Source organism: Nocardia sp. NPDC004260, assembly GCF_053603155.1.
In genome coordinates this window covers 1-53,997 of record NZ_JBSGEZ010000003.1, presented here as the reverse complement: position 1 = coordinate 53,997, position 53,997 = coordinate 1, and the positions used below count along the sequence as shown (strand labels likewise).

The 53,997-nt window shown below is 68.4% G+C and carries 61 protein-coding genes and 1 pseudogene (1 of these 62 only partly in view); 31 read left to right on the top strand and 31 right to left on the bottom strand.

Annotation, left to right across the window (positions count from 1 at the left end; all coding sequences use genetic code 11):
* The 3 genes from ACWEO7_RS03155 to ACWEO7_RS03145 all read right to left on the bottom strand — a co-directional run.
* On the bottom strand, positions 1-240 hold the 5' portion of the coding sequence (locus ACWEO7_RS03155) for a hypothetical protein (RefSeq protein ID WP_452420340.1). It extends 33 nt beyond the left edge of the window; 240 of the gene's 273 nt are visible here — the first part of the coding sequence; its start codon is at positions 238-240; its stop codon lies beyond the left edge, outside the window.
* A 116-nt stretch (positions 241-356) separates the two neighbouring features.
* Entirely contained in the window at positions 357-1,166 is an 810-nt protein-coding gene (locus ACWEO7_RS03150; RefSeq protein WP_452420338.1) for a tetratricopeptide repeat protein, read from the bottom strand.
* Between the two features lie 35 nt (positions 1,167-1,201).
* Complete coding sequence (locus ACWEO7_RS03145) at positions 1,202-1,987, bottom strand: hypothetical protein (RefSeq protein ID WP_452420336.1); 786 nt, start codon at positions 1,985-1,987, stop codon at positions 1,202-1,204.
* Between the two features lie 206 nt (positions 1,988-2,193).
* On the opposite strand from ACWEO7_RS03145, the gene hemB reads away from it, so the two are divergent.
* The 5 genes from hemB (at position 2,194) to ACWEO7_RS03120 (ending at position 5,432) form a co-directional block, all read left to right on the top strand.
* Positions 2,194-3,171 (top strand): porphobilinogen synthase, encoded by a 978-nt coding sequence (hemB, locus tag ACWEO7_RS03140; protein ID WP_452420335.1) that lies wholly within the window; start codon positions 2,194-2,196, stop codon positions 3,169-3,171.
* A gap of 5 nt (positions 3,172-3,176) precedes the next feature.
* Positions 3,177-3,692, top strand: coding sequence for a hypothetical protein (locus ACWEO7_RS03135; RefSeq protein ID WP_452420333.1), 516 nt, complete (start codon positions 3,177-3,179; stop codon positions 3,690-3,692).
* A gap of 321 nt (positions 3,693-4,013) precedes the next feature.
* Positions 4,014-4,496, top strand: coding sequence for a hypothetical protein (locus tag ACWEO7_RS03130; RefSeq protein ID WP_452420331.1), 483 nt, complete (start codon positions 4,014-4,016; stop codon positions 4,494-4,496).
* Positions 4,493-4,753, top strand: a complete 261-nt coding sequence (locus ACWEO7_RS03125) for a hypothetical protein (RefSeq protein WP_452420329.1) — start codon at positions 4,493-4,495, stop codon at positions 4,751-4,753. The genes ACWEO7_RS03130 and ACWEO7_RS03125 overlap by 4 nt, the downstream gene beginning before the upstream one ends.
* 457 nt (positions 4,754-5,210) lie before the next feature.
* Positions 5,211-5,432 carry a hypothetical protein gene (locus ACWEO7_RS03120; RefSeq protein WP_450017652.1) on the top strand — a complete coding sequence of 74 codons (222 nt, stop codon included), beginning with the start codon at positions 5,211-5,213 and terminating at the stop codon, positions 5,430-5,432.
* A 21-nt stretch (positions 5,433-5,453) separates the two neighbouring features.
* Here ACWEO7_RS03120 and ACWEO7_RS03115 read toward each other — a convergent pair whose 3' ends face one another.
* Positions 5,454-5,840 (bottom strand): hypothetical protein, encoded by a 387-nt coding sequence (locus tag ACWEO7_RS03115; protein WP_355071956.1) that lies wholly within the window; start codon positions 5,838-5,840, stop codon positions 5,454-5,456.
* Between the two features lie 192 nt (positions 5,841-6,032).
* Between ACWEO7_RS03115 and hemL the strand changes: the two genes are divergently transcribed.
* The 10 genes from hemL (at position 6,033) to ACWEO7_RS03065 (ending at position 14,727) form a co-directional block, all read left to right on the top strand.
* Positions 6,033-7,352: a glutamate-1-semialdehyde 2,1-aminomutase gene (gene hemL / locus ACWEO7_RS03110; RefSeq protein WP_452420327.1), complete on the top strand. Its 1,320-nt coding sequence runs from the start codon at positions 6,033-6,035 to the stop codon at positions 7,350-7,352.
* A gap of 203 nt (positions 7,353-7,555) precedes the next feature.
* Entirely contained in the window at positions 7,556-8,206 is a 651-nt protein-coding gene (locus ACWEO7_RS03105) for a histidine phosphatase family protein (RefSeq protein ID WP_452420634.1), read from the top strand.
* A complete protein-coding gene (locus ACWEO7_RS03100; RefSeq protein ID WP_452420325.1) occupies positions 8,203-8,844 on the top strand; it encodes a TlpA disulfide reductase family protein in 642 nt (213 codons plus the stop codon). Before ACWEO7_RS03105 ends, ACWEO7_RS03100 begins: the two co-directional genes overlap by 4 nt.
* Positions 8,841-9,095, top strand: a complete 255-nt coding sequence (locus ACWEO7_RS03095) for a hypothetical protein (RefSeq protein WP_450017658.1) — start codon at positions 8,841-8,843, stop codon at positions 9,093-9,095. Before ACWEO7_RS03100 ends, ACWEO7_RS03095 begins: the two co-directional genes overlap by 4 nt.
* 40 nt (positions 9,096-9,135) lie before the next feature.
* Positions 9,136-9,963, top strand: a complete 828-nt coding sequence (locus ACWEO7_RS03090) for a cytochrome c biogenesis CcdA family protein (protein WP_452420323.1) — start codon at positions 9,136-9,138, stop codon at positions 9,961-9,963.
* Positions 9,960-11,606, top strand: coding sequence for a cytochrome c biogenesis protein ResB (gene resB / locus ACWEO7_RS03085; protein WP_452420322.1), 1,647 nt, complete (start codon positions 9,960-9,962; stop codon positions 11,604-11,606). The genes ACWEO7_RS03090 and resB overlap by 4 nt, the downstream gene beginning before the upstream one ends.
* A gap of 2 nt (positions 11,607-11,608) precedes the next feature.
* Positions 11,609-12,574: a c-type cytochrome biogenesis protein CcsB gene (ccsB, locus tag ACWEO7_RS03080; RefSeq protein ID WP_356962571.1), complete on the top strand. Its 966-nt coding sequence runs from the start codon at positions 11,609-11,611 to the stop codon at positions 12,572-12,574.
* Positions 12,575-12,992: 418 nt separating this feature from the next.
* Positions 12,993-13,316 carry a hypothetical protein gene (locus ACWEO7_RS03075; protein WP_452420320.1) on the top strand — a complete coding sequence of 108 codons (324 nt, stop codon included), beginning with the start codon at positions 12,993-12,995 and terminating at the stop codon, positions 13,314-13,316.
* The gene (locus ACWEO7_RS03070) at positions 13,313-13,915 is read left to right on the top strand and encodes a hypothetical protein (protein WP_452420318.1); all 603 of its coding nucleotides are present in this window, start codon (positions 13,313-13,315) and stop codon (positions 13,913-13,915) included. Before ACWEO7_RS03075 ends, ACWEO7_RS03070 begins: the two co-directional genes overlap by 4 nt.
* 137 nt (positions 13,916-14,052) lie before the next feature.
* On the top strand, positions 14,053-14,727 hold the full coding sequence (locus ACWEO7_RS03065; protein WP_452420316.1) for a Uma2 family endonuclease: 675 nt from the start codon (positions 14,053-14,055) through the stop codon (positions 14,725-14,727).
* A 37-nt stretch (positions 14,728-14,764) separates the two neighbouring features.
* On the opposite strand, the gene ACWEO7_RS03060 is transcribed toward ACWEO7_RS03065, so the two are convergent.
* The 6 genes from ACWEO7_RS03060 to ACWEO7_RS03035 all read right to left on the bottom strand — a co-directional run bounded on the left by ACWEO7_RS03060 (position 14,765) and on the right by ACWEO7_RS03035 (position 19,051).
* Entirely contained in the window at positions 14,765-15,484 is a 720-nt protein-coding gene (locus ACWEO7_RS03060; protein WP_452420314.1) for a hypothetical protein, read from the bottom strand.
* 380 nt (positions 15,485-15,864) lie between these two features.
* Positions 15,865-16,218, bottom strand: coding sequence for a hypothetical protein (locus ACWEO7_RS03055; RefSeq protein WP_412807476.1), 354 nt, complete (start codon positions 16,216-16,218; stop codon positions 15,865-15,867).
* Positions 16,219-16,411: 193 nt separating this feature from the next.
* Positions 16,412-16,678 (bottom strand): hypothetical protein, encoded by a 267-nt coding sequence (locus ACWEO7_RS03050; RefSeq protein WP_379253999.1) that lies wholly within the window; start codon positions 16,676-16,678, stop codon positions 16,412-16,414.
* A complete protein-coding gene (locus tag ACWEO7_RS03045) occupies positions 16,675-17,163 on the bottom strand; it encodes a DNA-directed RNA polymerase subunit beta (RefSeq protein ID WP_452420312.1) in 489 nt (162 codons plus the stop codon). The genes ACWEO7_RS03050 and ACWEO7_RS03045 overlap by 4 nt, the downstream gene beginning before the upstream one ends.
* Positions 17,160-17,621 (bottom strand): hypothetical protein, encoded by a 462-nt coding sequence (locus tag ACWEO7_RS03040; protein ID WP_452420310.1) that lies wholly within the window; start codon positions 17,619-17,621, stop codon positions 17,160-17,162. The genes ACWEO7_RS03045 and ACWEO7_RS03040 overlap by 4 nt, the downstream gene beginning before the upstream one ends.
* A gap of 191 nt (positions 17,622-17,812) precedes the next feature.
* Complete coding sequence (locus tag ACWEO7_RS03035; protein ID WP_452420308.1) at positions 17,813-19,051, bottom strand: helix-turn-helix domain-containing protein; 1,239 nt, start codon at positions 19,049-19,051, stop codon at positions 17,813-17,815.
* 283 nt (positions 19,052-19,334) lie between these two features.
* On the opposite strand from ACWEO7_RS03035, the gene ACWEO7_RS03030 reads away from it, so the two are divergent.
* Positions 19,335-20,405: a GNAT family N-acetyltransferase gene (locus tag ACWEO7_RS03030; protein WP_452420632.1), complete on the top strand. Its 1,071-nt coding sequence runs from the start codon at positions 19,335-19,337 to the stop codon at positions 20,403-20,405.
* A 293-nt stretch (positions 20,406-20,698) separates the two neighbouring features.
* On the opposite strand, the gene lppU is transcribed toward ACWEO7_RS03030, so the two are convergent.
* Positions 20,699-21,349: an LppU family putative lipoprotein gene (gene lppU / locus ACWEO7_RS03025; protein ID WP_450017679.1), complete on the bottom strand. Its 651-nt coding sequence runs from the start codon at positions 21,347-21,349 to the stop codon at positions 20,699-20,701.
* 310 nt (positions 21,350-21,659) lie between these two features.
* Between lppU and ACWEO7_RS03020 the strand changes: the two genes are divergently transcribed.
* Positions 21,660-22,268 carry a hypothetical protein gene (locus tag ACWEO7_RS03020; protein WP_450017681.1) on the top strand — a complete coding sequence of 203 codons (609 nt, stop codon included), beginning with the start codon at positions 21,660-21,662 and terminating at the stop codon, positions 22,266-22,268.
* Between the two features lie 192 nt (positions 22,269-22,460).
* Here ACWEO7_RS03020 and ACWEO7_RS03015 read toward each other — a convergent pair whose 3' ends face one another.
* Positions 22,461-22,667 (bottom strand): hypothetical protein, encoded by a 207-nt coding sequence (locus ACWEO7_RS03015; RefSeq protein ID WP_355071985.1) that lies wholly within the window; start codon positions 22,665-22,667, stop codon positions 22,461-22,463.
* 117 nt (positions 22,668-22,784) lie between these two features.
* Positions 22,785-22,994: a BldC family transcriptional regulator gene (locus tag ACWEO7_RS03010; protein WP_040783886.1), complete on the bottom strand. Its 210-nt coding sequence runs from the start codon at positions 22,992-22,994 to the stop codon at positions 22,785-22,787.
* Positions 22,995-23,179: 185 nt separating this feature from the next.
* On the opposite strand from ACWEO7_RS03010, the gene ACWEO7_RS03005 reads away from it, so the two are divergent.
* The 5 genes from ACWEO7_RS03005 to ACWEO7_RS02985 all read left to right on the top strand — a co-directional run bounded on the left by ACWEO7_RS03005 (position 23,180) and on the right by ACWEO7_RS02985 (position 26,001).
* Positions 23,180-23,542, top strand: coding sequence for a DUF4229 domain-containing protein (locus tag ACWEO7_RS03005; protein WP_452420306.1), 363 nt, complete (start codon positions 23,180-23,182; stop codon positions 23,540-23,542).
* Entirely contained in the window at positions 23,539-24,624 is a 1,086-nt protein-coding gene (locus ACWEO7_RS03000; protein ID WP_450017685.1) for an L-cysteine desulfhydrase Cds1, read from the top strand. The genes ACWEO7_RS03005 and ACWEO7_RS03000 overlap by 4 nt, the downstream gene beginning before the upstream one ends.
* Before the next feature lie 116 nt (positions 24,625-24,740).
* Complete coding sequence (locus tag ACWEO7_RS02995; RefSeq protein ID WP_452420304.1) at positions 24,741-24,962, top strand: helix-turn-helix domain-containing protein; 222 nt, start codon at positions 24,741-24,743, stop codon at positions 24,960-24,962.
* Positions 24,962-25,543, top strand: coding sequence for a Clp protease N-terminal domain-containing protein (locus ACWEO7_RS02990; protein ID WP_450017688.1), 582 nt, complete (start codon positions 24,962-24,964; stop codon positions 25,541-25,543). Before ACWEO7_RS02995 ends, ACWEO7_RS02990 begins: the two co-directional genes overlap by 1 nt.
* 74 nt (positions 25,544-25,617) lie before the next feature.
* The gene (locus ACWEO7_RS02985) at positions 25,618-26,001 is read left to right on the top strand and encodes a phage holin family protein (RefSeq protein WP_450017690.1); all 384 of its coding nucleotides are present in this window, start codon (positions 25,618-25,620) and stop codon (positions 25,999-26,001) included.
* 95 nt (positions 26,002-26,096) lie between these two features.
* On the opposite strand, the gene ACWEO7_RS02980 is transcribed toward ACWEO7_RS02985, so the two are convergent.
* Both ACWEO7_RS02980 and ACWEO7_RS02975 read right to left on the bottom strand, forming a co-directional pair.
* Positions 26,097-26,966 carry a 1,4-dihydroxy-2-naphthoate polyprenyltransferase gene (locus tag ACWEO7_RS02980; protein WP_450017692.1) on the bottom strand — a complete coding sequence of 290 codons (870 nt, stop codon included), beginning with the start codon at positions 26,964-26,966 and terminating at the stop codon, positions 26,097-26,099.
* 57 nt (positions 26,967-27,023) lie between these two features.
* Positions 27,024-27,488, bottom strand: a complete 465-nt coding sequence (locus ACWEO7_RS02975; protein WP_450017694.1) for an SRPBCC family protein — start codon at positions 27,486-27,488, stop codon at positions 27,024-27,026.
* Positions 27,489-27,620: 132 nt separating this feature from the next.
* On the opposite strand from ACWEO7_RS02975, the gene ACWEO7_RS02970 reads away from it, so the two are divergent.
* Positions 27,621-30,959: an AfsR/SARP family transcriptional regulator gene (locus ACWEO7_RS02970; RefSeq protein WP_452420302.1), complete on the top strand. Its 3,339-nt coding sequence runs from the start codon at positions 27,621-27,623 to the stop codon at positions 30,957-30,959.
* A gap of 115 nt (positions 30,960-31,074) precedes the next feature.
* Here ACWEO7_RS02970 and ACWEO7_RS02965 read toward each other — a convergent pair whose 3' ends face one another.
* Both ACWEO7_RS02965 and ACWEO7_RS02960 read right to left on the bottom strand, forming a co-directional pair.
* Positions 31,075-31,908: an ABC transporter permease gene (locus ACWEO7_RS02965; RefSeq protein WP_452420300.1), complete on the bottom strand. Its 834-nt coding sequence runs from the start codon at positions 31,906-31,908 to the stop codon at positions 31,075-31,077.
* A gap of 70 nt (positions 31,909-31,978) precedes the next feature.
* Positions 31,979-32,971 carry an ATP-binding cassette domain-containing protein gene (locus ACWEO7_RS02960; protein WP_452420299.1) on the bottom strand — a complete coding sequence of 331 codons (993 nt, stop codon included), beginning with the start codon at positions 32,969-32,971 and terminating at the stop codon, positions 31,979-31,981.
* 115 nt (positions 32,972-33,086) lie between these two features.
* On the opposite strand from ACWEO7_RS02960, the gene ACWEO7_RS02955 reads away from it, so the two are divergent.
* Entirely contained in the window at positions 33,087-33,257 is a 171-nt protein-coding gene (locus ACWEO7_RS02955) for a hypothetical protein (protein WP_452420297.1), read from the top strand.
* A gap of 23 nt (positions 33,258-33,280) precedes the next feature.
* Here ACWEO7_RS02955 and menE read toward each other — a convergent pair whose 3' ends face one another.
* From menE to ACWEO7_RS02940, 3 genes are all read right to left on the bottom strand, one after another.
* Positions 33,281-34,441 carry an o-succinylbenzoate--CoA ligase gene (gene menE, locus ACWEO7_RS02950; protein WP_452420295.1) on the bottom strand — a complete coding sequence of 387 codons (1,161 nt, stop codon included), beginning with the start codon at positions 34,439-34,441 and terminating at the stop codon, positions 33,281-33,283.
* A 337-nt stretch (positions 34,442-34,778) separates the two neighbouring features.
* Positions 34,779-35,171, bottom strand: coding sequence for a VOC family protein (locus ACWEO7_RS02945; protein WP_452420293.1), 393 nt, complete (start codon positions 35,169-35,171; stop codon positions 34,779-34,781).
* A gap of 1 nt (position 35,172) precedes the next feature.
* A complete protein-coding gene (locus tag ACWEO7_RS02940) occupies positions 35,173-36,066 on the bottom strand; it encodes a 1,4-dihydroxy-2-naphthoyl-CoA synthase (RefSeq protein ID WP_452420291.1) in 894 nt (297 codons plus the stop codon).
* A gap of 187 nt (positions 36,067-36,253) precedes the next feature.
* On the opposite strand from ACWEO7_RS02940, the gene ACWEO7_RS02935 reads away from it, so the two are divergent.
* The 3 genes from ACWEO7_RS02935 (at position 36,254) to menD (ending at position 39,617) form a co-directional block, all read left to right on the top strand.
* On the top strand, positions 36,254-36,910 hold the full coding sequence (locus ACWEO7_RS02935; RefSeq protein ID WP_355072005.1) for a PaaI family thioesterase: 657 nt from the start codon (positions 36,254-36,256) through the stop codon (positions 36,908-36,910).
* Between the two features lie 74 nt (positions 36,911-36,984).
* Positions 36,985-37,431: a DUF6918 family protein gene (locus ACWEO7_RS02930; protein ID WP_355072006.1), complete on the top strand. Its 447-nt coding sequence runs from the start codon at positions 36,985-36,987 to the stop codon at positions 37,429-37,431.
* Positions 37,432-37,973: 542 nt separating this feature from the next.
* Positions 37,974-39,617 (top strand): 2-succinyl-5-enolpyruvyl-6-hydroxy-3-cyclohexene-1-carboxylic-acid synthase, encoded by a 1,644-nt coding sequence (gene menD, locus ACWEO7_RS02925; protein ID WP_452420289.1) that lies wholly within the window; start codon positions 37,974-37,976, stop codon positions 39,615-39,617.
* Between the two features lie 8 nt (positions 39,618-39,625).
* Here the strand turns inward: menD and ACWEO7_RS02920 are convergent, their stop codons facing one another.
* Together ACWEO7_RS02920 and ACWEO7_RS02915 are read right to left on the bottom strand one after the other, a co-directional pair.
* The gene (locus ACWEO7_RS02920) at positions 39,626-39,850 is read right to left on the bottom strand and encodes a hypothetical protein (RefSeq protein ID WP_450023293.1); all 225 of its coding nucleotides are present in this window, start codon (positions 39,848-39,850) and stop codon (positions 39,626-39,628) included.
* A 129-nt stretch (positions 39,851-39,979) separates the two neighbouring features.
* Complete coding sequence (locus ACWEO7_RS02915) at positions 39,980-40,228, bottom strand: hypothetical protein (protein ID WP_356962536.1); 249 nt, start codon at positions 40,226-40,228, stop codon at positions 39,980-39,982.
* 126 nt (positions 40,229-40,354) lie between these two features.
* Here ACWEO7_RS02915 and ACWEO7_RS02910 point away from each other — a divergent pair, with 126 nt between their 5' ends.
* Complete coding sequence (locus ACWEO7_RS02910) at positions 40,355-40,957, top strand: TIGR03086 family metal-binding protein (RefSeq protein ID WP_452420287.1); 603 nt, start codon at positions 40,355-40,357, stop codon at positions 40,955-40,957.
* Here ACWEO7_RS02910 and ACWEO7_RS02905 read toward each other — a convergent pair.
* On the bottom strand, positions 40,954-41,574 hold the full coding sequence (locus ACWEO7_RS02905; protein WP_452420285.1) for a TetR/AcrR family transcriptional regulator C-terminal ligand-binding domain-containing protein: 621 nt from the start codon (positions 41,572-41,574) through the stop codon (positions 40,954-40,956). The two genes, ACWEO7_RS02910 and ACWEO7_RS02905, sit on opposite strands and share 4 nt — an antisense overlap.
* A 113-nt stretch (positions 41,575-41,687) precedes the next feature.
* On the opposite strand from ACWEO7_RS02905, the gene ACWEO7_RS02900 reads away from it, so the two are divergent.
* Positions 41,688-42,722 (top strand): aldo/keto reductase, encoded by a 1,035-nt coding sequence (locus ACWEO7_RS02900; protein ID WP_452420631.1) that lies wholly within the window; start codon positions 41,688-41,690, stop codon positions 42,720-42,722.
* A 13-nt stretch (positions 42,723-42,735) separates the two neighbouring features.
* Here the strand turns inward: ACWEO7_RS02900 and ACWEO7_RS02895 are convergent, their stop codons facing one another.
* The 5 genes from ACWEO7_RS02895 to ACWEO7_RS02875 form a co-directional block, all read right to left on the bottom strand.
* Positions 42,736-42,858, bottom strand: a complete 123-nt coding sequence (locus ACWEO7_RS02895) for a hypothetical protein (protein WP_452420283.1) — start codon at positions 42,856-42,858, stop codon at positions 42,736-42,738.
* 176 nt (positions 42,859-43,034) lie between these two features.
* The gene (locus ACWEO7_RS02890) at positions 43,035-47,216 is read right to left on the bottom strand and encodes a molybdopterin-dependent oxidoreductase (protein WP_452420281.1); all 4,182 of its coding nucleotides are present in this window, start codon (positions 47,214-47,216) and stop codon (positions 43,035-43,037) included.
* 102 nt (positions 47,217-47,318) lie between these two features.
* Entirely contained in the window at positions 47,319-48,023 is a 705-nt protein-coding gene (locus tag ACWEO7_RS02885) for a demethylmenaquinone methyltransferase (protein ID WP_450023303.1), read from the bottom strand.
* 74 nt (positions 48,024-48,097) lie between these two features.
* Positions 48,098-49,240 carry a glycosyltransferase family 4 protein gene (locus ACWEO7_RS02880; RefSeq protein ID WP_452420279.1) on the bottom strand — a complete coding sequence of 381 codons (1,143 nt, stop codon included), beginning with the start codon at positions 49,238-49,240 and terminating at the stop codon, positions 48,098-48,100.
* A 109-nt stretch (positions 49,241-49,349) separates the two neighbouring features.
* Complete coding sequence (locus tag ACWEO7_RS02875) at positions 49,350-49,823, bottom strand: DUF3592 domain-containing protein (RefSeq protein WP_452420277.1); 474 nt, start codon at positions 49,821-49,823, stop codon at positions 49,350-49,352.
* Positions 49,824-49,862: 39 nt separating this feature from the next.
* Between ACWEO7_RS02875 and ACWEO7_RS02870 the strand changes: the two genes are divergently transcribed.
* The gene (locus tag ACWEO7_RS02870) at positions 49,863-50,369 is read left to right on the top strand and encodes a DUF2505 domain-containing protein (RefSeq protein ID WP_450023309.1); all 507 of its coding nucleotides are present in this window, start codon (positions 49,863-49,865) and stop codon (positions 50,367-50,369) included.
* Positions 50,370-50,412: 43 nt separating this feature from the next.
* Here ACWEO7_RS02870 and ACWEO7_RS02865 read toward each other — a convergent pair whose 3' ends face one another.
* The 3 genes and pseudogenes from ACWEO7_RS02865 to ACWEO7_RS02855 form a co-directional block, all read right to left on the bottom strand.
* Positions 50,413-50,850, bottom strand: coding sequence for a VOC family protein (locus ACWEO7_RS02865; RefSeq protein WP_067810448.1), 438 nt, complete (start codon positions 50,848-50,850; stop codon positions 50,413-50,415).
* Between the two features lie 58 nt (positions 50,851-50,908).
* Positions 50,909-51,336 (bottom strand): annotated as a pseudogene (locus tag ACWEO7_RS02860) (helix-turn-helix domain-containing protein).
* Positions 51,337-51,352: 16 nt separating this feature from the next.
* Positions 51,353-52,621, bottom strand: a complete 1,269-nt coding sequence (locus ACWEO7_RS02855) for a geranylgeranyl reductase family protein (protein ID WP_452420275.1) — start codon at positions 52,619-52,621, stop codon at positions 51,353-51,355.
* A gap of 223 nt (positions 52,622-52,844) precedes the next feature.
* Between ACWEO7_RS02855 and ACWEO7_RS02850 the strand changes: the two genes are divergently transcribed.
* Positions 52,845-53,885, top strand: a complete 1,041-nt coding sequence (locus tag ACWEO7_RS02850) for a polyprenyl synthetase family protein (RefSeq protein WP_450023344.1) — start codon at positions 52,845-52,847, stop codon at positions 53,883-53,885.
* The last annotated feature ends 112 nt before the right edge of the window (positions 53,886-53,997 follow it).

Sequence of the window (53,997 nt, the reverse complement as noted above, 5' to 3'; positions counted from 1 at the left end):
GGAGCAGGTGGCGTCGGAGGGCGGGCGGATGCCGATCACCTCCGCGGTGTGCCTGAGTCGCTTGTTGGTGGCGTAACTCGGTGCGTAGACGCCGGAGTCGAGCAGTGCGATCGCCAGGCGCATCGCCTTGAGCCGCCGGTTGTGCAGGACGTACCACGCCCTGGGGCGGCCCGGAGGCAGCGGGCGCTTCTGCAAAGGGGTGTAGGGGTGATCGATGAGAACGGTTCGTGGTGTGCGCATTGGCATCCCTCCCGTGGCGATCGGGGGCGGGCGAGCCCCCTCGAACGTACCTTCGATTGTACCCGGGGGGACCGACAAACTTGGCTGGCCAGAAGGGTTTTCGAGCGTCCAGCGGCTCACAGATCGTGCAACAGTCGCATCGACTGCGGATGGCCCAGCGCGGCCGCGTGTTCCAGCCACTGCCTGGCTTCCCGCTGCGCCGGGGTGCGGCCGGTCGCGATGGCGGCGGCGGTCCGCAGCACCTCGGGGTCGGCGAAATCGCCCGCGAGGTAGGGGGTGTTGGCAGCGCGCAGCAACAGCGCGAGGTGGAACATCGAGTCCGGGTCGCCCGCTTCGGCGCCCTTGCGCAACCACCGCTCACCCTCGATCGGCTCGCCGCGGTCCAGATGCAAGGCGCCCAGCACGGCCATCGCATCGGTCCTTCCCCGCCGCGCGGCCTCGGTGAGCAGGTCGATGGCGCGGTCGAATTCGCCGCGGCGCGCCAAGCGCAAGCCGAGACTGCGCATGGCCGTAGGATTTCCGGCGCGGACGGCTCGTTCGTACCACTGCTCGGCCTCTTCGTCGCGTCCACGCCGGTTGGCGATGACGCCCATATTGCAGAGGGCTTCCGGCAACCCGCGCTCGGCGGCCGGCCGTAGCCAGCGCTCCGCCTCATCGATATTCCCGCGCTCGGTGTGCAGCAGACCCAGCTGCATGCCCGCCGCCTCGTTGCCGCGGGCGGCGGCGGTCTCCAGCCAGTGGATCCCCTCGCCGATCCGCCCGTCGGCCCCCAGCAGCGTGCCGAGCATGCCCATCGCCGGCGCACTGCCACCCGCGGCGGCCCGGCGCAGCCAGTGTTCGGCGCCCGCCGCGTCGCCCGCGTGCCACAGCGCTTCGGCACGCCGTTGCATGGCGACCAACTCGACCTCGCTCGGCGGCTCGGTCATCTAACAGCCCGTCTCGCGGAACACCACGCCGTCCATCATGGCGCCTGTTCCATCGGGACGCGGTACCCGTTCGCGTGCGCGTACGCGGTCAGCTGCGCGTCGTAGTTGCGGAGGCTGTCCAGTAGCCAGGTGTGTCCGGTGTCCTTGACGACCACGATCGGCCCCCGGCTGCCCGGCGGAAGCGTGGGTACCGAGCCGTCGAGGTACCAGGATGTGGTCGACCACGGGAAGATGAAGGCCCAGCCGATGTCGGCGACCCGCTGCGGCGGTCCGAGCTGTAAGGGATCGGCCGGGGTGGCATGCCGTGCGCTGTGCTGGGCCAGTAGATGCCGTGCGCTGTTGCGGGCCACGCGCACGTCCAGCGGCCCCGAAGTGGTGTCCGGAAACCGGAGACTGGTCTCAGCTCCTGCGCACAGTTGCCGGCCCGCCGCCTCCGTCACCTGGCACGGCCTGCTCTGCAGGCGGAGGAAGACGCAGCGGGCGGTGTCGGAGAAGCGCAACTGGACGATGGCGTCCTCGGTGCCGCCGGCCAGGTGCGTCCCCCGGCTGCGTATCCACTCGGGCTCGTCGGGCCGGATGCCGAGCATCCGGAAGGCGACGTGCGCGCCCGGCATCACCTCGGGCGCGGCCGATTGTCGTGCGACGAACTCCACGGCGAAGTTCTGCCCGGTGGCGTCGGTGGCACGCCAGACCCGCAGCATGAACGCGGGCGGAGGCAATCCGTCGGTGAGCACGGGCCACCAGTCGGCCAGCAACACCGCCGCCCACGACTCGAAGTCGGCGGCTCTGGCCAGCGAGATGTCGATGTGCGGATCGGCCATGCTTGTCCCCCAGCGGGTCTCGCCTAGTCGGAGTATGCGCCTTCGTCAGGGGGTAATGTGTGATTTCGCACACTGTTATCACTCGGATGACATGAGTGATCGCCGGGGTAACGCGCGGCAGCTGTCCCAGAGGGTCGGGCCCGGCGCCGCGGAGCGGGCCACGGGCGCTCGCGACAGCGGATCGCGCCGGGCGTATCGTGCGATTCATGACCGGAATGGACCGCCCACGGCGGTTGCGCCGTACTCCCGCTCTGCGCCGTCTCGTGGCCGAAACCACACTCGAACCACGGCAATTGGTGCTGCCGATGTTCGTGGCCGACGGCTTGGCGGAGCCGCGTCCGATCGGCTCCATGCCGGGCGTGATGCAGCACTCGCTCGACTCGCTGCGCAAGGCGGCGGTCGAGGCGGTCACGGCGGGTGTCGGCGGCATCATGCTGTTCGGCGTGCCGCGTCCGGAGGACAAGGACGCGGTCGGCAGCGCGGCCAGCGATCCGCGCGGCATCCTCAACCGCGGCCTGCGCGCCCTCGCCGACGAGGTGGGCGACTCGACCGTGGTCATGGCCGACACCTGCCTGGACGAGTTCACCGATCACGGGCACTGCGGTGTGCTCGCGGCCGACGGCGCGGTCGACAACGACGCGACGCTGGACCGCTACGTCGAGATGGCGCTCGCCCAGGCCGAGGCGGGCGCCGACCTGCTCGGCACCAGCGGCATGATGGACGGTCAGGTCGGCGCGATCCGGCGCGGTCTGGACGCGGCCGGGCGCATCGATACCGGCATCCTGGCCTACTCCGCCAAATACGCTTCGGCGTTCTACGGACCGTTCCGGGAAGCGGTCGCTTCCTCACTGGAAGGCGACCGGCGCACCTACCAGCAGAACCCGGCAAATCGGCGCGAGGCGATCCGTGAGCTGGAACTGGACCTGGCCGAGGGCGCGGACATAGTCATGGTCAAGCCGGCCATGTCATATCTGGACATTCTGCGCGAGGTCGCCGATCGCTCGACGGTGCCGGTCGCCGCCTACCAGATCTCCGGCGAGTACGCGATGATCACCGCCGCCGCCGAGCGCGGCTGGATCGACCGCCGCGGCGCCGTCCTCGAGTCGCTGCTGAGCATTCGCCGGGCCGGCGCGGACTTCGTGCTCACCTACTGGGCGACCGAGGCCGCGAACTGGCTGTCGTGACGAATATGGCGGGACCGTTCGCCGCGGGCTCGGCCCGGCCCCCGATGCCGGAGGACGTCGGTACCGCGCGGCAGCTGTGGTGGGGTGTGGTCGGATTCGGCATGGTGCAGTTGATCGCCTCGATCGTCGCTGCCCTGGATCAGCGGCGCACGTTCGCCGAACAGGTCTTCGAGCAGGCGAGGATGCAGGATCCGCAGGTCACGATGGCAAGCGCCGAGCTGATGGTGTCGCTGGTCTACGTGGTCGTGGTGCTGATCGGGCTCGGTCTGTCCGCGCTCGCGCTGGTGATCGTGCACCAGTTCGGGCGTGGCAAACCGTGGGCGCGCACCGTGCTGACGGTCCTCGGCGCCTGGTCCGTGGTGATCGGCGTCGGCGCGTTGCTGGCCATCGACGCGGTGACCGGGACGGCCTCGCTCGTTGCGGGCGGTGCTTCCATCGTGCAGGGCGTGCTCGCGGTCGGCGCCATCTATCTGTCCCACCGGCCCGAAGCCACCGCCTACTTCCAGCCGGGCAGGCGTTGAGGCTCTGAATGGAACAGGTTTCCAATTTGTCCGAGACAGTCCGGCATGTATGGTGAGGGTTGTCACAGTGGACGTGGGAACCGGTAGTCGTCTGCCGTTCGTTGGCGCTTTTTACGCGCGGGAACTCGGCAAATGGCTCCGGAGGATCGGAGGCATCGATGCGAGTGGTGATCCAGCAGCCGCACAGCATTCGGCGGGATCTGGCCGTCTTGAGTCTGCTGATTCTGTTCGCCGTGCTGACCGTCGCCGTGCTGTTGCTGCCCGGCCTGAGTCGCTGATTTCGTTCTCCGCCTTGGTCCACGCTGCCGTGGGGGCTCCGGCGTGACCGCCGAAGCCGTCTTGTTCACCGAGCCGGGCGCCCGCTGGCGCGCCGTGGCCTACGGGCCGATCCTGTGCCTGGCCGTTCTCGTCCTGGAACTCGTCACCGGTGGTGACGTGCACTGGTTCGCCCTGCTGTTCTGTGCCGCGCTGATCGCCGGTTTCGTCGCACTGCAAGTGATCGCGGGCAAACGGCACGTCGGCGTCGAACTCACCGCGGAGACGCTGCGTTCGGGCACCGAGTCGCTCCCGCTGAGCTCGATCGCGGAGGTCCTGCCGGAACGGGACGAGAACTCCTGGGACGACGAAGAGTGGGAGTCGGCCAAGGCGCTCGGTGAGCTGACCGGCGTGCCGCGCCGCCGCACCGGCATCGGGCTGCGGCTGGCCGACGGCAGCCTGGTGCAGGCCTGGGCCAGAGACCACAAGGCGCTGCGCACGGCGTTGACCGAGGCCGTCCAACGCAGTTCGGACGGAGTGGACCGATGAGGCGCTGGCTGGTCGCGGTGCTGGTGGAAGTGGATCTGTTCGTGCTCGCGCTGATCGGGGCGGCGTTGAGCGCACGCGCGGGTGTACGCACTACCGATTTTCCGCCGTCCGGCGACGCCCCGGGTTTCACCGCGATCCGCTATGCCGCGCCTTGGTGGCTATTGGCCACGCTGCTCGTCGCGGTGGCCGGTGTGCTCGCCATCGACGCCGTGGCCCGGCTCGCGCGTGGACTGCGTGGCGCCGGAGCCGTGCGCTGATCGACGCGAATTCGTCTGCGGTCGTTTCATGCTGCGCGCAGCGGGAACGCCGATCACATGAAACCAACTGTCCAGCGAGCACTTTTCGGTGCGGTGGCGGCCGGTGTGATCGGCGCGGCCGCGGCCGTACCAGCCACAGCGTCCGCCGAAACCGTTCCGCAAGAGCCTGTTCGGGTGACACCCGCCTTCGCGGCCACGCCGCCGGCACCGCTGCTGCACGCGCTGCCGGCGCCGTTGGCGTGCCTGGTGACGACCGGCTTCGCCGCGTTCTGTCTGGGCATCGCGTAGCCACCGATTGCCTGCTAGCCGCTGCGGACCGCGCGCCGTCGGGTTACCGTGCTACCGCTCCCGGTTCGGCGCCCGACGCCCGCCGACCGTGCGCTTTGGTTGGAATGGCCCTGGGGCCGTTAGTATTTCGGCCGTATTTGGTCCGTGCGTCGATGAAGGAAAGTGTTCGATGAACCGGTTCGCCGTGAAGATTTGTGCCGCGTTTGCCGTGGCTGCCGCCCTCGGATTCGGAGCCGCGCCCGCAGGCGCGACCCCGGGACTGCCACTGGAGGACGCGAACCCGGTCGATGCGCCGATCCTGGTGCCGGATTCCGGATCCGCGGGCCCTTACAACGGGTTCATGTGCTTCCTGCACACGATGTCGGCGCAGGTCCCCTGCATGTACGCCTGACGGCGGCGGCCCGGCGCCCGTTCAGTTCCAGTGCTGGTAGATGTCCAGCACACGGCCGTCGCGGGTGCCGGGGGCGTTCAGGTAGACGGTGACCGTGCCGTCCGGATGGCCCGCCGCCTCCAGCACCACCTGCCGCAGTGTGGCGTGCACCGCACCGCGGTCGTCGCGGTAGATCGCGGAGTCGTTCTTCAGTCCGGCGCCGATCCGGCTGGGCGGGACGAACATGGTGACCACGGCGGGAATCGGCCCGCCCGCCAGCGCTGCGGTCGCCGTGTGGTCCAAGGGGATGGCCAGCCGCACGTCGTCGATCTGATCGAGCGGCTGCGCGGCGGCGGATCCGGCGCCGAGTGCCATTGCGGCCCCCGCGACGACGGCGAGCACACCCACGCTGACGATGGCAATCCGCATGCAGACCCTCCCGAACGATGGACGAATGTGAGCTGAGACTACGCACCGGCAACCGTTCAGCGATCGAAATCCGCGCGAACCCCACCTCGGCGTGTTGCCGGGCGGCTGCGGCCTGCATCACTGCACTACACCCTGTCGTCAAGCCGATTTTCCGGTGCTGAGAGACTGGAACTCGTGAGTTCTTCTCCGCGCGTGACCAGTGCAGCTGTGCCGGTTTCCGCTCAGCTCTTCGACCGGGCGAGTTCGGTGATTCCGGGTGGCGTCAACTCTCCGGTGCGGGCATTTCGATCCGTCGGCGGCACACCGCGATTCATCGCCTCGGCCGACGGCTGGAGGCTCGTCGACGCGGACGGCAACGAGTACGTCGACCTGGTCTGCTCCTGGGGGCCGATGATCCTCGGCCACGCGCATCCGGCGGTCGTCGATGCGGTGCGCGGCGCGGCGACCGGGGGCCTGTCCTTCGGCGCGCCGACCGAAGCCGAGATCGAACTCGCCGAGGAGATCGTGCGGCGGGTCACGCCGGTGGAGCGGGTACGGCTGGTGAACTCGGGCACCGAGGCGACGATGAGCGCGGTCCGGCTGGCCCGCGGCTACACCGGACGCACCAAGATCATCAAGTTCGCCGGTTGCTATCACGGCCACGTCGACGCGCTGCTCGCCGACGCGGGCTCCGGCGTCGCCACGCTCGGGCTGCCCACCTCGCCCGGCGTGACGGGCGCGCAGGCCGCCGACACCATCGTGCTGCCCTACAACGACATCGACGCCGTCGCCGCCGCGTTCGCCGCGAACCCGGGTCAGATCGCCTGCGTGATCACCGAGGCGGCGGCGGGCAACATGGGCGCGGTGGCGCCGCTGCCCGGATTCAACGCGGGACTGCGCGCGCTCACCGCCGAGCACGGGGCGCTGCTCGTCATGGACGAGGTGATGACCGGATTCCGGGTCAGCGCCGCGGGTTGGTTCGGCCGGGAAGGCGTCGCGGGCGACCTCTACACCTTCGGCAAGGTGATGAGCGGGGGTCTGCCCGCGGCCGCGTTCGGCGGTCGCGCCGAGATCATGAATCACCTCGCCCCGCTCGGGCCGGTCTACCAGGCCGGGACGCTGTCCGGTAACCCGGTCGCGGTGGCCGCGGGCCTCGCCACACTGCGCGCGGCCGACGAGGCGGTGTACACCGCGCTGGACCGCAACGCGCGGCGGCTCGGCGAGCTGTTCACCTCGGCGCTGACCGCCGCGGGCGTCGGGCACCAGGTCCAGTTCGCAGGCAATATGGTGAGCGTGTTCTTCGCCGAACGCCCGGTCACCGACTACGCCGCCGCCAAGGCGAGCGAGACCTGGCGCTATCCAGCGTTCTTCCACGCCCTGCTCGACGGTGGCGTGTACGCGCCGCCGAGCGCGTTCGAAGCGTGGTTCGTCTCCGCGGCGCTCGACGAGGACGCGTTCGACCGTATCGCTACCGCTCTGCCCGCCGCCGCGCACGCGGCGGCGGCCGCCACCCCCGAAGGATCCCGCGCGTGACCTCCGACCTCGATCAGCCCGATGCCGACCGGCGCGAGCCGGCCAAGCCGTCCGCCGAGCCGGAGGTGACCGCGACGCACGGCGCGACCGTGGCGATCGATCCGGCCGCGGACGAGACCGTGATCGACGCTGGTGAGCAGTTCGCCGCCGGGAGCACCGAGGCGGCGGAGCGCGCCGACGCGCGGACCAGCGCCGCCGACCGGGTGCACGACGGCGGCGCCGCCGCGCTCGAGACGATCGTGCACGTGCTGCGCCACGGCGAGGTGCACAACCCGAACGGCATCCTCTACGGCCGCCTGCCCGGCTTCAGCCTTTCGGTGGCGGGCCGTGCGCAGGCCGCCGCGGTCGCGCGGACCCTGGCCGATCACGACATCGCCGTGGTCATCGCGTCGCCGCTGCAGCGTGCTCAGGAGACCGCCGAGCCGATCGCCGCGCAGCACGACGTCATCGTGCGCACCGACGAGAACCTCATCGAGGCGGGCAACACCTTCGAAGGCCTGCGCGTCTCGGTCGGCGACGGCGCGCTGCGCAAGCCGCGGCACTGGTGGAAGCTGCGCGACCCCTTCACCCCGTCCTGGGGCGAGCCGTACCTCCAGATCGCGCACCGCATGCTGGCGGCCGTGAACAAAGCCCGGGTCGAAGCGGCCGGGCGGGAGGCGGTGCTCGTCTCCCACCAGCTACCCGTGTGGACGCTACGGCGGTTCCTCCAGGGCCAGCGCCTCTGGCACGACCCCCGGCAACGGCAGTGCTCGCTCGCCTCGCTGACCTCGCTCGTCTATCACGGCGACACGCTGGTCGACATCGTCTACTCCGAGCCCGCCGGCGGCTCGGACCCCTCGGTACACGGCGCATGACGCACCGCACCGCGTTCCCCATCCCGCCCTCGGCACGCGCCGGGCGGGTGCTGCCGGCTCTGCTCGCGTGCGTGGCGTTGATCGCAGCGCTCGCGGGTTGTTCGACCGGTTCGGACGCGGTGGCCTCGGGCGGCACCTTCGAATTCGTCTCGCCCGGCGGCAAGACCGACATCCGCTACGATCCGCCCGCCGCGCGCGGCACCATCGGCAAACTCGCCGGTCCGGACCTGATGACCGCGGGCAAGACCACCTCGGTGGAGGACTACGCGGGCAAAGTCGTGGTACTCAACCTGTGGGGCCAGTGGTGCGGTCCGTGCCGCGCCGAGGCGCCCGCCCTGGAAAAGGTCTACGAAGCGACCAAGGACAAAGGCGTCGCCTTCCTCGGCATCAACGTCCGCGACCCACAACAGGACAAGGCCCAAGACTTCGTGGTCGACAACAAGGTCGGCTACCCGTCCATCTACGACCCGTCGATGCGCACGCTTTTGGCGCTCGGCGGGAATTTCCCTACCAGTGTCATCCCCACCACGCTCGTCCTCGACCGGCAACACCGGGTCGCCGCGGTATTCCTGCGGTCCCTGCTCGCCGAGGATCTGCAGTCAGTGGTCGAAAGTATCGCCGCGGAGGAATCACAGTGAATCGCGACCGTCGTACCCGCCACCTGCGCGCCTGTCGGCCACGGCAGGGCGCCCGACGAATCGGCGGCGGATGGGCCGTCGACGACCGGTGGGCGGGCATCGCCACCGTGCCGCGCAGCGTCGCGGCCGAGTCGTTGCTGGACTTCCCGGCGTTCGACGCGGCCGAGGAACCCGCGGCCACCGAGCGGACGGTGGCGCCGCGCCGCGGCGCCGGACGATCGCCGGAGGATACGCGGGAGGACTCGGTGTGACCCTCGCGCGCACCGCGCCGTGTACCGGGGAGGACCTGTGATGGTGCTCGCCGCAGTCGGTGATTCGTTCCAGCAGACGGCGGCCTCCGGGCCGCTGCTGCTGGCGCTCGGCGCGTGCCTGCTCGCGGGTCTGGTGTCGTTCGCTTCGCCGTGTGTGGTGCCCCTGGTGCCGGGGTACCTGTCCTATCTGGCCGGACTCGTCGGCGCGGAGGCGCCGCCTGCCACGGTGGCGGAGGCCACCGGCGGACGCGTCGCGACTGCCGCGCGGCCGCCTCGGTCGGGGCGGATGCGGGTCGCGGGTGCGGCCGGTTTGTTCGTCGCCGGTTTCACCGTGGTCTTCGTGCTCGCCACCGCGACCGTGTTCGGCGTCATCCAGACCCTCAACGTGAATCGTGAACTGCTGCAACGCATCGGCGGTGTGGTGACGATCCTGATGGGCCTGGTCTTCATCGGCCTGGTGCCCGCGTTGCAGCGTGACACCCGGATGGAGCCGCGCAGGCTCACCAGCCTCATGGGCGCGCCGCTGCTGGGCGGGGTGTTCGCGCTGGGATGGACGCCGTGCCTCGGCCCCACGCTGTCGGGCGTCATGGCCGTGGCCGCGGGCACCGACGGGACCACGGCGGTGCGCGGGGTCGCGCTGATCGTCGCTTACTGTCTCGGCCTCGGTCTGCCGTTCGTGGTGCTGGCGTTCGGGTCGGCGAGCGCGCTGCGAGGGGTCGGGTGGCTGCGCCGCAATTCCCGCACCATTCAGATCATCGGGGGCATGTTGCTCGTCGCGGTCGGCGCCGCGCTGGTCACCGGGGCGTGGGACCAGTTCGTCGCCTGGGTGCGCGACGCGTTCGTCTCCGAGGTGACCCTGCCGATATGACCGTGACCGACCACCCCACGATCGAAAGCCCCGAGCGTCCGCCGCGTCAATCACTGATCGGGCGGGCCTGGGCGTTCCTGCGCAACACCTGGCGCGGGCTCACCAGCATGCGCACCGCCTTGGTCCTGCTGTTCCTGCTCGCTCTGGCCGCGATTCCCGGCGCGCTGCTGCCGCAGCGGAACCTCAACGAGCAGAAGGTCGAGCAGTACATTGCCAGCCGGCCCACGCTCGGCCCGTGGATGGACCGCTTCGAGCTGTTCGACGTGTTCTCCAGTTTCTGGTTCACGGCCGTCTACGTGCTGCTGTTCATCTCACTGGTCGGTTGCATCCTGCCGCGCACGCTCGACCACTACCGCGCTCTGCGCACACCGCCGGTGCGCGCGCCGCGCAACCTGACCAGGCTTCCGCACCACTACGCGGGCCGGGTCGAGCGGTCGCCGCAGGAGCTGATCGACCACGCCCGCGCCCAGCTGCGTGGCTGGCGCACCGAGGTCCGCCCCGGTCCTCGCCAGGGTGAACTGGCGCTGTCCGCGGAGAAGGGCTACACCCGCGAACTCGGCAATCTGGTGTTCCACCTCGCGCTGGTCGGGCTGCTGGTCGCCATCGCGATGGGCAAGCTGTTCGGCTACGAAGGCAGCGTCATCGTGCTGGCGAACAACGGCCCCGGCTTCTGCACCACCTCGCCCGCGGTGTTCGACTCGTTCAAGGCGGGCAACGTCAACGACGGCACCGGCATGACCCCGGTGTGCGTGCGGGTGAAGGATTTCCAGGCCGACTACCTGACCAACGGGCAAGCGGAGATGTTCACCGCGAACCTCTCCTACCAGGCGGGCGACGATCTGCGGTCGAACACCTGGCGCGACACCAGGGTGCAGGTCAACCATCCGCTCCGCGTCGCCGGTGACCGGCTCTACCTGCAAGGGCACGGCTACGCGCCGACCTTCACGGTCACCTTCCCCAACGGCCAGACCCGCACCGAGTCCATTCAGTGGCGGCCCGACGACGCCTCGACGTTCCTGTCCAGCGGCGTGCTGCGGATCGACCCGCCCGGTGGCATGTACGCCAGCGACGAGGAGCGCCGCAAGAACCAGATCGCGATCGAGGGCTTGTTCGCGCCCACGGCGATGTTCCACGGATCGTTGCTGTCCTCCGCGTACCCCGCGATGAACGATCCCGCCGTCGCGGTCGACATCTATCGGGGCGACACCGGCCTCGACACCGGTAAGCCGCAATCGTTGTTCGCCCTGGACCCAGAGCAGGTCAAGCAGGGCAGGCTCACCAAGGAGGCCAGGGTCAATCTCCGCCCCGGCGAGTCGACCACGCTGCCGAACGGCACCAAGGTCACCTTCGACGGCGCGCAGGAGTTCGTGAATCTTCAGGTCTCACATGACCCGGCCCAGCAGTGGGTGCTGGTGAGCGCGCTGCTGATGATGGCGGGCCTGCTGGTGTCGCTGCTGATCAAGCGCAGGCGGATCTGGGTGCGGGTCTACCCGGCCGAGGACGCGGGCGGTACCGTGGAACAACGACGCACTGTAGTAGAGATGGGCGGGCTCGCCAGGACCGACCAGGCGGGCTGGGGCGGCGAGTTCGAACGGCTGCGCACGCGCCTGCTCGATGAGCACGCCGAGACCACGGGAGAGTGACGATGCCGATCGACGAGACCATCGCCAGGTACAGCGATTTCGCCTTCAAAACGGCGATCGTGGTGTACGCGCTGGTGCTGGTACTGCTGATCTGGCAGTACGCGACGGCGCGTAGCCGCCAGGTCTCCGAGCGCGAGCTGGTGACGGTGGGCGGCGGGTCGACACCGCAGGGACCCGGCCGCGTCAGCGAGCCCGCGGGGCGGCCGCTGTCGGAGCGGCTGGGCAACATGGCGTTCTCGGTGCTCATGGTGGCCATCGCGCTGCACGTGGGCGCGATCGTGCTGCGCGGCTTCGCGACGCACCGCTTCCCGCTGGGCAACATGTACGAGTTCGTCACCATGGCGACGGCGGCCGCCGTGCTGGTCGGGATCGCGCTCCTGCGCGAGCAGCGCTACCGCGCCATGTGGGTGTTCCTGCTGGTACCGGTGCTGATCCTGCTGTTCCTCGCAGGCACGGTGCTCTACGCCGACGCCGCACCCGTGGTGCCCGCGTTGAAGTCGTTCTGGCTGCCGGTACACGTCACCATCGTCAGCGTGGGCAGCGGCGTATTCCTGTTCGCGGGCGTGGCGAGCATGCTCTTCCTCTACCGCCTGCGTCAGCCGGACGGCCAGGAGTCGGCCAACGTCCTCGGCGCCATCGCCCGCCGACTGCCCGACGCCCGCACCCTCGACCGGCTCGCCTACAAGGCCACCATCATCGGCTTCCCGCTGTTCGGCGCGGGCGTCATCCTCGGCGCGATCTGGGCCGAAGCCGCCTGGGGCCGCTTCTGGGGCTGGGACCCGAAGGAAACCTGCTCCTTCATCGCCTGGGTCCTCTACGCCGCTTACCTCCACGCCCGCGCCACCTCCGGCTGGCGCGACACGAAGGCCGCCTGGATCAACATCGCCGCCTTCGTCGCGATGCTGTTCAACCTGTTCATCATCAACATGGTGATCAGCGGGTTGCATTCGTATGCGGGGTTGAACTAAAGGGATCGACCAGCGCATTCACGTGTGTGGCGGGTACTCGTGTCGCGCCGGTGGTCGCTACGCAGTGAATACGCAGTAGTTGCGAGTCGGGCGTTGAATGCGCAGCCGAACCGTGGCTCGCGTTGTCTCATCGGCATCGGGCCACAGGTGGGCGTGGTATCGCAAGGTAGTGATTGCCGCTACCGTGCCGGATGCGGGCCTGCACGGCCTGATGGCTGCGCCCCTTCGAGCATCGTCGAGACGGTATAACTGAACGCGGTCCTGCGGACCCCACGATGTTGGCAAGTGCCGACAGGTGCAACTCCCCCACGTGTCAATTGCGCCACCACAAAGCACGTAACCCGTGCGTTTTGTGCCACAATGGCCGTATGACCGGCCCAGTTGGTGGGCTGATGCAGGCGCGGAAAGGAGTCTGGCGATGACACGTAAAGCAATGCGCGCACGCCTGATGGCCGACCGCGCCCTGAGCAAGATCGAGCGTGAGCGCATTCCGCTCGACAGCGCCATGTTTTTCCAGGCCCTGAACGTGACACGCACTCACGTACGCGGTCCGCTCATGCATGAGGTTCTGGCCAAGTGGGGTGTGATGCTGCTGACCAGTAGCGTTGCTGAGGTGCGCCGCGAGATGAATGACGATGAGCTTTTCGCCAGCTTGTCGCCGTTGAACGTGGTCCTATCCGAGAAGGAACGCCGCGAAGCGCTGGCCGATCTGCACGCACGACAGATGGCATTGGCTGGGTGAACCGCGTCCAACTCGAGCAGGCCATCCGCATTGCGTGCGTGACCCTGAGAGAGTCGCACGTCGTCATCTTCGGCTCCCAATCGATCCTCGGCTCCTACGACGATGACCAGCTGCCAGACGCCGTCACGATGTCGCGTGAGGTCGACATGTACCCGTATTCGGGGCTCGCTGGTGCTGACCGTGCGGCCGTGGAATCCAAGCTCTCGATCCTGGATGTGTTCGTCGGCGAGGACTCCGAATTCCATGGTCTGCACGGCATCTATGTCGAAGGCGTGCACCGCGAGACCCTGATTCTGCCCGCCTGCTGGGATTTGCGGTTGGTCCCGGTGCATGTCACCGCTTACACGCCAGGTGATGGCTTCTTCACCCGTCATGGCCTGTGCCTGCATCCGCTGGATCTGTGTGTGGCGAAAGGGCTGGCAGGACGGCCGAAAGACCATGCGTTCATAGCGGCTCTGCTCTCGTCCGCGCTGCTCACGTCGGCCGAAGTCGTCGCCCACCTAGACGAATACGATATTGAGTGGCCGTCGACCTACCCTCATGCTGACCAGAATGCGCTGGCGGAGAGCAGATTTCGGAACTGGCTGGCTACCCAGTAACCGCCGGTATAGGAGCATCTGGAGCCACAGCTGCCGTGGTGAGCTCGGCGGTGCGCGCGTATTTCAATAGGTGCGTGGTGCGTTCCGACAGGAGAAACAAGAGTGCGTCGGGCAGCGTCGCTCAATACGATCGCGTCATGCTGCTGCCACGCATCGGACGGCCCGACCTTCCCGATTCGATGACGTGGGAGGAGTTGCAACGGCTCCCCGAGGATATCGCGGAGCAAATCGAGTTGTGGGACGGCTCCGTGGTTTGGGTAAGGCGCCAGCCCGGCGAACATCAGCTCTTCACACGCCGCTTGACCGACTCCCTCGAGCGCTGTGTACGAAAGTCGATGTCGGACGAGCCGGAACGTGACTGGCGCGTCAACTCCGCAACCAATGTGTTCCTCGGCCGCACGGGAAAATCCGACTTCCTGACGCCGGACTTCCTCGTCCACCGCTGTCTCGAATCGCCCTCTCAGGACGTACGGGGAAGTGATGTTCTCTTGGTCGGTGAGGTCTTGTCCCCGGCCGTCACGCAGACGGACATCGAGGCCAAGAAGATTCGCTACGCCAGCGCCGGCATCCCCTGGCTCTGGGAGGTGACGCTGGCCCGTGAGGTCAGCGCGATCGCTGTCGTCCGTGTCTACGGCCTCGACATCGGCCATGCGCAACTCCCGAACGGTGCACAGCCGCTCCATTCCGCCAACTACATCGTCGCGGCAGAGTGGAACCACGAGAACTCGGACGGTCTCGAATTCAGCCGCCCGTTCCCGATCGCCATCCCGTGGACCGAACTCGAATCCGACTCACTCGGTGAGACTCGGTGAGCCAAGTCGAACAGGAGCGGCTGCTCACACTCAGTGGTCAGACAGTACTGGAGGCTCCGGACCCCGCCGGTCCCATCCAGGCGCGCAGGTCCACGACGCTGTCGCAGTAGTCGTCGGTGTCATCGAGGATCGGCTGGCGGGCAAGGTCGCCGGTACGGGCCAGCGGTGCCAGCTCCTGGGCGAGGTAGGCGTAGCCGGTCGGACGCCCGTCGACGCCGCTGACAGCCAAGTCGATGCCGTAGGTGCGGTCCGTGCGGGTGATGCGAATGTAGATGCGGCAGGTGTCGGCGTCGGTGTACAAGAATCCTGCGAACGTGTAGTCGTCGGCGAACCAGGGCAGGCCGCCACCGACCAAGAGGCTGAACAGACTGAACAGGCGTTGGTCACCGGAATCGGCTTCGGCGGTGTAGTCGAACCCGGTATCGGCCGCGGCGAGGACGGTGTTGCCGTGGCTGTCACGCGGTTGGTCCTCGTGGTCAGCCAGTAGCTGTGTGACAGCGGGCGCGACGGTGAACCGGGCGTGGTCGACAGCGCCAGGAACATCGAGCAGGCCTGTGCCGGAAGATAATTCGTAATCCACGGCGATTCCTGAGACAATCGTCGCGGTCGGCGACAGCACGATCCGGGCATGTCCGGAGTTGGCGCGTACCACTCCCCGCACCCGGGGGCCGACTGCAGTACCGGCCGGGGCGAGGACCAACGGAATCGTGCGGTACAGCAGCAGATCGAACCGGCCGTCGGCGTCTGGATCGGGCACCGAGTTACCTCCTTGGTCGACGAAGTGTTTCCACCCACCCATCCGGAATCACGTTCGTGCGCTCATATAGAGCCTGCTGTCGCGGTAATCCCAAGGGTTTCTTCGATCTGATCAGAGAATGAGGTGTGGGCATAGTGAGCGGAGACGGTCGACGAAGCAAGGACGGTGTTTCGCTGATGACAGTCACGATTGAACCCAGCACGGCCGCAGGACTTCGTTCGCGCCATCGAGAGGCCCTGCGGCGTCTAGGGCTGACACGAGAGGAGATCGGGGAGCTCGCCGCTCGGTATGCTTTGACGACAGAGGAACTGGCGGCATGGAACGAGTTGCGATCCATCGAGTTCCTGCTCGGTGATGCGTGAGGTAGCTCGATCCGCTGGCTACGCCGGTTCGGCCCAGAATCCAGCCCTATCGATCACGATGGCGCATGGCTGGTTGAGCACCCCCGCCTTGTAGACGGCCTCGCTGAGGTGAGTCGACATCAGAACCATCCACGTCTTCCACGGCGTGCTCTCGCCATTGGGAGTTCCAGCTTTCGCCGCGAGGCGCGAATAGTAGTCATGAAGTTCCTGGTCGGTGAAGCGGAACTCTACGGGGGGAACCACCGGTGATTCGCCTACAGCCGTGAGTAGCAGCCGACCTGCGCTGTCGCGGCCGATCTGGTATCCCCACTCGTTACCGGCACGAATCACCGAATCAGTGAGTTCAGCCAGATTCGGATCAGACTTTTCCACCACAGGCTCCTCCTGGGTAGGCGGTGATGATCTTGCCTCTCTCGTTCACGATCACGGTGGGCTGAACCGTATTGGCTATCGCTCCCGTGGCGCGGTTGACGACAACATGCTTTGACGCACCAGCCACGGTTTCGGTTCCCTTGAGTGACTCGGTCGGTTCTCTGGCCCAGTCGGCGGGCACTGGGCGGCCTGGTCAACATTCGAGGTAGAGCCGTTCGTTCGGGAGGCGGGGGAGGCCGGTGGGGTCGCCGGGTAGGACGGTTACCGCGCCGGGGCGGTGGCGGGCGTTCCAGTCCTGGACGAATACCAATGCGGCGGTGAGGCATGCGGCGAAGTCCATGCGCTGGTCGTGCAGGTAGACCGAAAGGTGTACGTCGGGTTCCTCCGGGTGAGGAGACTGGGCGGGGCCGGTCGTGAGACTGCGAATCGGGGGCGTGATCGGTTCGCCGTGCGAGTTCATCGGCTTGTCCCGACCGCTCGGGCGAGCAGGGATGCTTGCACTGCTTCCACCACCAGCCGTCCTGAGGGCCGGTAGGTGTCGCAGGGAACCTCGAGCCATGCGCGGTATACGGTGTTGCTGTCGGCCGGGGAAGGGAGGGCGATCAATCCGCCGTCGCGGATCACCTTCACGCGATCCCGGAACAGGCCCGCGAAGATTCGAGGTTCGTCGGGCAGATCAGGCCGCACCAGGAATGTCCAGGTCAGGGAATGCGGGTGCGTGATGATCGGGCCGAGACCGTATCCGCCGCTGCGCAACCGGTCCGTCGCTGCCCGCCCCAACGGCTCCGGCACCGAGACACCCCACACCAGCGAACCTGCTCGCACCACGATTCGGCCGAGTGCTTCGGGTTCTACCTCGGCAGGGAGTTGACAGATCATCTTGTAGTACGCGCACTGCCCGGATGGGGTTGCAAGATCGAAGCCTTCGATGCCTGGCGCGCTCATGCCTGAGCCTCCGCGTCCCCCGACGGTGCCGGGGTCGGGTACAGGGCGCGGCCGAGCATCACATGTCCCGGCATGATCACACTGCACACTCGCGTGAAGTCGGCCGGAACCGAGCCGCCCAGATGCGCCATCCCCGGAACTATCACCGCACTCGCGCGGGCGACGTGCACCATTTCCAACACACGCGCTGCCGCCACCGGCGATACCGTGTGCGGCGCAACCACATAGATCGCGGCCAGCGTGTAACCGTGCCGCCGTGCGAGCGCCTCGATCGTCGCTCGATCGTGCACGGCGTCCGCCCCCGCGACCGCCGCGCACCGCATCCCGATGGCCAGTGCGCCGTGCGTATCTGTCAGCGAGCCGCGCAACGGCGTCGACTCGTCTTTCAGATACGCCGCGATCCGCTCCAGCTCAGGCACTCCCGCCCGATACAACCCCTGCCGACTGCTCGCATCCATCCCCTGCGCCTCCCTGCGATCCGATTGGAAAGCACCCGACGCCGAGGGCTCAGCACCAGCCAGCGGTCATGGCTGTACTGGCGCGGCCGAGATGATGAGGTGGCCGGCTCACCCCGGCGTCGGGGCCGGGGCAGACGTTATGAGCTGGGCCACAACAGATTTGTCCACGAAGGACAAGCGCGGGAATTCGATCAGTTCCTCGGCGTGTGCTCAGGAGCGATGCCGAGTCGCCAAGCCAAGCCGCGCAGCTCACGGCCGCCCGCATCGCGACGCGCGGCGCGGAGCACATCGGCCACGGCTTCACGGGCCAGGACGTCGGCGTGTACACGCTGGGGCGCAAGGTGTTCAGCGCGTAGCAGTACTTGCACGCCTTGTTCACGGTGGATGGGGTCGGTCAGCAGGGCTCGGCCGACTTCCATGTAGAACTCGGCTTGCCGGGACTTGCTAGGGATGCTGTGCACGTTGACGCTGCGTGCGTCCTCGGCCACCTTTGCGCCGTCACCGAATTCCATGCCGATGCACGCGCGCCAGATGCCGACATTGGACGCGCCGAACCACATACGACCGAACGCTCCGATTTCGGTCTCCATGCGCTCGGCCAGGGCGGTGGCTTCGTCCAAATGCGTGTTGGTGGTCGACCGGTCGCCCTGTACCGCCGAGGCGAGCGCAGCCGACAGGTGCAGCATGCCGGAGGTTTGCAGAACGTTCGTGTCGTCCAAATGCGGACTGAGTTCGTCGATGCAACGCACCGCGCGCCGGTATTGCTCGGGCCGGGACAGGCCGCCTGTCGCATCACCGCGTAGCCAGACAGTGAACCCGGACCAGGCCGGAGATTCCAGCATGGCGGCGCATTCCTGCGCGGCCTTCGCGGCCAGCAGTGGCAAACCACGGCCCGCGAGACGCTTGGTCACCCACATCGCCGAGGCGTAGCAAGTGATCAAGCCGCGCAGCACGTTGCGACGATGTTCCGGTGACCGGGCGTAGACCGCGTGCAACTCGGCCAAGAGTGCGGGCGTGAGTTCGGTCTGCCCGGCATAGTCCGAGGTCATCTGCGCCATTTCGGCTAGCCGCTCGAGGTCGGCGGCGATGGCGGGCCATTCGCGGACTGCGCCGCCGGGGTCGTCGCCGAGTTCGTAGACATCCAGCGCGCGTTCGATCGCGACGACTCCGGCATGGGCGGCCTCGTTGCCTTCGGCACGGGAACCAGCTTGCCCAGCTGCCGGATAGAACTCTGAGGGAGAGACGCGTAGCGCCCGCGCCAACGCTTCCAGGGTGGCACGGTTGGACAAGGCTTGCTCCCCGCGCTCGAGGCGGCCGAGGTATCCGAAACTGATACCGGCCAGACCCGCGACGACTTCGAGGCTTTGCCCGCGCCAGGCACGAATCTCACGCAACCTGCGCCCGACTTCGTTCGGGGGAATGTCGTTCATGGCGTACTCCTCCGCCGATGGCTGTCCACCTGCGACGGTACCTGTCGATACTCGACTTGCAGGTGCCAAGTAGGCAAGACGAGGTGCTCGCGAGTTCTGGTATCAGCCATGAGAGCAATGTCCGTCAACGTCGTGGAACCAGCACAGGTTTCGCGCTGACCCGTCGGCCGACACGCGCGGCGGATGCCGGTCCGGAGCTGTGCGAGGCAGTCCGAATCCGCTAGCGCCCGTGATCGCGGACGGTGATCATCGTCTGGTGGGGAAGAACTCGGATACGGCCCGGATGCGTCGCGTGCCGGAATTGACCGCAGCGGCAGGTGACTTGGTTCTTCGACCTTGGTCGATGTCGTCTGCTGATCTCGACCTGGTTCGGGAAGCATCGGACGACGACACGATCCCGTTGATCACCACTGTGCCGTCGATCTACACCGCGGAAGCGGCGAAGGAGTTCGTCGAGCGGCAGTGGGAACGATCCGTGAGCGGAAGCGGGTACCCCTTCGTGATCGCGCGAGCGACGGACGGTAAGCCGCTCGGCAGTATCGGAGTCTGGACCAAGGATCTCGGAGAGGGCCGGGCATCGGTCGGGTACTGGCTGGTGCGGTCCGCTCGTGGGCAGGGGGTGGCCGCACACGCGCTGCGGGCGGTCGCGGACTGGGCGTTCGAGCAACTGGCCGTTGCCCGGCTGCAGCTCCACGTGGAACCGTGGAACACCGCCTCCATCCGGACTGCCGATCGGGCGGGATTCCGGCGTGAGGGGCTGCTGCGCGGGTGGCAGCAAGTCGGCGAAAGTCGTCGCGACATGTTCATGTACGCGCGGCTCTCCCCGAGCCGCCCGTCGGCGAGACCGCGGTCGCTGACCGGCCCCACGGCTCGTGTTGCTGAGGAAGGCGATGTCGACGGGATCGTCCAACTGCGCGTGGCGGTGGCGGCGGAGGGCAAATGGATCGGGGCCGAAGCGCCGTTAGACGTGGAAGACGCCGCACGGCAGATCCGAGCGCATCTCGGCGACGAGAAGCGCGGTGTCTTCGTAACGGAGATCGACGGAGGCATCGTGGGCACGGCGACGGTCTACTTCGGCACACCTGGCGTCACCACCTTCGGCATGATGGTCGCGGCGGACCGGCGGGGACGTGGCATCGGGCCTGTGCTGCTGGAGCAAGTCATCAGTTGGTCTCGCGATCAGGGTGCCCACAAGGTGAGTCTGCAAGTATGGCCGCACAATCGGCACGCGATGACGCTCTACGACCGAGCCGGTTTCGAGGTCGAGGGCGTCCTGCGCGGGCATTACCGACGCCGCAGCGGCGAGCTGTGGGACGCGGTGCTCATGGGTCTCGCACTCGACGGTGCGGGCTGACGAGCACCCGCCGGAGAGTATTTCACGGAAAAGTAGGGTTTTTATTGATGCGATTGCGTCAAAATAATTGAATGCCAACGTTTCAGACTGTGCATCCCGAATTGCGTGAGATCTTCTCTGGTTCACGACGCGTGCAACGCGCGAGTGGCGGCACGCGAATTATCCACCGGCAGAACGAATAACGTTCCGAGCCTCGTCTTAAGGGACACAAGACTTCGCATGTCTGTTAATCGGCCGCAAAGTCGCGGCTCCCTCGTGGACGGAAAGTCCGTATCGCGGAGGTGTAACGGCACCTACAGCCGCGCCACGCAAACAACGAAATGCCTTTGCTGGTAGACGATTCCGCTGTCGGCCGACCCACACGCGTTGACATCGACGGTGTTCTGCTTGATGTCGATCACCCGGACCGCGCCCGGGGTGTGGGCGGCGCAGTCGAGGCGCTTCGGGCTGCCGGGAGTCAGTTCCATGCAGCCGCCGACGACCCAGTCGATATCCAGGCACAGCGCGGCCTGCGTCGCCCCGTGCAGGGTTTCGTTGTAGGTGTGGTCGGCATCGGTGGGACAGCTGGCGTTCGCCGGTGCCTTCTCGACGACCTTGTAGACGGAGTTCGGGCTCCCACAAGCGGTTTTGTCGATCGCGCCCGCGCCGCCGAGCTGGACGCAGTCGCCGATGTTCACCTGCATGCTGGTGGCGCTCTTATTCGACGCGCCGCGCATCGCCGATGTGGTCGGCAGCGCCTCCGTGGTGGTCGGCAGCGGCTCTTCGGTGGTCGTCGGGGGCGCGGCCGTGGTTGCGGCGCTATTGGTCTGAGCGGCGGCCTTGGCCGGCTCGTCGGCGGGGCCGGACATCGATAGCGCGGCGACGACCACGATGGTGGCCGCCAGTCCGGTCCCGACCATGAAGGCGGCCAGGGTGATACCGGCGCGGACACGTTGGCGCGACACGTACGTCCTCCAAGAGCTGTGAACCCTTCGAACCCACCTAGCGACCCGAAGTTGTGAATCTTGCGGATTGAAGACCACGCCATGCTTACACTACGCGGCACGTCCGCGTCGAGTTTTCCTTCCCACGGGTAGCGATCGCGCTGGGAATTAACCTTCGGGTCGGTATCCGGGCCGGGAGTGATCACGATCGGATAACGAACTTCGCGATCAGGTGTGCCGGTCGCCAAGTCTGGAAACTAGTCACGGGCGCTGTACAGTCACACGCCATCCGGCCTCCGGAGCCGGTGCCTCGGTGAGAAGGAATTCCAGAATGAAGTTCGGCACTATTGCCGCCATTACGCTCGGCGCGGTTGCCGCAGTGGGCATCACAGCGGGGGCCGCGAACGCGAAACCCGTAGAACCGGAGCGTGAGATCACGACAACCGGTGTAGAGCAGGGGGTCGACTACCACACCACGGTCTCGCGCGAGACCGGAGCCATCTCGACCGCCGTCGAGCACGGCACCTTCGCGGTGGCCGACGACGGCACCAAGATCAAGCTGACTTCCGATACCGGAGCTGTGGTGGCCGAAGTGCCGCTGACCTACCAGGTTTCCGGCAGCAAGCTGTCGGTCGCGCACGAAATCAGTGACAGCGGACGGCGTCTGGCGCTCACCCCGGTGGCAGGCGCCAAGGAGATCGGCGAAATGCAGCCGATCAGCTCGATGAACCGTCTCATCGCCGAGCTGAACCAGAACGTGGTCGGCGTGGTCGGCGGCGCGCTGATCGGCGGGCTGCTCGGGGCCCTGATCGGCCTGGGCTTCTTCAGCATCATCACCGGCCCGATCGGCCTGGTCGTCGGCGCGATCGCGGGCGGAGCCATTCAGGGTGGGCAGCCGTTCACCGACGCGCTGATGGCGGTCGTCAACGGCGAACCCTGATCGATGCCGCGGATCGGGTGCGGCAGGCGCACCGCAGCGCGCCTGCCGCACCCGGACCGGGTTGTCGATCGTCGTGGCGTCCGTCGAGGGTGGAGGTTCGGCCCCCGCCGGGACGGCGCCACGGCAGAGCGATGAAATCGCGCGAACGCCGGATACCGCTGGACGCGTGCTATCGCGCGGGTACTGCGAAGATCAACGCTCGGCGGAACCGGACTCGCCGTCACGGTGCTGACGAGATAGTCGCCAGAGGAACTCCGGGTCGTCGTCGGGTCCGATGACGCGCTTGCGCCGTGGTGAACGCGATTGCGGGGCAGTGGGTCCAGTCCGCTCGGGGCCGAACGCCTTCCAGCACAACACCGCTATTGCCACCACCGCGATGAGTGCCAATAGGTACGTCACGTCGCTCACCTCCTGATTACGAGGGTAGCCGCGTACGTGACTCCAGCACACCGCAGACGCGAAAATGGTCTGCGGGCGAGCGCGGACCCGAGCACGACGGGCCCGCGCGCCCTGCGATCAGCGTGCGGTCGCCTCGGTGGTCAGCGACTTGAGCAGCTGGAGTACTTCCGATTCGCGGAACCGGCGATGTCCGCCCGGTGTGCGCAGCGACCCGAGGCGCCCGGCGTGGGCCCAGCGCGTCACGGTCTTGGGGTCGACGTGGAACAGGGCAGCAACCTGGCCCGGAGTCAGCAGGGTGTCCTGGCCGCCGACGGTGATCGCAGTCATAGCAAACCTCTCCGTTCTCGACAGTTCCCTCATCAGATGGCGCCATCGTCGCACTGAAACCCCTAGGTACTCGAACCACCTACAGTTGGTAAAGGGGAGGTAATAGACAAAACGGATGCGCGCCCCACCCCCGGCTATTGGGCGTGCACCGGGGGCGGGCAACAGCTTCGCATAGGCTGAGGGATGTGCGTGACGCGAATCCACCAAAAGGTGCTTCCGGACAGCAAACGGCTGGCGCAGGTCGTCGTCTGGCCCGCAATCTGACCCTTTACACCGTCGCCAGGTTGGGTCTCGTGGTAGTGCTCGCCGCGCTGATCGTGCTGGCCGCGCGGCTGGTGTCGGTGGACATCCCCATCGTGGTCGCGGCCTTGTTCGCGCTCATCATCGCGATGCCGCTGTCGCTGGTGCTGTTCAAGCGGCTGCGGGCCGAGGTGAACGAGGACATCGCCCTGGTCGACGAGCGCAGGCGCCGCGACAAGGCCGAGCTACGGGCGCGGTTGCGCGGCGACGAGCCGCCCGCCGCGCCGGAGTCGGGGAAGTCTTCGTGAAGTCCTGCGATCACACCGCGCCGCGCGATTGGGTCGACAACGCGGTGCGGTTGATCGACGCCGACACCCAGCGCAGCGCGGACACCCATCTGCTGCGCTACCCGCTGCCCGCCGAGTGGAACATCCAGCTCTACCTCAAGGACGAGTCCACCCACATCACCGGCAGCCTCAAGCACCGCCTGGCTCGCTCGCTGTTCCTGTACGCGATCTGCAACGGCTGGGTCACCGAGGGGACGACCGTGGTCGAGGCGTCCTCGGGTTCGACGGCGGTCAGCGAGGCCTATTTCGCGAAACTGCTCGGCTTGGACTTCGTCGCGGTGATGCCGGCGAGCACCTCTCCGCAGAAGATCGCGCTGATCGAGGCCCAAGGCGGTCGATGTCATTTCGTGCGGCGCCCGCCGGACATGTACACCGAGGCGGCGCGGCTGGCGGCCGAATGCGGCGGTCACTACATGGACCAGTTCACCCACGCCGAGCGCGCGACCGACTGGCGCGGCAACAACAACATCGCCGAGTCGATCTTCCAGCAGATGGCGTTGGAGACCAATCCGGTGCCGGAATGGATCGTGGTCGGCGCGGGCACGGGCGGCACCAGCGCCACGATCGGCCGCTACATCCGGTACCGCAGGCATGCGACCAAGCTGGCCGTGGTGGATCCGGAGAACTCCGCCTTCTACGGCGGTTACGAGACGGGAGACGCGGGTTACCAGACCGGCATGCCCTCCCGGATCGAAGGCATCGGCCGCCCGCGCGTGGAGCCCTCGTTCGTCGGGCAGATCGTGGACCGCATGTTCGAGGTGCCCGACGCGGCGTCCATCGCGGCGGCGCGGTTCGCGAGCGCGCGGCTCGGCCGCCGGGTCGGCGGCTCCACCGGCACCAACCTGTGGGGAGTTTTCGCCTTGATCGCCGAGATGCTGTCCGAAGGGCGCGGCGGCAGTGTCGTCACGCTGCTGTGTGACGGTGGGGATCGCTACGCCGGAACGTATTTCGACGACGCGTGGGTGGCGTCGCAGGGGCTGGAGCTCGCGGAGCCCGCCGCTGTCCTGGAGAAGTTCGTGGCGACCGGAATCTGGGACGCCTGATCGGTTCGTACCCCGGCCAGGGGATTTGTTCGCCGGAGGCTGAACGGGGCTCAATCGCGCCCGCAGTTGTCAATTTTTGTTGACATCATGCGCGTGTGTCAATAAAAATTGACGTCATGACGGAAGCAGCCACACTCGCGGCGGCCGCGGGCAGTCCCGATCCGAAGGTCGGGCTGCGCGCGGTGCTCGCGCTACGCAGGCTGCTCGAACGTCTCGAGGCGATCCAGGTGGCCAATGCCCGTGCTCAGGGCTGGTCGTGGCAGGCGATCGCGGAGGCGCTCGAGGTGAGCAGGCAGGCAGTCCACCAGAAGTACAACCGGAAAGGCAGGATCCGCTGATGTTCGAGCGGTTCAGCAGGTCTGCGCGCACGGCGATCGTCGTCGCCCAGGAGGACGCGCGCGAACTCCACGCGTCGAATATCGAGGTGGAGCACGTATTGCTCGGCCTGCTCGCACATGCCGAGCCGGAGTTGACCGCGTTGCTCGCGGAAGCGGGACTCACTCGCGATGGTGTGCGCCGCGCGCTGGCCGAGCAGGGCAGCGGGATACCGCTCGGCCCCGAGGACGCCGAAGCCTTGAAATCCATCGGCATCGATCTGGATGCCGTCCGGGAGTCGCTGGAAACGCATTTCGGCGAGGACGCGCTCGACCGCGCCGCGCCGGACCCGCGCCGTGGGCCGTTCCCGTGGAGCCGCGGTGGGTACTACGGGCACATTCCGTTCACGAAGGAAGCGAAGAAGGTGCTCGAGCTCTCCCTGCGTGAGGCGCTCGGTCGCAAGGACAAGACCATCGAGTCGGGGCACATGCTGCTCGGCATCCTGCGCGCCCCGAACGAGACGACGGTGCGCCTGTTCGGCGGTTCCGCCGCGATCGGTGAATTGCGGCCCAAGGTGCACGCCCTGCTCGACCGCGCGGCTTGAGCAGGCGGACATGCGCTGCGGGAGTTCGTGTTTTCCAGCGGCGCGTGTCCGCCTCCGACGCCTAGCATTGGGCCATGCAGCTCGTGATTCGGTTGATCATCAACGCGGTGGCCATCTGGCTGGCCGCCGTCTGGGTCGACAAGATCGACATTCTCGCTCCGGAAGGCGGCAACGGCGCCAAGATCGGTGTGGTCCTCGCGGTGGCCGCGGTGTTCACGGCGGTGAACGCCCTGGTCAAGCCGATCGTGAAATTGCTGTCACTACCGCTGGTGATCGTGACGCTCGGCCTGTTCCTGCTTCTGATCAACGCGCTGATGCTGTGGTTGACGGCCGAGATCACCGGGGCGTTCAGCCATTACGGCCTTCGGGTCGACGGCTTCTGGGCCGCGGTGTTCGGCGGCATCATCGTCTCGCTCGTGAACTGGGTGCTCGGCATCCTCGTTCCGGACGAGGATTAGTCCGCGGCGGCGCGAACGCACGACGCTCGGTCTCCCATCGCACCATCGGGTTCACCTGGCCGGCGCGCCCCGCGAGCGTCAGGCCCGGTGGCGCGCTAACCCAGCCCGACCGCCAGCGCGGTGACCGCCGACCAGACCAGCAACGCCAGGCCGGAATCCCGCAGCGCGGGAATCAGTTCCAGGCCGCCCTTGCCGCCGCGCACCGGTGCGTTGGCGCGGACGGCGAGCGGTATCGCGAGCAGCCCGGCCAGTGCCCATGGCGTGCGGGCGACCAGCGCCAACGTCGCGAGAAACGGCACGGTGAGCAGGGCCAGATGCAGCGTGCGGGTGCGCGGATCGCCGAGTTTGACCGCGAGGGTCACTTTTCCGGAGCCCGTGTCGGTGGGGATGTCACGCAGGTTGTTCGCGACGAGCACGGCGCTGGAGAACGCGCCCACCGCGATCGCCAGCAGCGCACCGACCCAGTCGATCCGGCCCGCCTGCACGAACTGGGTGCCGAGCACGGCGACCAGGCCGAAGAAGACGAACACCGCCACTTCACCGAATCCGCTGTAGCCGTAGGGCTTCCTGCCGCCGGTGTAGTACCAGGCGCCGGCCAGGCAGGCCGCGCCGACGAGCAGCAGCCACCAAGCGCTGGTGAGCACCAGCACCAGGCCGAAGACGGCCCCGACGACCAAGCTGACGATCGCGGCGGTCTTCACCGCGGTGGGCGAGGCCAATTTCTGCCCGACCAGGCGCAGCGGGCCGACCCGAACGTCATCGGTGCCGCGGATGCCGTCGGAGTAGTCGTTGGCGAAGTTCACGCCGATGATCAGCGCCAGCGAAACGAACAGCGCGAGAATCGCTTTCCACCACACCGCACCGTCGATCGACGCGGCGGCGCCGGTCCCGGCGAGCACGGGGGCGATCGCGTTCGGCAGGGTACGGGGTCGCGCGCCCTCGATCCATTGCGCTGCAGTAGCCATGTTCGCAGCATAATGGGCAGAGTCGGACGCGGTCCGTCCTCAGCCCGCGCACGGCGATCAGGCCGTTTCGGCCATCGCCGCCTCCTGCATCCGCGCGAGTCCCTTCTCGAAATCCCGGCCGACGAACTTGTCCATCGGGATGAGCTTGCCGATGACGGCCATCAGGCCGGTCTGCCGGCCGGTCATCCGCCAGGTCACTTCGGTGCCGGTTTCGACCGGGTCCAGGATGAAGGTCACCATGTTGGTGGCCTTCATGGGCTTCATGAACTCCAGGCGCACGCCGATCTCGCGCTCGGCGCTGCCGACGATCTCCATGCTGCCCGCTCCCGCCTTGCGGTTGCCGCTCCAGGCGTAGCGCGCGCCCACCCCGGATTCCGCGCCGGAGTAACTGCGCTGGAGCTGCGGGTCGAGGTCCTCCCACGGCGACCACTCGACCCACTTGTGGAAATCGTTGATCAGCCCGTGCACGCGCGCGGGGTCGGCCGTGATCACGGCCGATCGGACCACCTCGAACTCAGCCATGGGGGTCACACTATGCGACCGACCGCTCGCAGTCGCGGCAAAGAATTCGTGTCGAGCTTCTCGGGCCTGCTCGCCTACGATGACCGCGGGATGTTTCCGGAGCACAGCGGCCCGCACGGCCACAGTCGAGCAGTGACGACGCCCGCAGGCGAATCGGTCGTGGTGGCCTTGCTGGGCGAGGTCGCGCTGCGCCGCGACGGCACGTTGACGCCGCTGCCCGGTGCGCGCTCCCGGCTGCTGCTCACCGCCCTGGCCCTGCGGCCGGGTCGCAGCCGCGGCGCGCAGGCCCTGATCGAGGACGTCTGGGGCGAACAGCCGCCGCGCTCGCCGATGAACGCGCTACACACCCAGGTTTCCCGGTTGCGTTCGGCGCTGCCGGAGGGCGCGCTGGAAATCGGCCCGGCGGGCTATCGGTTGACCCTCGGCGCCGATCAGGTCGACTTGTCGTCGGTGGGCGAGCGCCTGGCGCGGGCGCGCGGGCTGCGCGCGGCGGGCGACCTTCCGGGATGCCTGGCGGAAATCACCCGGGCGCGGGAGCTGTGGCGCGGGGATCCCGGCGCCGATCTGCCGCCGGGCGACCTCGCCGACGAGCTGCGCGCAGCGGCCGGGCGGCGTCTGGCCGAACTGGACGAACTCGAACTGGCCGCACGCGAGGACGGCGGCGACGTCGATGGAGCCTTGCGTCTCGCTCGGCGGCGGGCCGCCGCGGAACCGCTGGACGAGCCCGCGCAGCAGACCCTGATGCGCCTGCTGGCGGCGTCGGGACGGCCCAACGAGGCGGTGGAATCGTTCGCCGCTTTCCGCTCCCGGCTGGCCGAGGAACTCGGCACGGACCCGGGACCCGCGCTCACCGAGATGCATACGGCGATCCTGCGTGGGCAGCGGATAGGCCGCGTCGCGCCGCCGCGCTCGGGCAGCGCGGCGAGCGAAGACGGCGGTTCCCGAAGCGGGCTCGCGGCCGAGGCGACGCCATCGGCCGCTGACGTACAGACACCGCACCTCGCCGCGATCGGCCTGCGTGCCGCGCCGAACGCACTGCTCGGCCGGGCCGCCGATATCACCGCGCTGATCGAGCTACTCCGGGATGCCCGGGTGGTGACCGTGCTCGGTCCGGGCGGTGCGGGCAAGACCAGGGTCGCCAACGAGATCGGTTGGCAGGCGGCAGCCACCTGTCCGGTGGCGCTGGTCGAGCTGGCCTCGGTGCGCGCCGAAGGCGACGAAGCCAGGGTCGAGATCGAGGCGGCGATCGCCGCGGTACTCGGGCTCAGCGAGGTCACCTTCGACGCGGCCACGCTGCGTTCCGGACAGATCGTCGATCTGCGCGGGCGGCTGCACGACGCGGTGTCGGCGCGCGCCATGCTGCTGATCCTGGACAACTGCGAGCATCTGATCGACGCCGTCGCCATGGTGGTCGCCGATCTGGTCGGCGTCGCACCGCGGCTGACCGTGCTCACCACGAGCCGTTCGCCGCTGACCATCACCGCCGAGACGGTCTATCCTTTGCCGCCGCTGACCATCGATCCGGCGGGCTCGCCCGCCACCGAGCTGTTCGCCGCGCGCGCCAGGGCGGTGCGGCCCGGCGTCCGGCTGGAGCCGGACGTGGTTGCCCAGCTATGCCACACCCTCGATGGGCTGCCGCTGGCCATCGAGCTGGCCGCGGCCCGCGTGCGAGTGATGAGCGTCGAGGAGATCAACGAGCGGCTGGCCGACCGGTTCGCGCTGCTGCGCCACGGCGATCGCAGTTCGCCCGAACGGCATCGCACGCTGCACGCGGTGATCGACTGGAGCTGGAACCTGCTCGACACCGAACAGCAAGCAGCGTTGCGCCGGTTGTGCCGATTTCCCGCCGGTTTCACGCTGTCGGCGGCCGAGGCGGTCGCGGGCGGAGCCGACGTGGTCGATGTCGCCGCGGCCGTCGACGGCCTGGTCAACCAATCGCTGCTCACCGTGCTGGACGACGAAGTGCTCGGCACCCGCTACCGGATGTTGGAGACGGTGCGGGAATACGGTGAAGAGCAGCTGGCCGCCGCGGCGGGAGAGCCGGAATCGGTCGATACCCGGATGATGCGGTGGGCCAAGGACTACGCCGATGACGTGGCGAGCCGGTATATGACCGGCGATCAGTTCCACCTCGCGCTCTCCGTGTCGGCGGAGGTGGACAACTTGCTCGCCGCGCTGCGTTGCGCGATCGAAAGGCGGGACGCCGCGACGGCCTACACGGTGTTTCCGGTCGTCGCCACACTGTGGATCATCCGCGGATCGCACTTGGAAGTGATCGCCTGGGCCCAGCGGGTCATCGAATTGGAGCCGGCCGGCTTCGGCCCCGGAGGTCCGCGTCCGGATCTGGTGCTCGTCACCTACCAAATGACGTTCCTGCATCTCGCTTACACCAACGGCAGCGCCAGGGAGATCGCCGTGCTCCGCAAGCGGGTGCGCCGATTGCTTCGTCTTCCCGTCGAACTCACCGAGAACAGCCGATTCATCGCCAGAGTCATGCTCACGAGGGCCGACGGACGCGGCTTCAGCAGGCTGCTCGCCGAGGCGGCGCGTTCGGCCGATCCGGAGACCAGGGGTTCGGCGCTGTTGTTTCGAGCCAACATCCGGGAGAACCTCGGCGATGTGCGCGGCTCCACCATCGATGCGATCAAGGCGCTGGAGGTACTCGGGCGCGAGAACGTCTGGAGCGTGGCCATGGTGAGCAGGCACGTCGGACAGGTCTGTGGACAGATCGCCCGCTACGACGAGTCGGTGACCTATTACCGCCGCTCGCTCGAGGTGTTGCAGCGGCTCGGTGCCTACGAGGACACGGTGGAGATCCGTAGCCTCCTGGTGGCTTCACTGGTCGGAATCGGCGAACTGGAGCAGGCCCGGCGGGAACTCGACCTCGCGTTCGGCACGCCGGACTTGGACAACTCGTCCCTCGGACAGAACCGGCTGCTGTCCACCGTGATGCAGAGCTCGGCGGAGTTGGCGTTCGCGGAAGGGGACACCGCGGGCGGGTTCGCTCGCTACGAACGCGCGCTGGAACTGTTCGGCTGGCCGGACAACGCGCTCGGCCCCGGGCCCGGCGCCCTGATGCTGGCCGCGACGGCGCTCGCCGCGCAGGTGATACACGGCGCCGCCGACCCGGACGCGACTCTGCCCACGCAGCTCGCCGAGATGGCTGTGCCGACGATGACCCAGTACCGGGACCTGCCGCAGATCGGCGGCGTCGCCTGCGCGATCGGCTCGTACCTCATCGCCGTCGACCGCGAGGTCACGGTGGGGCTCGACTTGCTCATCCTGGCCCCGAACGTCATGTGCCGACAGGACTTTCCCTCGATGCGGTGGCAACGGCACTTGGACGCGGCGACCGCGAAGCTCGGTCCCGGCCCGGTCGCCGAAGCCCGCCGCCGCCTCGGCCACCTGCGCCGGAACAGGTCCGCGGATCGCATCATGAAATTGCTGCAAGGCCTGGTCGACGCTCACTGATCAGTCGACGCCGGTGATCTGGTTTGTGCGAGGAATCCAACCGTCGCGCGCGGCAGCACAGCGAAAAGCGGGCCGGGTGACGATGTCACCCGGCCCGCCGTGGTGCGGTGATCGGTCACGCCCGGCGCATGTACGCCTTGACCGTGAGCGGGGCGAAGATCGCGATGACGACCAGCGAGCCGATCAGCGACCAAGCCAGATCGCTGCCGAAGGCGGCGCCGTTCATCAACCCGCGGCACGTGTTCACCATGTAATACACCGGATTCACGTGATTGAGGCCCTGCATCCAGCCCGGCATCGTGCTCACCAGCGCGAAGGCGCCGGACATGAAAGTGAGCGGGAACATGATCATCATCGAGATGCCCTGCACGCCCGCCGCGCTCTTGCCGGTGACCCCGACCAGCGCCCAGATCCAGCTGATCGCGAACGAGCAGAAGACGATGACCAGAGCCGCCGCGACGACCCCGAGCACACCGCCCTCCGGGCGATAACCGATGGCGACGCCGACGACGATGGTGAGCACGGTGGCGAGGGCGTAGCGCACCATATCCGCCAGCAGAGCGCCGGCCAGCGCCGAGACACAGGCGATCGGCAGGGATTTGAACCGGTCGAAGACGCCCTTGTCCATGTCCTCGCGCAACTGGGTGCCGGTGACGACCGAGGTGAGCACCACGGTCTGCACCAGGATGCCGGGAATCAGGACCGGCAGGTAGTCCTGCACGCTGCCGCCGATGGCGCCGCCGAAGATGTAGGCGAACAGCGCGGTGAACAGGATCGGCTGGATCGTCACGTCGAACAGCTGCTCGGGCTTGTGCTTGATCTTCAGCAGGCCGCGGTAGGCCATGGTGAACGAGTTCGCCGCCGCTTGGACGAGCGGAACGTGGTTGCTCACGTCGGGGATCTTCGTCGGCGCCGTTCGGCGCGTCTCGGGCGCGGTGATGGTGGTCATGGTCGTGCTCCTTCTCTGCGTGCGCGGGATCCGGCGTGGTCACGCAGGCTGCCGCCTGCGGTCCGGACGCTCATGCCGCGCTTTTCGCGGAATCGTCGGTGGTGTCCTCGGCCGGGTGGCCGGTGATGGTGAGGAAGACCTCGTCCAGGCTCGGCTTGGTCACAGTGATCTCATCGATGCCGACCTCCCACTCGCGCAGTCGGATCAGCAGATCGGCGGTGACACCCGCGTCGGCCAGCGGCGCGGTGAGCCGCCCGGCCTCCGGGGTGATCTGCGCTTCGACGCCGAGGAAATCGCCGATGATGCGGCGCGCCTCGTCGAGCTGGCCGCGATCGACCAGCGTCAGATGCAGCGACGAACCGCCCACGGAGGCCTTCAGTTCGTCGGCCGTGCCGTCGGCGATCACCTTGCCGCGGTCGATCACCGCGATCCGGTCGGCCAGTTGGTCGGCCTCGTCGAGGTATTGGGTGGTGAGCAGCACCGTCGCGCCTTCGCGGACGAGGCGGCGGATGGTCTCCCACATCTGGGCGCGGGTGCGCGGGTCGAGCCCGGTGGTCGGTTCGTCGAGGAACAGCAGCGGCGGGGTCGCGATGAGACTGGCCGCCAGGTCGAGGCGGCGTCGCATACCGCCGGAGAAGTGCCGCAGCGGCTTGTTCGCCGCCTCGGTGAGGTCGAACTCCTCCAGCAGCTCGGCCGCCTTGCGCCGGGCGTCGACGCGACTCAGGCCGAGCAGTCGGGAGAAGACGATCAGGTTCTCGGTGGCGCTCAGGTCCTCATCGACCGAGGCGTACTGCCCCGTGACGCCGATGAGCGAGCGGACGGCCGTCGGCTCGGCGACCACGTCGTGGCCGAAGATGCGTCCGCTGCCGCCGTCCGGTCGCAACAGGGTCGCGAGCATGCGGATGGTCGTGGTCTTGCCTGCGCCGTTCGGTCCGAGCACGCCGTACACCGAGCCCTGCGGCACCGCCAGGCACACACCGTCGACGGCCCGCTGTTCCCCGAACACCTTGACCAGGCCGTCCGCCTCGACGGCGAGCGCTGAAGTGGGTGCGAAAGAAGTCATGTGGACAACTGTGGATGCCCAGACTTGCACGGCTCTTGCGCCGTGCTGTTATGGCCGCGACTTCGTCGCGGCGTGTTCGCGGCCCTCTTGTGGCTCGCGTCCGAGCGACCGCCGCTTGCTCCTTCGTCGCGGACGCGGCGGCCACTGCGGTGGCCAGCTGGTCGACGCCGGGGATTTCGCCGGTGTCGGCGCGCTGTTCGCCGACGGCGTCTTCGTCGGCAGTGGTACGACGATCAGGGGCCGCGAAGGCGTCGAGAAAATGCAACCCGTGGCGGCAGGCCGCTAAAGCGTGCGCTGCCCGGCGATCCGCTAGCGGGTCGACTCGGCCAAGAGGTATTCGCGCAGTTTGGCGCGATCGGGCTTGCCGGGGCCGCGGAGCGGGAATTCGTCGAGGACGGCTAGTTCGCGGGGGGCCGCGATGGAGTCCAGTTCGGCGGAGACGTATTCGCGCAGCTCGGGGAGGCTGGGGGTGGCGCCTGGCGCGGGGATCACCGCGACCGCGACGCGCTGGCCGAGCCGTTCGTCGGGCAAGCCGAGGACGACCACCTCCCTGATGGCCGGGTGGTTGATCAGCACGGCCTCGACCACCTGCGGGATCACCAGCAGGCCGCCGGTCGTGATCGCCTCGTCCAGCCGCCCGGTGATGCTCAATACGCCGTTGTCGAAGGTGCCCGCGTCCTCGGTGCGGAACCAGCCCGGCTCGGCGAAGGCGGGATGGTCGGGCTGATTGCGGTAGCCGGAGGCGATCATCGCGCCGCCCAGCACCACCCGGCCCTCTTCGATACGGACCTTCGTGCCCTCCAGCGGCACGCCGTCGTACACGCAACCGCCGCAGGTCTCGCTCATGCCGTAGGTGCGCACCACGGTGATGCCCGCGGCTCGCGCGCGCTCGTAGACCGGCAGCGGAGTGGCCGCGCCGCCCACCAGCACACCGTCGAGCTGGGCCAGCGCGGTGGCGGCGACCGGCGACTCCAACGCTTTGATCAGCTGAGTCGGCACCAGGGCCGTGTAGCGCCGCTCACCGCGCATACCCGAGATGGCGCCCGCCAAGGCCTCGGGCAGGAATCCGCCGGACACGTCGAGCACGGTGGGTTCGGTCCCCGCCAGGATGCTGCGCAACAGCACCTGGATACCGGCGATGTGATGGGTCGGCAGGGCCAGCAACCAGGTGCCGGGGCCGCCGAGCCGGTCGTGGGTAGCGGTGCCGCTGGCGCGCAGGGCCGACGAGCTGAGCATCGCGCCCTTCGGTATGCCCGTGGTGCCAGAGGTGGTCACCACCAGAGCGATGTCTTCGTCGATCGGCTCGCCCGGCGACAAAGCGTCGCTCAGGCGCCTAGCCTCGCGCCGATCGCTGGTGGGAATGGGTAGCCAGGCAGCCCCGTTACCTTCCAGCGCCTCCCGTAGGTGGGGCATGACGTCGCCGAGACCGGACCCGGTCGGCATCGGCAAGGTACGCAGTTTCTTGGTCATGCCATGCCTCGCCGCTTGCCCGGCTCGGTGGTGCCCAGAGCCGCTGTGCCCATGGCTCGCTCGCTGCACTCCCTCACGGTAGGGATCGTGTCATGCCCGCGCCGCCGCGTGCGGAACGGGTCGGTATGCCGGAGTGGCGCGCCCATAGCGCGGCCACCCGGTCGGATCGGGGATCAAGTGGGACAGGCATCGAGACTGCGATTCACTCGTCGGACGGGACACGGACACAGCCGGCCCGGACGTCGGCGGTCGGGTGGCCATCCGAGCGTTATCGTCCTCGCCGGTCGACGCGTTGGCAACTCGGTGCGGCCCGCCGAACTACCGAATGGAACCGTTGCTACGGCGCCTGCCAGCGGGAATCCCGCCGGATCGGATGGGACGGGGGGACCTCCACCAGAACGATCGGCACCCCGTCTGGATCGCGTATCCACATCTCGTGCAGACCCCACGGCTCCTCGACGGGGGCGCGATCGATCGCGATGCCCTTCAGCGCCAGTTCCACGGCGGCGGCGGAGACGTCGCGCACCTGGAGCCAGATCGCGCCCTCGAACGACGACGATTTTCCGGACCCGCCGTGCGCGGCCACCTCGATCAGCGACTGTCCCGCGAAGAAGACCGTGCCGCCCGGATACTCCCGCGCGATGGCCAGTCCCAGCCCGTCCCGGTAGAACGCGAGCGTGGCCTGGTAGTCGGCGGGCCGCAGGATGATCCGGCTGCTGAGGATGTCCATGTCAGAAGTACCAGGGGTAGGGGGTCCAGTCCGGCTTGCGTTTCTGCAGGAACGCGTCGCGGCCCTCGACGGCTTCGTCGGTCATGTAGGCCATCCTGGTCGCCTCGCCCGCGAAAAGTTGCTGGCCCACGAGTCCGTCGTCGAGCAAATTGAACGCGTACTTCAGCATGCGCTGCGCCTGCGGGGACTTGCCGTTGATGTCGGCGGTCCACTCCAGCGCGACGTCCTCCAGCTCCGCGTGGTCGACGACCTTGTTCACCGCGCCCATCTGGTGCATCTCCTCGGCGGTGTAGGGGCGGCCCAGGAAGAAGATCTCCCGGGCGAACTTCTGGCCGACCATCTTGGCCAGGTACGCGCTGCCGTAGCCGCCGTCGAAGCTGCCCACGTCGGCGTCGGTCTGCTTGAACCGGGCGTGCTCGCGGCTGGCCAAGGTCAGATCGCAGACCACGTGCAGGCTGTGACCTCCGCCCGCGGCCCAGCCGTTCACCAGCGCGATCACCACCTTCGGCATGAAACGGATCAACCGCTGCACCTCCAGGATGTGCAGGCGGCCCGCGCGGGCCCGATCGACCGTGTCGGCCGTCTCGCCGCTGGCGTACTGGTATCCGCTGCGACCGCGGATGCGCTGGTCACCCCCGGAGCAGAAGGCCCAACCGCCGTCCTTGGGGCTGGGGCCGTTACCGGTGAGCAGCACCGCGCCGACGTCCGGAGTCATCCGCGCGTGGTCGAGTGCCCGGTAGAGTTCGTCGACCGTGTGCGGGCGGAACGCGTTGCGCACCTCCGGCCGGTCGAACGCGACACGCACGGTGCCCTGCTCGATGTGCCGGTGATAGGTGATGTCGGTCAGGTTCTCGAATCCCGGAACGGGGCGCCACAGCTTCGGATTGAACGTCACCGGGCAATGCTAGGTCTCGCTTCGCTCGAAAGTCGTGGTCGGGCCCGGGAGCGGCGACGACCGGGACTTGCGTTCCAACCACCGCGGAGGCGAGCGGTGCGGTCGAATCGCCGGGAACCCGGGAATTCCGCGCAGGGTTGGCGAGACTTTGATTTGACGGTGTAAAACTACGCGTTACCGTGCAAGTATGAGCGAGCGAGTGAAACCGGTTATAGACCGGAGCGCGGTGGACGGATCCCGGTACGAGAAGCACGGCGGGTTTCCGAAGGTCACACCCGCGAAGGTCGGGCCGAACTTCGGCGGGTTCATCGAAGCCATGCGGACGTTGCAGGATCTCGCGGTGAGCGCGAACGCACCGGACGATGTCTTCGGGGCCGCGCAGGCCAAAGCCCGCGAGCTGATCGACTTGCTCGAGCCCTACCGCGCCCCCGAGTTGCATGGACCGGCGGGCCGCGCGGTCGAATTGCCCGGGCGGGGAAGCCTTCTGCTGTTGCCGTGGCGGGTGGTCGAGGCGGGGCCGGACGGCATCGAGATGACGGGTGTGTTCCGCCGCTTCCATCTCGGCGGCAACGGCGCCGCGCACGGCGGTGTGCTGCCGCTGCTGTTCGACGATCTGCTCGGCATGATCGTGCATTACGCCGGACGGCCGATCAGCCGCACCGCGTATCTTCACGTCAACTACCGCAAGATCACTCCGCTCGAGACGGAACTGACGGTTCGCGGACGGGTCGATCGGATCGAAGGACGAAAAACTTTTATCACCGCCGAATTGCTCGATGAGCAGGGCGATCTCCTCGCAGACTGCGAAGGTCTGATGGTCGAGTTGCTACCGTGGCAGCCGTAGCCGGGTGAATGCTGGCGCGGGCACGTATAGTTGCCCTCGCTCGTTCATCGATACCGATCCGGAGGAACCTGAAAGTGGTTGCAGCACTGTCTGAATCCCTGCTCGACGACGCGAAGCGCCCGGCTTTCCTTGCCGATGCCGTCGAGGTTCTCGACGCCGAGGTGTCGGACAAGGGTGGTGCGTCCGGCCTGGCTGTGAAGGGTGGCTACGCGGCGGTCAAGAAGATCAGCCCGTCCATCGTGCCCGATGCGCTGGAGTCGTTGGCGCCCAAGCTGGTCGCGCAGCTGGAGCCGTTCTGGCAGGAGTACACGGCGTCGGGCTCCGGCAAGTTCGCCGATCTGCTCGTCGCCAAGTCCGATGAGGTCGCCGAGGCATTGCTCGCCGTCACCGACGCCCGGGCCGAGTCCTCCAGCCGCCCTGCCCTGCAGAAGGTCTACTCCTCGATGCGTTCCTCGGCGAAGAAGAACGTCATCGAGGCGCTGCCGCGGGTCGGCGACCTGATCCAGAAGCACGCCGGGTAATCAGCTCTGTCGTTTTTCCAGCGCCTGCGGCGCTGGGTGTTCGCGGCCCCCTTATGGCTCGCGTCCGAGCGACCACCGCTGGCGACTTCGTCGCGGACGCGGCGGCCACTCGGACGCGAGCCGGGCCGCGAACGGCGCATGCTCGGTCTCGCTTCGCTCGAAACCGGTAGTTGAGCCGGTGCTGTCGCGTGCCGAGGCGGGATACGGTCTGAGCCCTGCCTCAGGTGTCGTGTTCGTAAAGATTCAGCGTCTGCGGTTGCGGATGAGGCCAGATCTGCGGCTTCCTCGTGTGTCTTCCGGGGTGCTGTCCGGGTGTTTGCGCTGGCGGCTTTGTCGGCATGGTGGCCGTTGACCTGGTGGTGGCCGCCGTCATATGTCGGCCGCACTGCTGTTACTCGCGGCCGATCGCTATGACGATTTCGCTCGGAGCTTGCCGCCATTGGAAGTCAACCCGGCCGCGAATGGGCCCGTGTGCGACGACACAGTGTGATTGCGAACCTCCCGGCGCGGACTTCTGGTCGACTGTCTGCCAGTCTGGAGGCGTGAACCCGTCTACAGCACAAGCGCAGGTCGTCGTCGACGAACTCGTGCGCGGGGGCGTGCGGGATGTCGTCCTGTGCCCCGGCTCCCGGAACGCTCCGCTGGCATTCGCCCTGCAAGCCGCCGATTCGGCCGGGCGACTGCGCCTGCACATGCGGATCGACGAGCGAACGGCGGGCTTCCTCGCCGTCGGGCTCGCGATCGCGAGCCGGCTCCCGGTCCCGGTCGTGATGACCTCGGGTACCGCGGTGGCCAACCTCGGGCCTGCCGTGCTGGAGGCGAACTACGCTCGGGTCCCGTTGGTGGTGCTCAGCGCGAACCGGCCCTACGAGCTGCTCGGCTCCGGCGCCAATCAGACCGTCGAACAGTTCGGCCTGTTCGGCAGCCAGGTTCGCGCTACCATCTCGCTCGGTCTCGCGGAGGAGGAGCCGGGCGACGCCGAGCACCCGCCCTACGGCCGGCAGAACAGCCAGTGGCGCTCGGCGGTCTGCCGGGTGCTCGCGGCGGCGCGCGGTACCCGCTCCGGCAACGCGGGCCCGGTGCACTTCGATGTACCGCTGCGCGAGCCCTTGGTCCCCGACTTGAAACCGGGTGAAACGGCTCCGGCGGGCCGCGCGGGGGAGTGCGCCTGGACCGACACCCAATACGCCACCTTGGACGTGCCGCTCGATCTCGACCTCACGCCCGACACGGTCGTGATCTCCGGACACGGCGCAGGCTTGCGGCCGGAGCTGGCGCATCTGCCCACCGTCGCCGAGCCGACCGCCCCCATGCACGGTCCCGCGCTGCATCCCCTCGTGCTGCCGCTGTTGCGGCCGACGCAGGCGATCATCACCGGCCGCCCGACCCTGCACCGGCAGGTATCGAAGGTGCTCGCCGACCCGGACGTCCGGGTCTACGCGCTGACCACCGGTCCGCGTTGGCCCGACGTGTCCGGCAACGTGGTCGGCACCGGTACCCGCGCCGTCACCGTGGGCGCACCCAGCGCACAATGGCTCGAGCGCTGCCGCGAACTGAACGCGAGAGCCGACCAAGTGGTGCGTGGCGCACTCGCGCGGCACCCCAAGCCGACCGGGCTGCACGTCGCCGCGGTCGTGATGGACTCGCTGCGCGACGGTGACCAACTCCTGCTCGGCGCCTCGAACCCGGTGCGGGACGCGGCGCTGGTGTCGCATCCGCGTCCGGGGATCAGGGTGCTGTCGAATCGCGGCGTAGCGGGTATCGATGGCACGGTGTCCACCGCGGTCGGCGCCGCTCTGCACCACGACGGGCGCACCATCGCCCTGATCGGTGACCTGACCTTCCTGCACGACGCGTCCGGCCTGCTGATCGGGCCGGGCGAGCCGCGGCCCGCCGATCTGACCATCGTCGTCGCCAACGACGACGGCGGCGGCATCTTCGAACTGCTCGAGCAGGGCGATCCGCAATACGCGGGCGTGTTCGAGCGAGTCTTCGGCACCCCGCACGGCATGGATCTCGCCGCCTTGTGCGCCGCCTATCGCATCCCGCACCGGCAGGTGGATCCGCAGCAGCTGGCGGTCGAGCTGACCGGGAACGCCCATGGCATGCGGGTGCTCGAGGTGGCCACCGAGCGGTCCAGCTTGCGGGAACTACACGCGACGGTGCGGGCCAAGATCCAGCCCTGACCGGGCGGTCAGTAGCCGGATTCGTCCTCGGGTTCGTCATCGATCGGAACCGGGATGGACTGTTCGATGACGTCCGCCGGGTTCGCCTCGAAGGTGTCGCGTTCCAGAGTCGCCCGTACGACGGCTTCGTCTTCCTCGGGCTCGTCGTCGAGCACTGGCTCCTCCGGATACGCCGGAATGGACTGCTCGGCGAGATCGGCCTCCGGGATCGCGTCGGCAAGGGGATCTGACATCGTGCGCTCCTCTCCGCGTAGGCCTCTCGATCGGCATACCCGTCGTGGCACGCCGCAATCGAGGCGGACGATCAACTCGGACTGCATCGAGGATGCCCGCGGTCCGGGCGTACGGCAAGCACCCGGCGCTCAGTGTTGTCGCGCTTCGCCCACCCGCGCCGCCGTCGCGTCCGCGGGGTGTTCGACCAGCGCGAGCATGCGCCCGGCCATGAACCGCGCGGTCCGCACGGCCGTCCCCGATCGCGTCACTTCGCTGACTTCGACCACGCCTCGCGCGATCCTGACCTCGACCCGCCTACCCGCTCGGGTAGCCGCGATCTCGTAACTGCGGGACCCGTCGCCGACGTCGACGACGATCTCCACCCGATCACCCTTCATCTTTCAATTGTCCGCTTTTCCAGGGCTTTTCGCCGCTACGGGTTGATTGCGGAACGCCTCGCCGCTCAATTTCGGCGTCTCGTTCCGTCTCTATTTCCGGAGACGTCCACACCCCGAGGAGGCCCGATGAATCCCGAGTTCGATTTCGAGCCCGCGGCCGCCACTCTGGCGACCGTCGTCGGCGGCATCGCCGACGACCAGCTCACGGCGCCGACACCGTGCGCCGACACCACGGTCCGCGATCTGCTCGCCCACGTAGTCGATCTGACCGAGGCATTCCGTCAGTCGGCGACCAAGGAGGCCGTCGGCGGTTCCGTCGCGCCCGGCGCCCCTGCCGAGCGCGCCTTGGCGGAGGACTGGCGTGAGCGCATTCCGGCGCAGCTCGATGCCTTGGTGGCGGCGTGGCGGGAGCCGGCGGCCTGGGACGGCGACACGGAGGCGGGTGGGGTGAACGAGCCCGCCCCGGTGATGGCGAGGATCGCGCTGGACGAGGTGGTCGTGCACGGTTGGGATCTCGCGAAGGCCACCGGTCAGCCGTTTTCGTGTGCCGCCGAAGATCTGGCGACCTTGCTGGACATGCTGAGCGGCACACCCGCCGAAGGGGTGCCCGGTCTGTTCGGGCCGGTGGTGCCGGTCGTGGCCGATGCCACCGCCTTGGAACGAGTCCTCGCTTTCACCGGTCGCCGCGCCGACTGGGCCGCGGGTGACCGGGGAGCGGTGCTCGGCTAGTCGGCGGCGGACACGAACGTGCCCGCCCGTACGGCATCGACGGCGGCGCGGGCCGCGCGGTCCGCCACGATGTCATCGATCGGATCGCCGCTGGCGAGCAGCCGGTAGTACAGCGGTGCCGAGACCGCGGACAGCACCGCGCGTGCGTCGGTGCGCTCGGGCGCTTCGCCGCGTGCGATGGCGGCCGCCACGCAGGCCGACCATTCGGTGAGACGCACGTCGTAGAAGCGGCGCAGGGCGGCCGCGGTGGACTCGTCGCAGGTGGCGGCCGCGATCACGGCGCGGAAGAGCCTGCCTTGGCGGGGATCGGACAGGGTTTTCGCGACCAGGCGGGCATTGGCAATGAGATCGCCGAGGAGCGAGCCGGTGTCGGCGTGCGGCAGCGACTGCTCGGCCATGTCGACCAGCAGGTCCGCGATCAGGCCGGTGGGTGTGCGCCAGCGGCGGTAGACGGTGGTCTTGCCGACCTCGGCGCGCGTGGCGACCTCGGCGAGGTCCAAGTGGGCGAAGCCGCGTTCGGCCAGCAGGTCGCCCGCGGCTCGCAGTACGGCCGCGCGGACCCGGGCGGTCCGTCCGCCGGGCCGGACAGAGCCGGGGGTCGCGTCATCCATGGGCATAACGGTACTCCAGTTTCATTTACGCGCGAAGGGGTGTACCGTCCGAAGTGTTAATGGAACTACAGACCCTTTAGGGGGGTGGTCCAGTGAACGTGCGGACGGGTGAGACGCAAATGGAGTACCGGCGGCTCGGCGCGTCGGGCCTGCACGTCCCGGTGTTGAGTTTCGGTGCGGGCACCTTCGGCGGGCGCGGCGAACTGTTCGGTGCGTGGGGCGATACCGATGCCGAACAGGCGCGACGGCTGGTCGACATCAGTTTGGACGCAGGCGTGAGCATGTTCGACACCGCCGACGTCTACTCCGATGGCGCCTCCGAAGAAGTGCTCGGCGCCGCCGTGAAGGGCAGACGCGATCGGGTGCTGCTGTCCACCAAGGCGACGCTGCCGACCGGACCGGGTCCGCGGGACGCCGGTTCCGGCCGGGCCAGGTTGATCGGTGCGGTGGAGGGATCGCTGCGCAGGCTGGGCACCGACTACATCGATCTGTTCCAGCTGCACGCCTTCGACGCGGGCACGCCGGTCGAGGAAGTCGTCGCCGCGCTGGACGATCTGGTGCGGGCGGGCAAGATCCGCTATGTCGGCGCGTCCAACTTCGCGGGTTGGCAGCTGATGAAATCCCTTGCCGCGGCGGATCGCAACGGGCTGACCAGGTACGTCGCGCACCAGGTCTACTACTCACTGGTCGGGCGGGACTACGAATGGGAGCTGATGCCGCTGGGCCGCGACCAGGGCGTCGGCGCCGTGGTCTGGAGCCCGCTCGGCTGGGGCAGGCTCACCGGCAAGATCCGCCGCGGACAACCGCTTCCGGAAGGCAGCCGCCTGCACCGCACCGCCGCGGCGGGCCCTCCGGTAGACGACGCGAAGCTCTACGACGTGGTCGACGTCCTCGACGAGCTGGCCGCCGAAACCGGCAAGACGGTCCCGCAGATCGCCCTCAACTGGCTGCTGCGCCGCCCCACCGTCGCGACGGTCATCGTCGGCGCCCGCAACGAGGAGCAACTGCGCCAGAACCTCGGCGCGATCGGCTGGGCACTCGACGCCGACCAGATCGCCCGCCTGGACAAAGCCAGCGCCACCACCCCGCCCTACCCTTACTACCCGTACTACCGGCTCCCGGACTTCACCCGGCTGAACCCGCCCGCGGTGTGAGCGTGTCGAACGATCAGTTCGCTCGGGTCGGCGTCGCGGTGCAGCCGAACTTGCCGATCGTGATCACGGCCGGACCGCCGAGGCGGTCCAGGTCGTACATCGCCTCACCGAGGTGGTGGACATCAGCACCATCCACCAGTCCCACGAAGTTGTGGCGCTGCCTTGTGAACCGTCCTGCGGGATACGCCGGTAGTACGCGAGCAGCGTGTCGGGCGAGAACCGCATGGCGATCGGCGGAGTCAGCGCCGCCTCGTTGCGTTCGACGATATGTGGGACGCCATGTGGGGCGCTGTGGCCTGGCGATACGGTCGGTCAGTACACGTCGCGGACGTAACGCTTTTCGGCGACGAGTTGCTTCTTGAATGCCAGTGCGCCGTCCTCGTCGAGTTTGCCGTGGATGCGGGCGATTCGTAGGAGCTCGTCGTCGACGTCCTTGGCCATACGGCTGGCGTCGCCGCAGACGTAGAAGTGGGCGCCGTCGCGCAGCCAGGACCACAGCTCGGCGCCGTGCTCGATCATGCGGTGCTGCACGTAGATCCGTTCCCGCTGGTCTCGGGAGAAGGCCAGGTCGAGCCGGGTCAGGAAGCCGGAACGGAACATGTCCTCCAGCTCGGTGCGGTAGTAGAAATTGTGCGCCGCGTGCTGATCGCCGAAGAACAGCCAGTTGCGCCCGGTGCAGCCGAGGGCCCTGCGCTCCTGAAGGAATCCGCGGAAGGGGGCGATGCCGGTGCCGGGGCCCACCATGATCATCGGCGCGGTCGGGTCGGCCGGAGGACGGAAATGCGGTGCGCGCTGCAGGAAGATCGGCACCGCCGTGTCGGTGAGGTCGGCGCGATCGGCGAGGAAGGTCGAGCAAACGCCGCCGCGCCGCGCCGCCGAGCCGGTGGCCGCCGGGTCGCCGTAGCGCACGATGCCAACGGTCAGCTCCACTTCGTCCGGGCTGACCCGCGGACTCGACGAGATCGAATACTGGCGCGGCTGCAGCTTTTTCAGAGTGCCGAGCCACTCCACCAGATCGGCCCGCACGGGGAAATCGCGCAGCACGTCGACGGCCTGCCGATCCCACAGGTAGTTCGCCAGCTCGTTGCGATTGTCTCGGCGCAGCAGTTTGGCGAGTTTGCCGCTGGGGTTGCGCTCGGCGAGGAAGCCGAGCAGATCCGGACCGACCTTGGTGATGTCGAAGTGCGTGCGCAGCGCATCGGCCAAAGGAACTTCGCGTTCGTCGACTTCTACCACGCGGCGACCGTCCAGCCCGGTGGCGGTCAGCCATTCGCTGACCAGAGCGGTGCTGTTCAGCGGCCAGACGCCCAGCGAATCGCCCACTTCGTACGCGACGTCCAAGCCGCGTAGATCGAACGCGAAGCGGCGCACCTCTTTCGGTGCTCCCGCGGCGGAGAGCAACTCGTTGCGCACCAGTGCGGCACGCAGCGGCGCGGCGCGGGTGAACGGTGCGGCGCGGGTGCGGCCGAGTGCCGGGGCGATGCTCGGCGACTCCACTGTGGCCACCCCGCCGCAACGGGGCGTGGGTCGGCTCGGCGTGGCCGCACCGGTCAGCGGCGAATCGGCAGGGTCCTCGGCCGGGCCGTCGCCCAAGGCGGCGAGCACGTCATCGAGCCAGCGCTGTGCCGCGTCTTGGTAGTCGGGTTCACTGTCGACGCGCGGGAGCAATCGGGTCGCGCCCAGTTCGGCGAATTTCTGGTCGAGTTTGCGACCGTAACCGCAGAAGTCGTTATAGGAGGAGTCGCCGAGCGCGAACACGGCGTAACGCACCCCGGTCAGCCGCACGACGCTGGCGGCCAGCCGATCCCAGAAATCGGCTCCGTTGTCCGGCGGACCTCCGTCGCCGAACGTGCTGCTGACCACCAGCACGTCGCCCTGGAGCGCACCCGGGTCGCAGGAGTCCAGGTTCGATAGGCGCGGTGTGAATTCGTGCTCGGCGAGATGTGCCGCGACGGCGGCGGCGAACTCTTCGGCGTTGCCGGTCTGCGAGGCCCACAGCACGGTGACCGTGCGAGCGGCGGCGCCCGTGTCCGTCGTGGTCGCCGCACTACGCGAATACATCCCGGCCAGCAGCCCGTCGACCCACAGCCTGGTGTGCGCGGACATCGGCGCCGTCTCCGGAAGCACGGGCTGGCCGGTCACCGGAAGCGCTTGCAGCGCCGCCAGATAGCCGCTGAGGTAGATCCGCTCGGTCTCACTGAGCGTGGGGGCGGTGCCGCTGCCGAGGCCGAGCGTGGCGGCCAGCGGGTGCGCCGCCTGAGCCGCGGGCAGCGCGGCGGGAGCCTGCGGCTGCGGCACGGAAGCCACCCGGCGTAGCGCCACCGCGCAGGCCTTGAACTCCGGTTGCAGCGAGGCCGGATCGACCGCGTCGTTGGTGACCGCGTTGATGGTCAGGTATTCGCCCTGCTCGTCGTTCCAATGGAACGGCACGAAGCAGTCGCCTTGCCGCACTCGGTCGCTGACCTGCACCGGAAGCACCGCACGGCCACGGCGGGAGGCGATCTCGAGCTGGTCGCCCGTGCGCAGACCGAGCCGCTCGGCGTCGGCCGGATGCACCTCGACGACCGGTGTGCCGTTCAGCTTGGTCAGTTTGTCGATCTTGCCGGTCTTGGTCATCGTGTGCCACTGATGCTGCAGGCGGCCGGTGTTCAGCAGGAACGGGTAGTCGTCGTCGGGCATCTCCTCCGGCAGCAGGTGCGGCCGTGGCCAGAACACCGCACGGCGGCTCGGCGTGGCGAAGGCCAGCCGGGGCCGGTGGCCGTTCTCGTCGACGAACAGCGTCTGGCTGACGCCGTCGTTGACGTAACGGATCGGGTTGCGCCTGCGGTCCGGCTCCGGGCACGGCCACTGCATCGGCCCTTCGCGCAGCGCCGCATAGCTCACGCCGCGCAGGTCGTAGCCGGTAGCGGGATTCGCGAACCGCTTGATCTCGTCGAATATCTCGGCGCTGGAGGCGAAGTCGAAGCCGGGGAATCCCATGGCGGTGGCGACGTCGGCGATGATCCGCCAGTCCGGCCGCGCGTCGCCGATGGGCGGGACCGACTGCTGCAGGAGGGTCACGTTGCGTTCGGAATTCACCATCACCGCGTCGGCCTCCGCCCACAGCGTGGCGGGGAGCAGCAGGTCGGCGTAGGCGTTGGTCGCGGTCTCGGTGTAGGCGTCCTGGGCGATCACCAGTTCGGCCGCCTCCAACCCCGCGATCACGGTCTTCCGGTTCGACACCGTGGCGACGGGGTTGGTGCAGATGATCCAGGCCGCTTTGATCGTTCCTTCGGCCAGTTCACGGAACATCTCCACCGTGCCGGGCCCGGCTTCGGTGCGCAGGGTGCCGGGCGCCAGTTCCCACGCGGTCTCCACGAACGTGCGGTCCTCGGCGGAGAGCAGGCTGCGCTGGCCGGGCAGGCCGGGGCCCATGTACCCCATCTCGCGCCCGCCCATCGCGTTCGGCTGCCCGGTGAGCGAGAACGGCCCGCTGCCGGGACGGCAGATCGCGCCGGTGGCCAGGTGCAGGTTGCACAGCGCGTTGGTGTTCCAGGTGCCGTGTGTGGACTGGTTGAGTCCCATCGTCCACAGCGACATCCACTCGCCCGCCGCGCCGATCCATTCGGCCGCGGTCCGGATGTCGGCCTCGGCCAGTCCGGTGATCTCGGCCACGCGCTCCGGCGGATAGTCGGCCAGGAACTCCGGCATCGCGTCCCAGCCCTCGGTGTGCTCGGCGATGAACTCCGCGTCGATGTGGCCGCCTGCGACCAGCAGGTGCAGCAAACCGTTGAGCAGCGCGAGATCCGTGCCGGGCGCGATCGGCAAGAACAGGTCGGCGCGCGCGGCGGTCTCGGTGCGGCGCGGGTCGACCACGATGAGCTTCGCCCCCGCCTTCAGGCGATCGGCCATCCGGAGAAAAAGGATGGGGTGGCAGTCGGCCATGTTCGCGCCGATGACGAAGAACAGGTCCGCGTGCTCGAAGTCGTCGTAGGAGCCCGGCGGTCCGTCCGCGCCGAGCGACTGCTTGTACCCGGTGCCCGCGCTGGCCATGCACAGTCGCGAGTTCGCCTCGATGTGCACCGTGCGCAGATAACCCTTGGCGAGTTTGGTCGCGAGGTACTGCGCCTCCAGCGACATCTGCCCGGAGACGTACAGCGCGATCGCGTCCGGACCGTGTTCGTCGAGAATCGCGCGCAAGCGAGTGGCAGCCTCGTGGACGGCCTCGTCGACGGGGAACGGCACCGGAACCTGGCCGCGCTCGAAGCGCCGGTAGGCGGTCTCCATCCGTCCTGGGGTGCGCATCAACTCCGCGTGGGTCGCCCCCTTGGTGCACAGCCTGCCCGCGTTCGCCGGATGCAGTTTGTCACCGCTGACCTTGGCGATCACCGGCTTGCCCGCGCCGTGGGCGGCGGTCGACACCGTTATCCCGCAGCCGACGCCGCAGTACGAGCACGCCGTTCGGGCGGTGCCGTCGCCGCGGCCGGTCACTGGATCGGTCATGTCTCCGATCATGCGGACCGCCGATTGCGCCGGATTTACCTCGCGTTATCGCCAGGTGACATTCCTCCTCACCGCTTCCGGATCGGTCGGTGAGGTGTGATCCAGATCTCCGGCTCAGTCCAGCTTGTAGGCGCGGTGCAGGGCCACTACGCCCCCGGTGAGGTTGCGCCACTTCACCGACGACCACCCGTTCGCCGCGATCCGCATCGCCAGCCTGCGCTGATTGGGCCACTCCGTGATCGATTCGGCCAGGTAGACGTAGGCTTCGGGATTACTGCTCACTACGCGCGCCACCTTGGGCAGCGCTTTCATCAGGTACTCCAGGTACACCGTGCGGAACACCGGCAGCACCGGCGCGGAGAACTCGCACACCACCAGCCTGCCGCCGGGCTTGGTGACCCGCAGCATCTCGCGCAGGGCGAGGTCGGTGTCGGCCACGTTGCGCAGCCCGAAAGAGATGGTGACCGCGTCGAAAGAGTCGTCGGCGAACGGCAGCGCCATCGCGTCGGCCGCCACCATCGGTACGTCGCGGAACCGGCCCGCGCTGAGCATGCCCTTGGAGAAGTCGGCTGCGAGGCACCACGCCCCGGATTTCTGCAGTTCCAGGGTGGATACACCGGTGCCCGCCGCGAGGTCGAGCAGCCGCTCGCCCGGCCGCGCCGCCAGCGCCTTGCGGGTCGCCCAGCGCCAATAGCGATCCTGTCCGGCGGAGATCACCGTGTTGGTCAGGTCGTAGCGCCGGGCGACGCCATCGAACATCGCCGCGACTTCGCGCGGCTGCTTGTCCAACGAGGCCCGGTTCGATTGCGTTTTCGCCACGGGAAGACCCTAACTCGCGGTCTGTTACGAACCGAGCGCGGCGCGTGGATACCTCCGTCATGCTTCGGCCGGGTTCATGCCGTATGCGGCAACCGAATCCGCGCGCCGGTCACTTCGGTGTAGTGGCCCATCAACTCGGTGCAGATGGCGGGCCAGGTCCGCGACAGCACCGACTTCCGCGCCGCCCCGGCGAACCGGGTCCGCAGCTCCGGATCGTGCAGCGCCCCGACAGCACTGGGCAGCAACTCGCTGAAGCGGTCCACCGGAAGCAGATAGCCGTTGCGGCAGTGGGCGATCAGGTCGCGGGGACCGCCCGCGTCGGGACCGATCACCGGGACACCGGAGGCCAGCGCCTCCTGCACGCCCTGGCAGAACGTCTCGTGTTCACCCGCGTGCACCATGACGTCCAGACTGGCGTACGCCCGCGCCAGCTCGCCGCCGCCGAGTTCGCCGGTGAACACCGCGGTCGGCATCAGCCGGGCCAGCCGCTGACGCTCCGGCCCGTCGCCGACGATCACCAGCTGGATGTCCGGGTCGGCGGCCAGCACCGCGAGCCGCTCGACGTGCTTCTCCGGCGCGAGCCGCCCCACGAAGCCCACCAGCAGGCGGTCCCGGCCCGCGAGCCAGGCGTCCCGAAGTTCCGCGGAGCGGGCGCTCGGCGTGAACCGCGCGATGTCGACGCCGCGCCCCCACCGGTGCACGCGCGGGACGCCGTGCCTGGCCAGGTCCTCTGCGGCGGCCCGGGACGGGGCCAGCGTGCGGGTGGCGCCTTCGTGGATACGCCGGGTCCAACCCCAGGCGGCACGGCTCGCCAGCCCGAGCCCGTAACTCTTGGCGAAGCCGGCCACGTCGGTCTGATATACCGCGACAGTGGGCAGGTCCAGCCGCAATGCCGCGCCGAGGCCGCCGGCGCCGAGCAGGAACGGAGAGGCCAGGTGAACCACCTCGGCGTCGAAGTCCTCGATGGCCGAGACGATGCCCGGCTGGGGCAGCCCGACCGGCAGCGAACTGACCTTCGGGACCATGACCGCGGGTACCCGGTGGACCGGGAAGCGCTCGTAGTGGCGCGATGCGGCGGGCTGTCCGCGGGGGGTGTCCGGCGCGATGATCAGCGCTTCGTGCCCGTTCCGGTCCAAGTGTTCGAGCACCCGCAGCACCGAGTTGACGACGCCGTTCATGTTCGGCAGGAACGACTCCGTGACGATCGCTACACGCACGCTCCCAGCGTGACCGCCACACCGCGCCACGCCGCCACGCCGAAGTGAAGCGCACGGAAAGATCCGGCGAACTATCGGAACTCCGGCGGCTTTCCCGGTGACGCGGATCTCAGGCCTGCGGCGCGGGCCTGACCACCGGCGCGGGACCGCGTCTACCCGCGCGGGAAAGCAACCACAGCGCGGGCAGCGCGAGCAGCCACACCACGAGGATCACCGACAACGCGGGCGGAATGGCGACGCGCACGTCGCGGCCCTCCACCCGCACCAGGTCCGGGTCGCTGCGGCGGTACTCCACACGAATCCGCTCGCCCGCGGTCAAGTTGGTCGGATAGAGCACGCCGACCTTCGGATTGTGCGTCTCGCCGTCCGGTGTGACGTACATGACCGCCGAGCGCAGCCGTCCCGCCGAGAGCACCTCGGCCGTGGTGCTGCCCTTGTCCGAGCTGATCAGATAATCGTTGCGCCACGCGGCCAGCACGAGCAGCCCGACGAGCACGCTCACCGCCGCCGCGGCGATCAACACGCCGATCCTGGCCCGTCGCAGGCGGATCGGCCGCCTGGTGAACTGGCTGGTTTCCGACACCGCCACAGGCTACCGATCGGCTCGGCTACGGTGGCGGCCATGTCCCGAAAATTCAGCTTCACCGTGCCGTACACAGTCCCGGTCGAAGATCTCCACCGGGCACTCATCACCGACGACGTCTGGCGCTCCCGCTTCGCCGAGGCGGAGACGGCGACAGTTGACCTGTCGCATCCCGACGGCGCGGGCACCATTCGCATCCATATGACCGAGAAGGCTCCGAAGGACAAGGTGCCCGCGCTGGTCCGCAAGGTGCTCAAGAGCGAACTCACCTTCTCCCGCACCGACAACTGGCAGCCGCTGGTCGGCGAGGTCGCCAAAGGCACTTTCGAGGTCTCCACCGGCGGCATCAACACCGCGATGTCGGGGTCCTACGAGATCCGTTCCACCGCGGAAGGTTCCGAGATCGAGGTCGTCGGCACCGTGCGGGTAAAGGTTCTCGTGGTCGGCGGCGCGATCGAGCCACTCGCCGAGCAGTTGCTCCACCGGGTGCTCAACGGCGAGCGCAAATGCATCGAGGACTGGCTGTCCGCCGAGTCGACCGCCTGAGCGAGCGCGTTGCCCCAGCGTGCCGGGGCAACGCCGTCGCGGCCTAGGCGAAGTCCTGCGGCGAGAACTCCTTCGGCTCCACCAGGACCAGCCAGTTTCCCGAATTGTCCCGGATGATCGCCTCGGTCCCGTAGGGCCGTTCGGCGGGCGGCTGCACGAACTCCACCCCTTTGGCGGTGAGCTCCTCGAAGGTCTTCTGGCAGTTCTCGGTCCGCAGGCCGAGCGAGCCGTGCGTGCCGTTGGCCAGCGCCCGCCGGACGGCGTCGGCGTAGTTCTCGTCCAGCGGCGGGCCGGGAAGCATCAGCGTGATCTCCAGCTCGGGGTGCGCGGGATGCGCGACCGTGACCCAGCGGAAACCGTTGTCGCCCATGGTGACGTCGCTGGTCTCGACGAAGCCGAGCTTGTCGACGTACCACTCTTTCGCGGCGGTTTGGTCGGTCACGTACACCGTGACCAGGGAAACGTTCGTAATCGTCGTCATGCGGTCCACGCTATGGCGGGCGCGGCGCCACCGGCTTCTCCGAAATTGCGCCGTTCGGTCAGCCGGGCGGCTTGCGGTCGGAGAGCCCGTGCATGAACACGAAACAGCCGGGGATGCGCGGAGCGCCGTCGGCGAACTTCGCCTGGTATTCCGACGGCGTGACCCCGACCAGCTGCCGGAACTTGCTGCTGAACGAGCCGAGGCTGCTGTAGCCGACCAGCATGCACACCTCGGTGACCGTCAGATTGGTCGAGCGCAGCAGGTCCTGGGCGCGTTCGATGCGCCGCTCGGCCAGGTACACGGCCGGGTGCGGCCGTAGACCGCGGCGAACGCGCGCAGGAAGTGGTATTTCGACACCCCGGCGGCCGCCGCCAGTTCCTCCAGATGGAGCGGGTCGGCGTAATGGCGGTCCGCGAGGTCCGAGGCCCGGCGCAGATGCGGGAGCAGATACAGCGCGGGCAAGCCGCGCGCTCGTTGTCCGCCCATCGCGCCGCCCTCGTCCCTAAGCGAACGGCGGACGCTCGTCGAAGCGCAGCGATGCCCGGCCCGCCATCCGCCACGCCCGCGCGGTCAGGTCGACGTCCTCGTCGGTCACCAGATTGCCCATCACCCGGACCGCGGTGCGCTGCAAGTACTTCGACCGCATTACCGGCGGACCACCCAGCGGCACCATGCGCGGGTGCGTGGCCAGGCCCGCGATCCGACGGGCGACCGAGAACGTGCGTCCGTAGCGAGCGCGCAGGGTCTGCGGCCAGATCGTGGTGAAGTCGGGCTCGTCCAGCAGGCCGGCCAGCATGTGGCCGCCCTCCAAGCCGTAATCGATGCCTTCGCCGTTCAGCGGGTTCACACACCCCGCCGCGTCGCCGATCAGCACCCAGTTGCGCCCCGCGACGTTCGAGACCGCCCCGCCCATCGGCAGCAGGGCCGAGGCGACCGCGCGCAGCGAGCCCTCGAATTGCCATTCCTCGGTCCGCAGCGCGGTGTAGTGCGCCAAAAGCGGCTTCAACGCGATGTGCGAAGGGCGACGTTCCGTGGCCAGCGACCCCACACCGATGTTCACCTCGCCATTGCCGAGCGGGAACACCCAGCCGTAACCGGGAACCAGTTCGCCGGAGGCGTCGCGCAACTCCAGATGCGAGGTGATCCACTGGTCGTCGCTGCGGCCGGACTTGATGTAGGCCCGCGCGGCGGTGCCGTAGGCGTACTGCCGATGCCAGACGCGGCCGAGCAGCCGCCCGATCGGCGAACGCACCCCGTCGGCGACCACCAGCGTCCGGCAGGCGATGGTGCGCGTTCCGCCCGCCGTACGCACCGTCACACCCGTGACCCGGTCACCCTCCCGGGTGACATCCATTACTTTCGTCCCGTCCACCATGCGCGCGCCCGACTTCACCGCCGTCTCGCGCAACTTGTCGTCGAGTTCGGTTCGCGGAACCGCGCTTCCGTACGTGGGGAAGGAACCGCCCGGCCAGTTCAGCAGCGCTTCGCGACCGAAGCCGGTCATCCGGAGGCCGTGGTTGACGACGTGCGCGCGCACCCAATCGCCGAGCCCCAGCTGCTCCAATTCGGCGGTCGCACGCGGGGTGAGCCCGTCACCGCAGGTCTTGTCCCTGGGAAAAACGGCGGAATCGACGAGCACTACGTCCCGTCCGGCCCGCGCCGCCCAGGCCGCCGACGCCGATCCGGCCGGGCCCGCGCCGACGACCAGCACCTCGGCCCGGCTGGGCAACGCGTCCTCGTCGGGCGCGGGACTCGCTTCCGGTGAACCCATGCGGTCCATACTCGCAGGGCCGTCTCGCCGATGTCGACGGCGGTCGCGCTCGCGTCGTGGACGGTCACCAGCGAGGCGGTGCGACAGTGGACGATCCGCCACAGAGTGACGGTGTTCATGGGCCATCCGACGGGGACACGCTAGGTTCTCTACCGTGGGGTCGGACGCATCGCTGGGAGAAGGAATGAGCACATCGGCCATGAGCGAGCGCAGCGAGCGAATCATGGACACGGCGCACGGCGGGCACAGCGAAGCCGGGAGCGACGCGGGCACGGTCGTGGCCGGGGTCGATCTCGGTGACGTCGGGCTGGCCGACACCGTGCGCAATGGCTTGGCGGACGTGGAGAAACTCCTCGTCGACGAGCTGTCCGACGGCGCCGAATTCCTCCAGGAGGCGGCGCTGCACCTGGCCAAGGCCGGCGGCAAGCGATTCCGTCCGCTCTTCACCATCCTCACCGGACAGCTCGGCCCGCGCCCCGCCGATCCCGCTCTGGTCACCGCGGGCACCGTCGTCGAACTCGTGCACCTGGCGACGCTGTACCACGACGACGTGATGGATGAGGCCCCGATGCGCCGCGGCGCGCCGAGCGTCAACTCGCGGTGGGGGAACAACATCGCCATCCTCGCGGGCGACTACTTGTTCGCGCACGCGTCCCGGCTCACCTCCACCCTCGGTCCCGACGCGGTGCGCATCATCGCCGAGACCTTCGCCGAACTCGTCACCGGTCAGATGCGCGAGACCATGGGCGCCCGCGAATCCCAGGACCCCGTGGAGCACTATCTGCGCGTGGTCTGGGAGAAGACCGGTTCGCTCATCGCCGCCGCAGGCCGCTTCGGCGGCACCTTCTCGGGTGCGGATGCCGAGCACGTCGAGCGACTGGCCCGCCTCGGCGACGCGGTCGGCACCGCCTTCCAGATCTCCGACGACATCATCGATATCTCCTCCGCCTCCGAGCAGTCCGGCAAGACCCCTGGCACCGACCTGCGCGAAGGTGTACACACGCTGCCGGTGCTGTACGCGCTGCGCGAGGAGGGCGTCGACGGCGACCGGCTGCGCGCGCTGCTCGCGCGTCCGCTGGAGACCGACGACGAGGTGAAAGAGGCGCTCGACCTGCTCGCCGACTCCCGCGGCATGGCGCTGGCCAAGGAGAAGCTCCAGGGCTACGCCGACCTCGCCTACGCCGAGCTGTCCGCCCTGCCCGGCGGCCCCGCCAACGACGCGCTGGAGCGGCTGGTCCGCTACACCATCGAACGCGTGGGCTGAGCTGTATTCGATTTCCAGGTCTTCGCGACCCCACATCCTTTTCCACTTAGTACACGCTTAGGGGCCTTAGCCGGCGATCTGGGCTGTTTCCCTCTCGACTACGAAGCTTATC

What these genes read in the sequence shown, in the direction of transcription:
- ACWEO7_RS02915 (WP_356962536.1), bottom strand. Translation starts at nt 40,228, where the DNA reads ATGAAGGGTGATCGGGTGGAGATCGTCGTCGACGTCGGCGACGGGTCC.
- ACWEO7_RS03020 (WP_450017681.1), top strand. Translation starts at nt 21,660, where the DNA reads ATGAAGTTCGGCACTATTGCCGCCATTACGCTCGGCGCGGTTGCCGCA.
- hemB (WP_452420335.1), top strand. Translation starts at nt 2,194, where the DNA reads ATGACCGGAATGGACCGCCCACGGCGGTTGCGCCGTACTCCCGCTCTG.
- ACWEO7_RS02910 (WP_452420287.1), top strand. Translation starts at nt 40,355, where the DNA reads ATGAATCCCGAGTTCGATTTCGAGCCCGCGGCCGCCACTCTGGCGACC.
- ACWEO7_RS02900 (WP_452420631.1), top strand. Translation starts at nt 41,688, where the DNA reads ATGGAGTACCGGCGGCTCGGCGCGTCGGGCCTGCACGTCCCGGTGTTG.
- ACWEO7_RS02890 (WP_452420281.1), bottom strand. Translation starts at nt 47,216, where the DNA reads ATGATCGGAGACATGACCGATCCAGTGACCGGCCGCGGCGACGGCACC.
- ACWEO7_RS03010 (WP_040783886.1), bottom strand. Translation starts at nt 22,994, where the DNA reads ATGACTGCGATCACCGTCGGCGGCCAGGACACCCTGCTGACTCCGGGC.
- ACWEO7_RS03030 (WP_452420632.1), top strand. Translation starts at nt 19,335, where the DNA reads ATGCGTCGCGTGCCGGAATTGACCGCAGCGGCAGGTGACTTGGTTCTT.
- ACWEO7_RS03135 (WP_452420333.1), top strand. Translation starts at nt 3,177, where the DNA reads ATGGCGGGACCGTTCGCCGCGGGCTCGGCCCGGCCCCCGATGCCGGAG.
- ACWEO7_RS02870 (WP_450023309.1), top strand. Translation starts at nt 49,863, where the DNA reads ATGTCCCGAAAATTCAGCTTCACCGTGCCGTACACAGTCCCGGTCGAA.
- ACWEO7_RS03040 (WP_452420310.1), bottom strand. Translation starts at nt 17,621, where the DNA reads ATGGATGCGAGCAGTCGGCAGGGGTTGTATCGGGCGGGAGTGCCTGAG.
- ACWEO7_RS02985 (WP_450017690.1), top strand. Translation starts at nt 25,618, where the DNA reads ATGCAGCTCGTGATTCGGTTGATCATCAACGCGGTGGCCATCTGGCTG.
- ACWEO7_RS02965 (WP_452420300.1), bottom strand. Translation starts at nt 31,908, where the DNA reads ATGACCACCATCACCGCGCCCGAGACGCGCCGAACGGCGCCGACGAAG.
- ACWEO7_RS02935 (WP_355072005.1), top strand. Translation starts at nt 36,254, where the DNA reads ATGAGCGAGCGAGTGAAACCGGTTATAGACCGGAGCGCGGTGGACGGA.
- ACWEO7_RS03145 (WP_452420336.1), bottom strand. Translation starts at nt 1,987, where the DNA reads ATGGCCGATCCGCACATCGACATCTCGCTGGCCAGAGCCGCCGACTTC.
- ACWEO7_RS03065 (WP_452420316.1), top strand. Translation starts at nt 14,053, where the DNA reads ATGCTGCTGCCACGCATCGGACGGCCCGACCTTCCCGATTCGATGACG.
- ACWEO7_RS03035 (WP_452420308.1), bottom strand. Translation starts at nt 19,051, where the DNA reads ATGAACGACATTCCCCCGAACGAAGTCGGGCGCAGGTTGCGTGAGATT.
- ACWEO7_RS02855 (WP_452420275.1), bottom strand. Translation starts at nt 52,621, where the DNA reads ATGGGTTCACCGGAAGCGAGTCCCGCGCCCGACGAGGACGCGTTGCCC.
- ACWEO7_RS02945 (WP_452420293.1), bottom strand. Translation starts at nt 35,171, where the DNA reads ATGGACATCCTCAGCAGCCGGATCATCCTGCGGCCCGCCGACTACCAG.
- ACWEO7_RS03150 (WP_452420338.1), bottom strand. Translation starts at nt 1,166, where the DNA reads ATGACCGAGCCGCCGAGCGAGGTCGAGTTGGTCGCCATGCAACGGCGT.
- ACWEO7_RS03125 (WP_452420329.1), top strand. Translation starts at nt 4,493, where the DNA reads ATGAGGCGCTGGCTGGTCGCGGTGCTGGTGGAAGTGGATCTGTTCGTG.
- ACWEO7_RS03045 (WP_452420312.1), bottom strand. Translation starts at nt 17,163, where the DNA reads ATGAGCGCGCCAGGCATCGAAGGCTTCGATCTTGCAACCCCATCCGGG.
- ACWEO7_RS02990 (WP_450017688.1), top strand. Translation starts at nt 24,962, where the DNA reads ATGTTCGAGCGGTTCAGCAGGTCTGCGCGCACGGCGATCGTCGTCGCC.
- ACWEO7_RS02960 (WP_452420299.1), bottom strand. Translation starts at nt 32,971, where the DNA reads ATGACTTCTTTCGCACCCACTTCAGCGCTCGCCGTCGAGGCGGACGGC.
- ACWEO7_RS03075 (WP_452420320.1), top strand. Translation starts at nt 12,993, where the DNA reads ATGACACGTAAAGCAATGCGCGCACGCCTGATGGCCGACCGCGCCCTG.
- ACWEO7_RS02865 (WP_067810448.1), bottom strand. Translation starts at nt 50,850, where the DNA reads ATGACGACGATTACGAACGTTTCCCTGGTCACGGTGTACGTGACCGAC.
- ACWEO7_RS02980 (WP_450017692.1), bottom strand. Translation starts at nt 26,966, where the DNA reads ATGGCTACTGCAGCGCAATGGATCGAGGGCGCGCGACCCCGTACCCTG.
- menE (WP_452420295.1), bottom strand. Translation starts at nt 34,441, where the DNA reads ATGACCAAGAAACTGCGTACCTTGCCGATGCCGACCGGGTCCGGTCTC.
- ACWEO7_RS02850 (WP_450023344.1), top strand. Translation starts at nt 52,845, where the DNA reads ATGGACACGGCGCACGGCGGGCACAGCGAAGCCGGGAGCGACGCGGGC.
- ACWEO7_RS03050 (WP_379253999.1), bottom strand. Translation starts at nt 16,678, where the DNA reads ATGAACTCGCACGGCGAACCGATCACGCCCCCGATTCGCAGTCTCACG.
- ccsB (WP_356962571.1), top strand. Translation starts at nt 11,609, where the DNA reads ATGCCGATCGACGAGACCATCGCCAGGTACAGCGATTTCGCCTTCAAA.
- ACWEO7_RS03090 (WP_452420323.1), top strand. Translation starts at nt 9,136, where the DNA reads ATGGTGCTCGCCGCAGTCGGTGATTCGTTCCAGCAGACGGCGGCCTCC.
- ACWEO7_RS03115 (WP_355071956.1), bottom strand. Translation starts at nt 5,840, where the DNA reads ATGCGGATTGCCATCGTCAGCGTGGGTGTGCTCGCCGTCGTCGCGGGG.
- ACWEO7_RS02905 (WP_452420285.1), bottom strand. Translation starts at nt 41,574, where the DNA reads ATGCCCATGGATGACGCGACCCCCGGCTCTGTCCGGCCCGGCGGACGG.
- ACWEO7_RS02975 (WP_450017694.1), bottom strand. Translation starts at nt 27,488, where the DNA reads ATGGCTGAGTTCGAGGTGGTCCGATCGGCCGTGATCACGGCCGACCCC.
- resB (WP_452420322.1), top strand. Translation starts at nt 9,960, where the DNA reads ATGACCGTGACCGACCACCCCACGATCGAAAGCCCCGAGCGTCCGCCG.
- ACWEO7_RS03100 (WP_452420325.1), top strand. Translation starts at nt 8,203, where the DNA reads ATGACGCACCGCACCGCGTTCCCCATCCCGCCCTCGGCACGCGCCGGG.
- ACWEO7_RS03120 (WP_450017652.1), top strand. Translation starts at nt 5,211, where the DNA reads ATGAACCGGTTCGCCGTGAAGATTTGTGCCGCGTTTGCCGTGGCTGCC.
- ACWEO7_RS02920 (WP_450023293.1), bottom strand. Translation starts at nt 39,850, where the DNA reads ATGTCAGATCCCCTTGCCGACGCGATCCCGGAGGCCGATCTCGCCGAG.
- ACWEO7_RS02995 (WP_452420304.1), top strand. Translation starts at nt 24,741, where the DNA reads ATGACGGAAGCAGCCACACTCGCGGCGGCCGCGGGCAGTCCCGATCCG.